The 57,173-nt window shown below is 65.9% G+C and carries 47 protein-coding genes and 2 pseudogenes (2 of these 49 cut by a window edge); 26 read left to right on the top strand and 23 right to left on the bottom strand.

Annotation, left to right across the window (positions count from 1 at the left end; all coding sequences use genetic code 11):
* Nucleotides 1-240, top strand: partial view of a hypothetical protein gene (locus ACVIHF_RS26355; protein ID WP_057019241.1) — the 3' portion only. It extends 111 nt beyond the left edge of the window; 240 of the gene's 351 nt are visible here — the last part of the coding sequence; its start codon lies off the left edge, out of view; the stop codon is at nt 238-240.
* Nucleotides 241-379: 139 nt separating this feature from the next.
* On the opposite strand, the gene ACVIHF_RS26350 is transcribed toward ACVIHF_RS26355, so the two are convergent.
* From ACVIHF_RS26350 to ACVIHF_RS26335, 4 genes are all read right to left on the bottom strand, one after another.
* Nucleotides 380-592 carry a hypothetical protein gene (locus ACVIHF_RS26350; protein ID WP_168855778.1) on the bottom strand — a complete coding sequence of 71 codons (213 nt, stop codon included), beginning with the start codon at nt 590-592 and terminating at the stop codon, nt 380-382.
* 397 nt (nt 593-989) lie between these two features.
* Nucleotides 990-1,361, bottom strand: coding sequence for a response regulator transcription factor (locus ACVIHF_RS26345; RefSeq protein WP_057019243.1), 372 nt, complete (start codon nt 1,359-1,361; stop codon nt 990-992).
* Nucleotides 1,358-2,224, bottom strand: coding sequence for a S1C family serine protease (locus ACVIHF_RS26340; RefSeq protein ID WP_310880206.1), 867 nt, complete (start codon nt 2,222-2,224; stop codon nt 1,358-1,360). Before ACVIHF_RS26340 ends, ACVIHF_RS26345 begins: the two co-directional genes overlap by 4 nt.
* Before the next feature lie 97 nt (nt 2,225-2,321).
* Complete coding sequence (locus tag ACVIHF_RS26335; RefSeq protein WP_310880205.1) at nt 2,322-3,350, bottom strand: AraC family transcriptional regulator; 1,029 nt, start codon at nt 3,348-3,350, stop codon at nt 2,322-2,324.
* 263 nt (nt 3,351-3,613) lie between these two features.
* On the opposite strand from ACVIHF_RS26335, the gene ACVIHF_RS26330 reads away from it, so the two are divergent.
* Nucleotides 3,614-4,063, top strand: coding sequence for a cupin domain-containing protein (locus ACVIHF_RS26330; protein WP_050386854.1), 450 nt, complete (start codon nt 3,614-3,616; stop codon nt 4,061-4,063).
* Between the two features lie 121 nt (nt 4,064-4,184).
* Nucleotides 4,185-5,678 (top strand): flavin-containing monooxygenase, encoded by a 1,494-nt coding sequence (locus ACVIHF_RS26325; RefSeq protein WP_310880204.1) that lies wholly within the window; start codon nt 4,185-4,187, stop codon nt 5,676-5,678.
* A gap of 198 nt (nt 5,679-5,876) precedes the next feature.
* Here ACVIHF_RS26325 and ACVIHF_RS26320 read toward each other — a convergent pair whose 3' ends face one another.
* On the bottom strand, nt 5,877-6,602 hold the full coding sequence (locus ACVIHF_RS26320) for an alpha/beta hydrolase (protein ID WP_253607248.1): 726 nt from the start codon (nt 6,600-6,602) through the stop codon (nt 5,877-5,879).
* A 141-nt stretch (nt 6,603-6,743) separates the two neighbouring features.
* Here ACVIHF_RS26320 and ACVIHF_RS26315 point away from each other — a divergent pair, with 141 nt between their 5' ends.
* Entirely contained in the window at nt 6,744-7,724 is a 981-nt protein-coding gene (locus ACVIHF_RS26315) for a helix-turn-helix domain-containing protein (RefSeq protein ID WP_253607249.1), read from the top strand.
* Between the two features lie 20 nt (nt 7,725-7,744).
* Nucleotides 7,745-8,812, top strand: a complete 1,068-nt coding sequence (locus ACVIHF_RS26310; RefSeq protein ID WP_253607250.1) for a maleylacetate reductase — start codon at nt 7,745-7,747, stop codon at nt 8,810-8,812.
* 1 nt (nt 8,813) lies between these two features.
* Here ACVIHF_RS26310 and ACVIHF_RS26305 read toward each other — a convergent pair whose 3' ends face one another.
* The gene (locus tag ACVIHF_RS26305) at nt 8,814-10,268 is read right to left on the bottom strand and encodes a GH1 family beta-glucosidase (RefSeq protein WP_253607251.1); all 1,455 of its coding nucleotides are present in this window, start codon (nt 10,266-10,268) and stop codon (nt 8,814-8,816) included.
* Between the two features lie 249 nt (nt 10,269-10,517).
* Here ACVIHF_RS26305 and ACVIHF_RS26300 point away from each other — a divergent pair, with 249 nt between their 5' ends.
* From ACVIHF_RS26300 to ACVIHF_RS26270, 7 genes and pseudogenes are all read left to right on the top strand, one after another.
* The gene (locus ACVIHF_RS26300) at nt 10,518-13,184 is read left to right on the top strand and encodes a M1 family metallopeptidase (RefSeq protein WP_253607252.1); all 2,667 of its coding nucleotides are present in this window, start codon (nt 10,518-10,520) and stop codon (nt 13,182-13,184) included.
* Nucleotides 13,185-13,262: 78 nt separating this feature from the next.
* On the top strand, nt 13,263-14,915 hold the full coding sequence (locus ACVIHF_RS26295) for an acetolactate synthase large subunit (RefSeq protein WP_253607253.1): 1,653 nt from the start codon (nt 13,263-13,265) through the stop codon (nt 14,913-14,915).
* 231 nt (nt 14,916-15,146) lie between these two features.
* Entirely contained in the window at nt 15,147-16,787 is a 1,641-nt protein-coding gene (gene pgm / locus ACVIHF_RS26290; RefSeq protein ID WP_253607254.1) for a phosphoglucomutase (alpha-D-glucose-1,6-bisphosphate-dependent), read from the top strand.
* A gap of 23 nt (nt 16,788-16,810) precedes the next feature.
* Nucleotides 16,811-17,767 (top strand): NAD-dependent epimerase/dehydratase family protein, encoded by a 957-nt coding sequence (locus tag ACVIHF_RS26285; RefSeq protein WP_253607255.1) that lies wholly within the window; start codon nt 16,811-16,813, stop codon nt 17,765-17,767.
* Nucleotides 17,760-18,636: pseudogene (locus tag ACVIHF_RS26280) on the top strand (dihydrodipicolinate synthase family protein). Before ACVIHF_RS26285 ends, ACVIHF_RS26280 begins: the two are co-directional and overlap by 8 nt.
* A gap of 98 nt (nt 18,637-18,734) precedes the next feature.
* Nucleotides 18,735-19,823 (top strand): S1C family serine protease, encoded by a 1,089-nt coding sequence (locus ACVIHF_RS26275; RefSeq protein ID WP_456792777.1) that lies wholly within the window; start codon nt 18,735-18,737, stop codon nt 19,821-19,823.
* 159 nt (nt 19,824-19,982) lie between these two features.
* A pseudogene (locus ACVIHF_RS26270) lies at nt 19,983-22,310 on the top strand (xanthine dehydrogenase family protein molybdopterin-binding subunit).
* A gap of 140 nt (nt 22,311-22,450) precedes the next feature.
* Here the strand turns inward: ACVIHF_RS26270 and ACVIHF_RS26265 are convergent.
* The 3 genes from ACVIHF_RS26265 to ACVIHF_RS26255 are packed head-to-tail and all read right to left on the bottom strand — an operon-like array spanning nt 22,451 to nt 25,669.
* Nucleotides 22,451-23,647, bottom strand: a complete 1,197-nt coding sequence (locus tag ACVIHF_RS26265) for an acyl-CoA dehydrogenase family protein (protein WP_456792776.1) — start codon at nt 23,645-23,647, stop codon at nt 22,451-22,453.
* A 13-nt stretch (nt 23,648-23,660) separates the two neighbouring features.
* Nucleotides 23,661-24,806, bottom strand: coding sequence for an acyl-CoA dehydrogenase family protein (locus ACVIHF_RS26260; protein WP_456792775.1), 1,146 nt, complete (start codon nt 24,804-24,806; stop codon nt 23,661-23,663).
* Nucleotides 24,807-24,814: 8 nt separating this feature from the next.
* Entirely contained in the window at nt 24,815-25,669 is an 855-nt protein-coding gene (locus ACVIHF_RS26255; RefSeq protein WP_038386235.1) for an enoyl-CoA hydratase, read from the bottom strand.
* A 161-nt stretch (nt 25,670-25,830) separates the two neighbouring features.
* Between ACVIHF_RS26255 and ACVIHF_RS26250 the strand changes: the two genes are divergently transcribed.
* From ACVIHF_RS26250 to ACVIHF_RS26240, 3 genes are read left to right on the top strand one after another with little or no spacing between them, the layout of a single operon-like run.
* Entirely contained in the window at nt 25,831-26,448 is a 618-nt protein-coding gene (locus ACVIHF_RS26250) for a LemA family protein (RefSeq protein ID WP_028334935.1), read from the top strand.
* Nucleotides 26,449-26,468: 20 nt separating this feature from the next.
* Nucleotides 26,469-27,353, top strand: coding sequence for a TPM domain-containing protein (locus tag ACVIHF_RS26245; RefSeq protein WP_456792774.1), 885 nt, complete (start codon nt 26,469-26,471; stop codon nt 27,351-27,353).
* Nucleotides 27,354-27,355: 2 nt separating this feature from the next.
* Nucleotides 27,356-27,850 (top strand): TPM domain-containing protein, encoded by a 495-nt coding sequence (locus tag ACVIHF_RS26240; protein ID WP_456792773.1) that lies wholly within the window; start codon nt 27,356-27,358, stop codon nt 27,848-27,850.
* A 132-nt stretch (nt 27,851-27,982) separates the two neighbouring features.
* Here ACVIHF_RS26240 and ACVIHF_RS26235 read toward each other — a convergent pair whose 3' ends face one another.
* The 3 genes from ACVIHF_RS26235 to ACVIHF_RS26225 form a co-directional block, all read right to left on the bottom strand.
* The gene (locus ACVIHF_RS26235) at nt 27,983-28,597 is read right to left on the bottom strand and encodes a glutathione S-transferase family protein (protein ID WP_253607263.1); all 615 of its coding nucleotides are present in this window, start codon (nt 28,595-28,597) and stop codon (nt 27,983-27,985) included.
* A gap of 139 nt (nt 28,598-28,736) precedes the next feature.
* Nucleotides 28,737-29,546, bottom strand: coding sequence for an MBL fold metallo-hydrolase (locus tag ACVIHF_RS26230; protein WP_028334939.1), 810 nt, complete (start codon nt 29,544-29,546; stop codon nt 28,737-28,739).
* Nucleotides 29,543-29,917: a Crp/Fnr family transcriptional regulator gene (locus ACVIHF_RS26225; RefSeq protein WP_018273297.1), complete on the bottom strand. Its 375-nt coding sequence runs from the start codon at nt 29,915-29,917 to the stop codon at nt 29,543-29,545. The genes ACVIHF_RS26230 and ACVIHF_RS26225 overlap by 4 nt, the downstream gene beginning before the upstream one ends.
* Before the next feature lie 204 nt (nt 29,918-30,121).
* Here ACVIHF_RS26225 and ACVIHF_RS26220 point away from each other — a divergent pair, with 204 nt between their 5' ends.
* The 4 genes from ACVIHF_RS26220 (at nt 30,122) to ACVIHF_RS26205 (ending at nt 34,400) form a co-directional block, all read left to right on the top strand.
* Nucleotides 30,122-31,195 carry a hypothetical protein gene (locus tag ACVIHF_RS26220; RefSeq protein ID WP_456792772.1) on the top strand — a complete coding sequence of 358 codons (1,074 nt, stop codon included), beginning with the start codon at nt 30,122-30,124 and terminating at the stop codon, nt 31,193-31,195.
* Nucleotides 31,196-31,272: 77 nt separating this feature from the next.
* The gene (locus ACVIHF_RS26215) at nt 31,273-32,355 is read left to right on the top strand and encodes an IS630 family transposase (protein WP_253604297.1); all 1,083 of its coding nucleotides are present in this window, start codon (nt 31,273-31,275) and stop codon (nt 32,353-32,355) included.
* 225 nt (nt 32,356-32,580) lie between these two features.
* The gene (locus tag ACVIHF_RS26210; RefSeq protein WP_456792771.1) at nt 32,581-34,128 is read left to right on the top strand and encodes a hypothetical protein; all 1,548 of its coding nucleotides are present in this window, start codon (nt 32,581-32,583) and stop codon (nt 34,126-34,128) included.
* Nucleotides 34,129-34,226: 98 nt separating this feature from the next.
* Complete coding sequence (locus ACVIHF_RS26205; RefSeq protein ID WP_456792770.1) at nt 34,227-34,400, top strand: hypothetical protein; 174 nt, start codon at nt 34,227-34,229, stop codon at nt 34,398-34,400.
* A gap of 145 nt (nt 34,401-34,545) precedes the next feature.
* On the opposite strand, the gene ACVIHF_RS26200 is transcribed toward ACVIHF_RS26205, so the two are convergent.
* Both ACVIHF_RS26200 and putA read right to left on the bottom strand, forming a co-directional pair.
* Nucleotides 34,546-35,751, bottom strand: coding sequence for a CaiB/BaiF CoA transferase family protein (locus ACVIHF_RS26200; RefSeq protein WP_225646481.1), 1,206 nt, complete (start codon nt 35,749-35,751; stop codon nt 34,546-34,548).
* A 171-nt stretch (nt 35,752-35,922) separates the two neighbouring features.
* Entirely contained in the window at nt 35,923-38,931 is a 3,009-nt protein-coding gene (gene putA / locus ACVIHF_RS26195; RefSeq protein ID WP_456792769.1) for a bifunctional proline dehydrogenase/L-glutamate gamma-semialdehyde dehydrogenase PutA, read from the bottom strand.
* Nucleotides 38,932-39,045: 114 nt separating this feature from the next.
* On the opposite strand from putA, the gene ACVIHF_RS26190 reads away from it, so the two are divergent.
* The 3 genes from ACVIHF_RS26190 (at nt 39,046) to ACVIHF_RS26180 (ending at nt 42,538) form a co-directional block, all read left to right on the top strand.
* Nucleotides 39,046-39,510, top strand: a complete 465-nt coding sequence (locus ACVIHF_RS26190) for an Lrp/AsnC ligand binding domain-containing protein (protein ID WP_018273295.1) — start codon at nt 39,046-39,048, stop codon at nt 39,508-39,510.
* Between the two features lie 119 nt (nt 39,511-39,629).
* Nucleotides 39,630-40,253, top strand: a complete 624-nt coding sequence (locus ACVIHF_RS26185) for a hypothetical protein (protein ID WP_456794124.1) — start codon at nt 39,630-39,632, stop codon at nt 40,251-40,253.
* Between the two features lie 209 nt (nt 40,254-40,462).
* Nucleotides 40,463-42,538, top strand: a complete 2,076-nt coding sequence (locus tag ACVIHF_RS26180) for a tetratricopeptide repeat protein (RefSeq protein WP_456792768.1) — start codon at nt 40,463-40,465, stop codon at nt 42,536-42,538.
* Nucleotides 42,539-42,751: 213 nt separating this feature from the next.
* Here ACVIHF_RS26180 and ACVIHF_RS26175 read toward each other — a convergent pair whose 3' ends face one another.
* The 5 genes from ACVIHF_RS26175 to ACVIHF_RS26155 all read right to left on the bottom strand — a co-directional run bounded on the left by ACVIHF_RS26175 (nt 42,752) and on the right by ACVIHF_RS26155 (nt 47,103).
* Nucleotides 42,752-42,952, bottom strand: a complete 201-nt coding sequence (locus ACVIHF_RS26175) for a cold-shock protein (RefSeq protein WP_057019268.1) — start codon at nt 42,950-42,952, stop codon at nt 42,752-42,754.
* A 283-nt stretch (nt 42,953-43,235) separates the two neighbouring features.
* Entirely contained in the window at nt 43,236-43,547 is a 312-nt protein-coding gene (gene sorB / locus ACVIHF_RS26170; protein ID WP_050386875.1) for a SorB family sulfite dehydrogenase c-type cytochrome subunit, read from the bottom strand.
* 11 nt (nt 43,548-43,558) lie between these two features.
* The gene (gene sorA / locus ACVIHF_RS26165; protein WP_456792767.1) at nt 43,559-44,758 is read right to left on the bottom strand and encodes a SorA family sulfite dehydrogenase catalytic subunit; all 1,200 of its coding nucleotides are present in this window, start codon (nt 44,756-44,758) and stop codon (nt 43,559-43,561) included.
* 208 nt (nt 44,759-44,966) lie between these two features.
* Nucleotides 44,967-45,194, bottom strand: a complete 228-nt coding sequence (locus ACVIHF_RS26160) for a hypothetical protein (RefSeq protein ID WP_229192994.1) — start codon at nt 45,192-45,194, stop codon at nt 44,967-44,969.
* Between the two features lie 163 nt (nt 45,195-45,357).
* On the bottom strand, nt 45,358-47,103 hold the full coding sequence (locus ACVIHF_RS26155; RefSeq protein WP_375166685.1) for an adenylate/guanylate cyclase domain-containing protein: 1,746 nt from the start codon (nt 47,101-47,103) through the stop codon (nt 45,358-45,360).
* Between the two features lie 220 nt (nt 47,104-47,323).
* Between ACVIHF_RS26155 and ACVIHF_RS26150 the strand changes: the two genes are divergently transcribed.
* Nucleotides 47,324-48,865 (top strand): glycosyltransferase family 39 protein, encoded by a 1,542-nt coding sequence (locus ACVIHF_RS26150; protein ID WP_310880309.1) that lies wholly within the window; start codon nt 47,324-47,326, stop codon nt 48,863-48,865.
* 115 nt (nt 48,866-48,980) lie between these two features.
* Here ACVIHF_RS26150 and ACVIHF_RS26145 read toward each other — a convergent pair whose 3' ends face one another.
* Complete coding sequence (locus ACVIHF_RS26145; protein WP_456792766.1) at nt 48,981-50,012, bottom strand: YcjF family protein; 1,032 nt, start codon at nt 50,010-50,012, stop codon at nt 48,981-48,983.
* Nucleotides 50,009-51,472 carry a YcjX family protein gene (locus tag ACVIHF_RS26140; protein ID WP_456792765.1) on the bottom strand — a complete coding sequence of 488 codons (1,464 nt, stop codon included), beginning with the start codon at nt 51,470-51,472 and terminating at the stop codon, nt 50,009-50,011. Before ACVIHF_RS26140 ends, ACVIHF_RS26145 begins: the two co-directional genes overlap by 4 nt.
* Nucleotides 51,473-51,666: 194 nt before the next feature.
* On the opposite strand from ACVIHF_RS26140, the gene trhA reads away from it, so the two are divergent.
* On the top strand, nt 51,667-52,362 hold the full coding sequence (gene trhA / locus ACVIHF_RS26135) for a PAQR family membrane homeostasis protein TrhA (protein WP_028334953.1): 696 nt from the start codon (nt 51,667-51,669) through the stop codon (nt 52,360-52,362).
* Nucleotides 52,363-52,581: 219 nt separating this feature from the next.
* The gene (locus tag ACVIHF_RS26130; protein ID WP_456792764.1) at nt 52,582-53,376 is read left to right on the top strand and encodes an SDR family oxidoreductase; all 795 of its coding nucleotides are present in this window, start codon (nt 52,582-52,584) and stop codon (nt 53,374-53,376) included.
* 114 nt (nt 53,377-53,490) lie between these two features.
* Here the strand turns inward: ACVIHF_RS26130 and ACVIHF_RS26125 are convergent, their stop codons facing one another.
* Entirely contained in the window at nt 53,491-54,105 is a 615-nt protein-coding gene (locus ACVIHF_RS26125) for a TetR/AcrR family transcriptional regulator (protein WP_229190944.1), read from the bottom strand.
* A 91-nt stretch (nt 54,106-54,196) separates the two neighbouring features.
* Between ACVIHF_RS26125 and ACVIHF_RS26120 the strand changes: the two genes are divergently transcribed.
* Entirely contained in the window at nt 54,197-55,741 is a 1,545-nt protein-coding gene (locus ACVIHF_RS26120; RefSeq protein WP_456792763.1) for a 4-hydroxyphenylacetate 3-hydroxylase family protein, read from the top strand.
* A gap of 124 nt (nt 55,742-55,865) precedes the next feature.
* Here ACVIHF_RS26120 and mdlC read toward each other — a convergent pair whose 3' ends face one another.
* On the bottom strand, nt 55,866-57,173 hold the 3' portion of the coding sequence (mdlC, locus tag ACVIHF_RS26115; protein WP_456792762.1) for a benzoylformate decarboxylase. Its footprint extends 321 nt past the window's final position; the window shows 1,308 of its 1,629 coding nt (coding positions 322-1,629); its start codon lies beyond the right edge, outside the window; it ends in the stop codon at nt 55,866-55,868.

Genomic DNA, 57,173 nt, shown 5'->3' with positions numbered 1-57,173 from the left:
TCCACTGTCATCCGGAGCATACAGGTCGTCGACATCAAGGACCTCAAGCCCGAAATGCGATCGAAGATCGAGGATGCGATGGCAAAGACCAAGGAGGACGACATCCAGTCGCTTCGGAAGTCGATTGACGCGACACCGCAGGCGGTCTCCGCGCTCAAGGCCAAGGGCCTGACTTCGTCGCAGGTCGTCGCTATCAACATTGCCGATGGCGTGCTGACGATGTTCGCCAAAACAGCCTGACCAGGGTCAGCGAATGTCGGTATCGGTGGTTGGACCTCCCCGCGGCCACCGATGCCAACAACTCCCGCAGCCGGCGCTGCGGGAGTTTTCATTTCTGATAGGCGCGGCCCGTCCAATGGACCCTCACCGGGGAGAGCGATCAGTCAGGCTCGTTGGGCCTGGTACGTTCCGCGCGTTTCAATTCGCGATCGATCAGCGTGCAGACGCGCCGCCGCGCCAGCAGGTCGAGCCGCGCGCGCGTGGTGCCTTGCTTGGTCTTGCCGTTGATGTCGAACGACCAGGCCCAGAGGTCGGGTTCGATGTTGGTGAGTGTGTATTGAATGTCCCGATGACGACCGATCAGCTTCTTCATGCCGTTTCTTCTTGTTGGCTGAAGATTGCATAGCCAGATCGTGAAGGCGTCTGTATCCGGTCGAATACTGAGTCGGGTGTCCGCAGGGCGGAATTTTCCAAATCACTGATTTGGGGTCGCTGTGCAGTGGCTGCGTGCAACTGACGAGTGCGCACGAAGATTCGCAGTCGTCCTGGCGAAGGCCAGGACCCATTACCCCAAGTGCGCAATGTTGCGCGACGCTAGGGCCACGATCTCGTTCACTGTCAAATGCGGTAGTTGTGGTCCTGGCTTTCGCCAGGACGACAATGACGAGTCCTGCCTGCAACATCCGCCGCAGCGTACGGGTCCCTGCTTTCGCAGGAACGACGGGTGGAGAAATCTCAGCTCAGCGTCACTACAACAGTCATCCCACCCCTCACAAATTTATCACCCCGCGCCGCGCGGCATGGGCGACGGCGTCGGTGCGGCCGGTGGCGTCGAGCTTGTCGAGCAGCGAGCCGACATGAAACTTGGCGGTGTGGACGGAAATCCCGAGCCGCTGTGCGATCATCTTGTTGGACGCGCCTTCCGCCAGCAGCGCCAGCACGTCGAGCTCGCGCGGCGTCAGCTCGAAGTCGCCGCCCGCGGCCTCGCGGTTGCGTGCGACGACCGCAGCCGTGGCCTGTTCGCCCGGCGCGGCGAGCCGCAGGCCGGCGACGCTGCCGAGCAGGGTCGCCAGCCGGTCGGCGAGGACGGCGTCGTCGACCTCGAGCGCGATGACGATGTCGTTGGCCGGCTCACCGCTCACGTCTCGGGCCTCTCGCCGACTGTCACCTTGAAGTTCAGCGGCTCGCCGCCGCGATGCACGGTGAGCTCGACCACCGTGCCGACGCTCTGCGGTCCGAGGCCGCGCGACAGCGCGCGCACGCCGGACAGCTTCTCGCCATTCACGGCAATGATCACGTCGCCTTGCCGGATGCCGGCGGCGGCCGAGGGGCCGGCCTTGTCGACGTTCATCACCATCGCGCCGAGGCCGTCGTCGAGACGGACCGGCTGCAATCCGACGCCAAGATATCCGCGCGCGATGCGGCCGCTCTTCTCGAGCTGGCCTGCGACCCGCTCGATGGTCGTAGCCGGGATCGTCAGCACGCGGCGCGGGCCGAGCACGGCCATGCCGAACGGCTCGCCCGCGGCGTTCAGCGCCAGGCCGCCCTGCTGGCTGTGCCGCAGCCGGACGTCGAGCTCGATCCGTGCATCGATTTCGCCGCCGCGCAGGCTGCGCCAGGCCGGGCCGGACAGTGCGACGATGCCGAGCCGCGCGGTCGGCGCGCCGCGGTCGGCGGCGACGATCACCGCGAGCGATCCCAGCGCGGGGTTCTCGGTCGAGAGCTTGACGGGGGCGACATCGCCTTCGACGTGCAGCAGCGCGACGTCGGTGGTGTGGTCGCGTCCGACGACGGTCGCTGGCCTGCGGCTGCCGTCGGCGAACTGGATTTCGATCTCGCCCTCGTCAGCCAGCGCTTCGTCGGCGGTGACGATCAAGCCCGCCTTCCAGACAAAGCCGGAGGCGCGCGCGCGATGCGAATGCACGGAGACGATGGCGGGCCCAGCGCGCGCAATGGTCTCCGCGAGGGCTGATGACAGCGATGACAGGATATTCGGTTCGGTCATGGGAAACTCCGTTGGCTTCCCTCAATCTGGGATGTCGCGGCTGACGGCGATACTGGCCGGATGGGCAGGGCGTGGCCGGGCCGCCCGGAACTGCCGCTCAGCTCAGCCGCTGCAGGGTCGCCTTCGGGCTCTCGCCGAACTTGGCGCGGTAGGCGCTCGCCATCCGGCTCAGATGGGTAAAGCCGAGGTCGAATGCAATATCGACGATGCGCTCGCCCGGCCGCGCCGTCTTGAGGCGGGCGTTCAGATGGGCGAGGCGGATGTCGAGCAGCATCTCGGACACGGTGGTGCCGAAGTGACGGCGGAAGCCGAGTTGCAGCGCGCGGATGCCGGTGCCCGCGATCTCCGCGAGCTCGGCGAGGTCCAGCGGCTCGGTTGCCCGGCTCTCGAGATAGGCGCGCACGCGTTTCAAGGCGGCCGGCTGGGCCTCGGTGCGGCCGTTGAAGACATCGATCGCCGAACTCAGGCTGTGCCGCTGCCCGTTGAGCAGGACATTGAGAAACGATTCGCGCCAATCGGCCGCCGCGACCGCCGACAAAGTCTTGCGCGGCCCGAGCTGCTCGGCGGCCGTGACAAGCTGCTCGATCCTGGCCGAGAGCGTCTGCCCGAGTGGCCCGCTCAGCGCGACGGCCGGATCGAACTCGACCGGCCTCACCGCCACGCCGCCAAGCGCCGCGGCGCGATGCTCGACCAGCTTGCGGTCGAGCAGCAAGATCAGCTGGGCGCAGTCGCCGCGCCAGGTCATCTCGGTCGGAATGGTCGGCGACAGCAGCGAGGCCGTGTGCTGTGGTCCGGTGGTCAGTTCGCGCGCGGCGGTGCGGATCGCGGCCGAGCCGGACAGCGGCATCTGCAACAGGAAGAAGCGGTCGAGGCAGCCGGGATTGATCGCGACCGACCCGCCATAAGCGACGTAGTTGACGGAGAAGCCGTCGAAGTCGGCACAATTGTGATGCGCGGAGAAATCGCTCGCGGAATGATCGACCGGCGTCAGATCGTGCGGACAGAAGATGCGGCCGATCGCTTCCGCCGCGTCATCGACGCGCGCCGTCGCGACGCGTGCGAAATCCTTGAGCCTTGCGCTTGCCGGATTTGCGCTTGCCGAAACCTCGTTGCCAACAGCAGTCACGACGGCCGTCCGGAGTTGTTTGAGGTCTAAAACATCAGGCAGCCTAGAGCATCCCGCGGTAAAGGGGAACGCCGTTTCGTCGTGCAATCTGCCCGATCGGCGGTCAGGACGATGCGACGGCATTGGGCAGCAGCCGGCCGGCGCAACGCTCCCGCATTGCAGCATGAACGTGCCGGGTGCGGATTCGTTTATCGGCTAGACAGCCTCACCGGCCGGCGACAGGCTCCGTGCCGGCACTGCGCATCAAAACTGGAGAGGCTGACATGGGCACGCTCGAAAAAGGAATTACCCGAACCGGCACCGGCTACGGCGGCAAGACCTGGAATATCCTGGGCCAGGTCTACTATCCGAAGGCGGTCACCGACTCGACCTTCGCGTTCGAAACCAACAGCGATCCCGGCCAGTTCGTGCCGGTGCACATCCACCCGACCCAGGACGAGTTCATCCTGGTGCAGGAAGGCGTGCTCGACCTCAAGCTCGACGGCGTCTGGGTGCAGGCCAAGGCCGGCGACCTCGTGCGCATGCCGCGCGGCATCCCGCACGGCTATTTCAACAAGTCGGACAAGCCGGCGCGGGCGCTGTTCTGGGTGTCGCCGATGCAGAAGCTCGAGGCGCTGTTCGAGAAGCTGCACAATCTGCAGGACCCCGCCGAGGTGGTGCGTATCTCCGCCGAGCACGAGGTGGACTTCCTGCCGCCGGAAGCCAACGACTAGCCCGGCGGTCAAACAGACAATACGCACACGAGGCGGCAATCGCCGGAGCTGGACTCCGGCGATGACGGGGACGCGTGCGCTTAACGAAATTGGACCTGTTCATTCAATTCGGAGCGGTTTCATGGTCAAGCAGAAGCATGTGTGCGTCATCGGCGCCGGCATTTCCGGCCTTGCTGCCGGCAAGGCCTTTGCCGGTCGCGGCCACAAGGTGACCATCATCGAGCGCAGCGGCGATCTCGGCGGCGTTTGGGAGCCGGCGCGCTCCTATCCCGACGTGCAGACCCAGAGCCCGAAGGAGCTCTATCGCTACACCGACAAGGCAATGCCGGAGTCCTATCCGGAATGGCCGAAGGGTCCGCAGGTCCATGCCTACTTGCGCGACTATGCCCGCAGCCACGGGCTCGACGGCGCGATGCGGTTCGACACCAAGGTCGAAGGCATGACGCGCCGCACTGACGGCAGGCCGGGCTGGACGCTGGCGCTGCGCTCGACCGACGGCGCCACCGGCCACGAGGATTTCGACTTCGTCGCGGTCTGCACCGGGCAATTCAACGAGCCGCAGGCCTTGCCGCTGGCGGGCGAGGACGGCTTCAAGGCGCAGGGCGGGCAGATTCTGCATTCATCGCAATACGGCGATCCAACGCTTGCCAAGGGCCGCAAGGTGGTGGTGCTCGGCGGCTCCAAATCGGCGACCGACATCGCGGTGAATGCGGTCAATTCCGGCGCCAGCGAAGTCACCATCGTGTTTCGCGAGCCGGTCTGGCGGATTCCCTATTTCGTCGGCGGCCTCGTCAACTTCAAGCGCATCCTCTACATCCGCGCGCAGGAGCAGATGTTTGCGAGCTGGGGCATCGGGCCGATGGCACGCCTCGCGCATGTGGTGGCAAAGCCGTTCGTGTGGGCGAACTGGCGCGGGCTCGAGAGCATGCTGAAGATGCAGCTCAAGCTGAAGCAATGCGGCATGGTGCCGAAGGAGCGGATCGAGGACGGCGTCAACTGCTCGGTGCCGATCGCAACCCCCGGCTTCTATCCGATGGTGGCCGACGGCCGGATCAAGGCGGTGCGCGGCACCTTTGACCATTACGACGGCAAGACCATCGTGATGAGCGGCGGCCAGCGCGTCGCGGCCGACCTCGCGGTGCTCGCGATCGGCTACAAGCTCGGCGTGCCGTTCCTGCCCGAGGAGTATCAGAACAAGCTGGTCGAGCCCGACGGGCAGTACCGGCTGTACCGGCTGATCGCCAATCCCGATCTGCCCGACATGGGCTTTGTCGGCTTCAATTCGAGCTTCTGCACCGTGCTGTGCGCCGATCTCGCCGCGAACTGGCTGGTGCGCTACGCCGACGGCCAGCTGGCGCGGCAGCCGAGCGCGGCCGAGATGCACGACAACATCGCGATGATGCTGAACTTCAAGCGCGTCGAGCGTCCGGCAGCGGGCGTCTATGGCGGGCTGTGCGTCGCGCCGTACCACTTCAAGCATTTCGACGAACTGTTGGCGGACATCGGCACCAAGGCGTCGCGCCGCAACCCGCTCGTCGAAAAGTTCACGCCGCCGGACGCCGACGCCTATGCCCGCTTCCTCGCGACTGCGCCAGCATACAGAGCGGTGGCGTAGAGCATCACGGGATTGGGGCGAGCAGCAAGGGCGCTGCGCTCCCTCTCCCCGTTCTTACGGGGAGAGGGTTGGGGTGAGGGGCCGTCCCCGCATCTGCGGTGATAGCTGCGTTTGTGGAGACTCCCCCTCACCCGGAACGCATCTAATGATGCGTTCCGACCTCTCCCCCGCACGCGGGGCGAGGTGAAACGGAGGCCGCTAATCGCGGCCGGCGTCGAGGAAGGCCTGCGCCAGCCGCTCGGGATTGGAGAAGCAGAGCTCGTGGCTGCCCGGCACCTGGACCAGGCGGAACAGTCCGAGCTTCTCCGACAACCGTGGATGCCAGGGCAGGCTGTGCGGCATCGCGGTGTCCTCCGTGCAGTTCACGTAGGACTTTGCGATCGGCATCTCGGCCGGATTGGTGCGCAGCGCGATCTTGTCCTGGAAGGTCTTCAGCGGGTGCGGGTTGAGCTTGTCATAGGCGCGCTGCGCCGTCTCGAGATCGGCGTCGTTGATGAAGGCCTCGCGCCAGATCGGGAACGGCAGCACCACCGAGCCGTCGCCCCGCTCGGCATGAATGGCGTCGAACAGGCCGCGATAGTGCGGCGGCACCATGTCGTTGAGGCATTCGCCATTGTTCGGGACAAAGGCGTTCCAGTAGACGAGGCGGCGGATGCGGTTCGCGGCGGCGTCGGCGACGCCGGTGATGACCATGCCGCCATAGCTGTGGCCGACCAGGACGATGTCCTTGAGGTCATGCTCGGCGAGATAATCCACGATCGACTGGATCGCCTCGGCGAGGCCGGAGTCCTTCCGGTCGCCGGGGCGGTTACCCCTGATGGTCGGGGTGTGGACGACATGGCCGGCCTTGCGGATGGCGGCCGCAACCGGCTCAAACTCGGCGCCGGTATGCCAGGCGCCATGGACGAGAACATAGGTCGACATGTTGTACCTCCCTGTCTGGATTGCCGCGTCCGGACGACCCCGGGATACGCGCAGGTTTCATCCGCTTCCTGATGGATATTGACCTGGACCCGCGGAACGCGCTTGGCTGTGAGCGAACCGGACTGGGCTCGGAGTGAACTGATGCAGCAAATCGCCGCCGCGGATCGCTCGCGCAGGCTGAGCTGGAATACCGCGGACACCAGGCCCGGCGAGCAGTTCGCGTATTACCGCGAGGCGATCTGCCAGGCCTTCATGAACCTGACGCCGGAGCCGCCGGCGACGCCGGGCTTCCTCGCCCGCGTCGAGACCGTTGGGCTCGGTTATGGCGCGGTCAACCGGGTCAGCTTCCCGGAGCATGTCGTGCGGCGCTCCGCTGCCGACATCGCCGCGTCCAGCCGGCGCTGCTACTACCTCAATCTGAAGCTTGCCGGCCGCTGCCGCATCCAGCAGGCGGGACGCGAGATCAGCCTGTCGCCGGGGCAGGTCGGAATCTTCGACAGCGGCCAGCGCTTCGCGCTGCTGCACGACCGCGGCCCGGCGCTGCAGGTCGCCTCGTTCTGGGTGCCGGCCGAGGCGCTGGATGAACGGCTGCCGACGGCGCCCGAGGTCGCGCCGGCGCGGGTCTCGGATGATCCCTTCGTCGGCCATCTCATCACCGAGACGGCGCAGGTTCTGAACACATCCGCCCTCTGTGCTTCGGATGCGGACAACGCGCGGCTGTTCGGCGTGCTGCTCGATCTGGTCGCGCTCAGCCTGTCGCGCAGCGGCCGCGCCGGCGTCGCCGAGAGTGCCGGCCTTGCCGATGCGACGTGGCTTGCGCTGCGCCGCGCCGTGGACGGCAGGCTGCGCGAGCCCGGGCTCGGCGTTGCCGCCATTGCGGCTGCGATCGGCATCAGCGAGCGCTATGTCCACAAACTGTTCGAGCGCGCCGGCACGACATTCGCCAGCCATGTGATGGACCGCCGCCTCGACGGCGCCGCGCGCGATCTGAGAGACCCCGCGATCGCCGGGCGCGCGATCGGCGACATCGCGTTCGACTGGGGCTTCTCCGACCTGTCGCATTTCACGCGGCGCTTCAGGCACCGCTTCGGCTGCACGCCGCGCGACTGGCGCCGCGGCTGACCAACGCTTCGGAAATCGCCATGGCGCAGCCGTTCACCTACCAGGTCAGCCCGATGCGGGTCGTGTTCGGGGTCGGCACGGTCGCACAGCTGGCGGCCGAGCTCGACCGGCTCGGCATCAATCGCGCGCTGGTGCTGGTGAGCCGGCGGCAGCAGGCCGAACTCGGCGATCTCGCCGACCTGACCGGCGGCCGTGTGGCCGGATCGTTCGACGGTGCAGTGGTGCATACGCCGGTCGCGGTGACAGAACGTGCGATGGAGATCGTCCGCGAGCTCAAGCCCGACGGCGTGGTTGCGATCGGCGCCGGCGCCGCGACCGGCCTCAGTAAGGCGATTGCGCTGCGCACCGACCTGCCGCAACTGATCGTGCCGACCAGCTATGCCGGCTCCGAGATGACGCCGGTACTCGGCGAGACCGTCGACGGCGTCAAGACCACGCAATCATCGCCGAAGATCCTGCCCGAGGCCGTGATCTACGACGTCAACCTGACCGTCTCGATGCCGGCCAAATTCTCGGCGATCTCCGGCCTCAACGCGATCGCGCATGCGGCCGAGGCGCTGTACGCGCGGGACGGCAACCCGATCACCTCGCTGATGGCGGAAGAGGCGATTGCGAAGCTTGCCTCGTCTCTGCCGGATGTGATTGCGCAGCCGCGCGATCTCGAGGCGCGCGCGGACGCGCTCTATGGTGCGTGGCTGTGCGCGGTCTGTCTCGGCACCGTGGGCATGGCGCTGCATCACAAGCTCTGCCACACCGTCGGTGCGTTGTTCGACCTGCCGCATGCCGAGACCCATGCGGTGCTGCTGCCGCATACCATCGCTTACAACACGCCCGCCGCGCGCGATCCAGTCAGCCGCGCGGCGAGGGCGCTTGGGGCGGCCAGCGCCGCCGATGGCCTGTTCGATCTGTCGGCAAGGCTCGGCGCGCCGCGCTCGCTCGCCGAGATCGGCATGCCCGAGGACGGCATCGCAAGGGCAGCCGCGCTCGCCACCAAGAACCCTTACTGGAATCCGAGGCCGATCGAGGAGAGCGGCATCCGCGACCTGCTGAAGCGAGCGTGGTCCGGGTCGCGGCCGCAAGCCGGATAGATCACACCCCGATCGCGTTGCGCGCGATCACGTCGCGGTAGAACGCCGCGCTCAATTTCGGCACCCGGGCCTGGGTCTCGAAATCCACCCGGTAGAGGCCGAAGCGCTTCTCATAGCCGAAGATCCATTCGAAATTGTCCATCAGGCTCCACAGGAAATAGCCGTGGACCGGGACCCCGTCGGCGGTCGCGCGCTGCAATTGGGCGAGATAGTTGCGCAGGAACATGATGCGGTCGAGATCGTAGATCTGCCCGTCCGGATGCACCTTGTCCTCACCGGACGTGCCGTTCTCGCTGATATAGATGCTCTTGATGTTCCACAGCTTGGCGGCGATCCGCGGCGCCCAATAGATCGTCTCCGGCGCGATCCGCAGCCATTCCGAGCTCATGTGCGGGAAGGAAGCCGGCATCGGCAGCGGCTTCCAGCCGGGGGCATGGTCGGTGGCAAGGATGTAGCATTGCGGCGCGTAGATGTTCAGCCCGACGAAATCATTGGGCTGCGAGATGATCTTCAGCTCATCCGCGGTGAATTTGGGCGCGTCCGCGCCGGCATATTGCAGGAAGCCTTCGGTGTACCTGCCTTCGAGGACGACTCCGAGAAAACCTGCGTTGAGCTCGCGGGTCGCGGTTTCGGTGGCGCGGATGTTCTCCGGCGTGTTGAAGGCGGGCACGCAGGCGGTGATGTTCTCGGCCGGCCCGACTCGCGTGCCGGCACGGCCTTTGGCGCGAATCGCCTGCACCGCAAGGCCATGCGCCAGCGCCACATGATGGCGCGCCTGGTTCACCTCGCCCGCCGGCAGCTTCAGCCCCGGGGCGTCGACGCCGAGCGCATAACCGAAGGGGAGGAAACGTCCGACCTCGTTGAGGGTGAAGACGTTCTTCACGCGGTCGGTCAGTCGCTGCGCCACATAGCCGGCATAGTCGCCGAACGCCTTCGAGGTGTCGCGCGAGCGCCAGCCGCCGACGCGGTCCTGCAACGCCTGCGGCAGGTCCCAGTGATAGAGCGTGGCGTAGGGCTCGATGCCGTTCGCAAGCAGCTCGTCGACCAGACGGTTGTAGAAGTCGAGGCCCTTCGGGTTCGGCGTGCCGGTGCCGTCGGGAAATACCCGAGGCCAGGCGATCGAAAACCGATACGCCTTGGCGCCGAGATCCTTGATGAGGCGAACGTCCTCCTTGTAGCGGTGATAGTGGTCGTTGGCGCGGTCGCCGGTCGAGCCGTCCTCGATCTTGCCCGATGTGTGGGTGAAAGTGTCCCAGATCGATGGGCCGCGGCCGTCCTCATTGACCGCGCCCTCGACCTGGTAGGACGAGGTTGCGGTGCCCCAGACGAAGCCCGTGGGAAAGTTCGTGCCGTCCGGCCGCGACGCACGGCTTGCAGCCTCGGCAGGGCCGGTCAAACCGAGCGCCGAGAGGCCTGCAAGGCCGGCAAACTGCCGGCGCGAGAACTTTCCGAACATTGTTGTCTCCCGTCGCGGACGTTGCCGCTGGAATGCGGGCCGTAGGTTAACCTTCCATCCCGCCGTTGAGCAACAAGGGTCGGCGGGCCCAAGCGCCGTGGCGAGCGGCGCACCAATCAGTGCGAACCATTGTGATGTCAATGTCGCGGAGTTGTCAGTTTTGTGGCGACATTTTCTCTACTAGATTGCCTGCTACGTCCTTCCGCAATGACATCCGAATATCCCCGAGATTCCCGTGAGCTTCGCGCGATGAACAAGCCTGCAACCCATGTCCGAAGGGCGCTGCTGCGTCGTCTTGCCACTGCGATCGGCTTGGCTTTGGCGATGGCCGCAAGCGCGCAGGCCGAGCAAACATTTTCGTTCGACCGCACGCCCGGAAAGCTACCGAAGACGGTCGTCCCGTTGCATTACGCGATCGAGCTGACACCTGATATCACGGGCCTCGCTCTGCCAGGCGTCGAAACCGTCGACATCGAGGTGCGCGAGGCGACCGCGCAGCTGACGCTGAACGCGGTCAACACGACATTCGCAGAGGTTACGATCGATGACGGCGCCCAGCGCGCGGAGGTCGCGACCGACGCCACCGCGCAGACCGCAACGCTGACCTTCGCCAGGCCGCTTGCGGCCGGCCGCCACAAGCTGCGCATCGCCTTCACGGCGCAGATCAACAAATTCGGCACCGGCCTGTTCTCGGTCGACTACCCGACCAGGACCGGGGTCAAGCGGATGATCTCCAGCAAGCTGGAGCCGGCCGATGCAAGGCGGATCTTCCCGTGCTGGGACGAGCCGTCGTTCAAGGCGAGCTTCGCGCTGACCGTCGTCATTCCGCGCAATCTGCTCGCGGTCGGCAACATGCCCGTGGCCGGCGAAGAGCCGGTCGCCGGCGATCTCAAGAAGGTTGCGTTCGCGCCGACGCCGAAGATGTCGAGCTATCTGTTCGTGCTCACGGTCGGCGAGCTCGAGCACGTCACAGCGGATGCCGGCGGCGTCACGGTCGGCGTGGTGACGACGGAGGGCAAGGGCGGCCAGGGCCGGTTCGCGCTCGACAGCGCGGTGAAGCTGCTCGCCTATTACAACGACTATTTCGGCGTCAAATATCCGTTGCCGAAGCTCGACCTGATCGCCGTTCCCGGCGGGTTCGGCGGCGCGATGGAGAATTGGGGCGGCATCACCTTCTTCGAGAGCCGGCTGCTGTTCGATCCCGCGACGTCCGCCGAGACCGCGCGGCGTGGCATCTTCGCCATCATCGCGCACGAGATGGCGCATATGTGGTTCGGCGATCTCGTCACCATGGCGTGGTGGGACAATCTCTGGCTCAACGAGGGCTTTGCCAGCTGGATGGCAACCAAGGCCTCGGAGCAGTTCTATCCGCAATGGCAGGGCTGGCTGAACGGCTACGGCGCGAAGCAGTTCGCCATGGCGCTCGATGCGCGGCGCACCTCGCATCCCGTGCAGCAGCCGATTGCCGATCACAGCGAAGCGGTCACGGCATTCGACGCCATCACCTACAACAAGGGGCAGGCGCTGATCCGCATGCTCGAGACCTATCTCGGCGAACCGGCGTTCCGCGACGGCATCCGCAAATACATGGCCGCGCATGCCTACAGCAACGCGACGACCGCTGATCTCTGGCAGGCGCTCGAGAGTAGCGCCGGCAAGACCATCACCGGTATCGCCGCCTCCTTCTCCGAGCAGGACGGCGTGCCGCTGGTCGTCGCCGAGGCGGCCTGCGACGGCATGGCGCAACGTCTGACCTTGCGGCAGGATCGCTTCGTGATCGCGCCGGCCAACAATCCGCCGCTGCCGGCCCGCAACTGGCAGATCCCCGTTGCGGTCGGACCGGCGCATGGCAAGCCGTTCGACGAGATATTGTTGAAGGGGAGCACCGATATCCCGGCCGGCGCCTGCGGCGATGCGATCAAGGTCAACCTCGGCGACGTCGGTTACTACAGGGTCGAGTATGGCCCGAAGAACCGTGCGGCGTTGCTGAACGCATTCCCGCAAATGCAGGTCGCCGACCGTCTCAATGTCGTTACCGACAGCTGGGCGCTGGTGCAGGCGGGCCGCGCGGAGGCGCCGTTCTATCTCGCGCTGCTTGATGCGCTCGATGCCGGTGACCATCGCGCGGTGTGGGACCAGGTGATCTCGACATTTGCCGCGCTGAACCGCCTGTCGCGCGACCGCACCGAGCGGCCGGTGATCCAGGCCTATGCCCGCGCCAAGCTGCGCCCGGTGTTCGATCGGATCGGATGGGACGGCGCCGGTTCAGGCGACGATGACACTGCATTGCTGCGTGCAAGCCTGATCTCGACGCTTGGCGACCTCGGGGATGCGGCTATTGTGGCGGAAGCGAAGCGGCGCTTTGCGGCATTCGTCGATGATCCCAATTCGCTTCCGACCGCATTGCGCGATGCCGTCACGCATGTTGTCGGTGTGACCGCCGATCGGGCGACCTACGAACAGCTGCTGGCGCTGGCGCGCAACAGCACGGCGACCAATGAACGGCTGCGCTATTATCTCGCGGCGGCAAGCGCCCGCGATGCCGAATTGGCGCGGGCGACGCTGGCGTTGACGCTGACCGACGAATTGCCCGACACGATCGTGACGGGGATGATCAACGCGGTTGCGTCCTCAGGCGAGCAGCCGCAGCTCGCCTGGGACTTCGTCCGGACCAATTTCGATACGTTGCTGGCAAGGCAGGGGCCGAACTTCCGCGACCAGTTCGTGCCGAACTTCATGGCCAATTTTACCGATGAGGCGCACGCGGCGGAACTGGCCGCGTTTGCTCCGTCGCAATCAACCACCGGCGGACGGGTGATGGTGGCGCGATCGGTGCAGGCGATCGCAATCTCGGCCGATCTTGCCGCGCGCGTGTTGCCCGCCGCCGACGCCTGGATCAGGGCGCACAAGCCGTGAGCTCGCGAAGCAGTTTCCGGCGGCGCGCGATGCGGCTATGCTTCGGGCGCGGCATGCAATCAACGATGCGAGGCTGAGATGGTCAAAGGTTCCGATTTGCTGGTCGCTGCCCTCGAGAATGAGGGCGTGGAGCGGGTGTTCGGCGTCCCCGGCGAGGAGAATCTCGACGTCGTCGAGAGCCTGCGCAAATCCTCGATCAAGCTGATCGTCACGCGCCACGAGCAGGCGGCGGCGTTCATGGCGGCGACCTATGGCCGGCTGACCGGAAGGCCCGGCGTCTGCATGACGACGCTTGGCCCCGGCGCGCTCAACCTCACCACGGGTGCGGCCTACGCGCTGCTCGGCGCGATGCCGATGGTGATGCTGACCGGCCAGAAGGGCATTTTGAGCAGCCGGCAGGCCAAGTTCCAGATCGTCGACATCGTCAACACGTTCCGTCCGCTGACCAAGCTGTCGCTGCAGATCGTCAGCGGCGCGACCATTCCGACCCTGGTCCGCGACGCCTTCCGAATTGCGACGCAGGAACGGCCGGGGCCGGTGCTGCTCGAACTGCCGGAGGATATCGCAGGCGAGGAGATTGCGCCGGTCGAAATGATACCGCCGCATCCGATCGAAATTCCGATCGCGCACGCGGCTGCGCTCGACCGCGCCGCCGACATGATCCTGAAGGCGCAGCGCCCGCTGATCATGCTTGGTGCTGCGGCATCGCGTCCGCGTTCGACTGCCGGGATCGGTGACTTCGTGCGGCGCACGAAAATCCCGTTCATTACCACGCAGATGGGCAAGGGCACGGTATCGGGCGGCACCAATCAGTATATGGGGACCGCCGCGCTGAGCGAGCGCGACTATGTGCACGAGGCGATCGACCGCGCCGACCTCATCATCGCGATCGGTCACGACACGGTCGAGAAGCCGCCTTTCATCATGGGCCCGAAGGGGCCGCAGGTGATCCATGTCAGCTACATGCCGGCAACGGTCGAGCAGGTCTATTTCCCGCAATGCGAGGTGATCGGCGATGTCGGGCCGAGCCTCGAATTGCTGGCCGATCGGGTCGAGGGGAAGCTGCCGCATGCCAGCGCGCTGCTCAGCCTGCGCCAGAGCATTCTGGCCAAGATCACCGATCGCGCCACCGAGGGCCGCTGGCCGCCGACACCGCAGCGCATCGTGCACGATGTGCGGCAGGTCATTCCGGAGGACGGCATCGTCGCGCTCGACAACGGCATGTACAAGATCTGGTTCGCACGCAATTACCGCACGCTGCTCGCGAACTCGCTGCTGCTCGACAACGCGCTCGCGACCATGGGCGCCGGCCTGCCGTCGGCGATGATGGCGGCGATGCTGTATCCGAACAACCGCGTGCTCGCGGTCTGTGGCGATGGCGGCTTCATGATGAACTCGCAGGAGCTCGAGACCGCGGTCCGCCTCAAGCTCAATCTGGTGATCCTGATCCTGGAGGATTCCGCCTACGGCATGATCCGCTGGAAGCAGGCGGTCGACAATTTCCCGGATTTCGGCCTGACCTTCGGCAATCCGGATTTCGTCAAATACGCCGAAAGCTACGGCGCCAAGGGTTCGCGGATCGCGAGCACGGATGCGATCGTTCCGACCCTGGAACGGGCGTTTTCCGGCGGAGGCGTGCATCTTGTCGTGGTGCCGATCGACTATACCGAGAACAAGCGGGTGCTGGTCGACGAATTGCGCGAGAAGGTGCAGCAGATCGATGTGTCGTAGAGCATGATCCGGACCCGAAGGGCCGCGTTAGCGCAAAGTGCGAAGCGGTTTTCCCTCGCGACAAACGCAAAGCGTTTGCGCGGAGATCATGCTCAAACAAGAAGCTGAAGCATTGCTGCGGTGGCCAAGGAACGAAAAGCCCTCGGCTTGATTGAACGTAAGCCGCCATGGTAGCACGCCACTGCATCACCATTGCGCAGATGGTCGGCGATACCAGATCTGAGAGGTCACGTGACTGCACCAAATCCTGCCGCCGGCAAACCCATCGATCCCGCCCAGCTCGCCAATGTGCCGCGGCTGGTCACGGCCTATTTTGCCGGCAAGCCCGACGCTGGCGATCCCGCTCAGCGGGTTGCGTTCGGCACCTCGGGCCATCGCGGCTCGTCGCTGAAGAATTCCTTCAACGAGGACCATATCCTCGCCACCACGCAGGCGATCTGCGATTACCGGCGCGAGAAGGGTCTCACCGGGCCGCTGTTCATCGGCATCGACACCCATGCGCTGGCTGAGCCGGCGCTGGCCAGCGCGGTCGAGGTGTTCGCGGCGAACGGCGTCGAGATCATGATCGACGCGCAGGGCGGCTACACCCCGACGCCGGTGATCTCGCATGCGATTCTGAGCTACAACAAGGGCCGCAGCACGGGCCTCGCCGACGGCGTCGTCATCACGCCGTCACACAACCCGCCGGAGGACGGCGGCTACAAATACAATCCACCGCATGGTGGTCCGGCCGACACCGACGTCACCGCCGTAGTCGAGAAGAACGCCAACCGTTATATCGAGGCCGGCCTCAAGGGCGTCGCGCGGCTGTCCTATGATCGCGCGCGCAAGGCCGCGACCACGCATCTGCACGACTACATCACGCCCTATGTCGCCGATCTCGGCAACACCGTCGATCTCGCGCTGATCAAGTCTGCCGGCGTCAAGATCGGCATCGACCCGCTCGGCGGCGCGGCGGTGCACTACTGGCAGCCGATCATCGCGCGCTACGGCATCAACGCGTCAGTCGTCAACGAGGCGGTCGATCCGACCTTCCGCTTCATGACCGCGGACTGGGACGGCAAGATCCGGATGGACTGCTCGTCGCCTTATGCGATGGCGAGCCTGATCGGGATGCGCGACCGTTTCGACGTCGCCTTCGCCAACGACACCGACGCCGACCGCCACGGCATCGTGACCCGCTCGAACGGGCTGATGAACCCGAACCACTTCCTTGCCACCGCGATCGCCTATCTGTTCGCGCACCGGCCGCAATGGAGCAAGGACGCCGCGATCGGCAAGACCATCGTGTCGAGCTCGATCATCGATCGCGTCGCGAAGAAGCTGGGCCGCAAGCTGGTCGAGACGCCGGTCGGCTTCAAATGGTTCGTCGACGGGCTGGGCAGCGGCGGCTTCGGCTTTGCCGGCGAGGAGAGCGCGGGCGCATCGTTCCTGAAGCGCGACGGCTCGGTGTGGACCACCGACAAGGACGGCATCATCCTCGGCCTCCTGGCGGCCGAGATCATCGCCAAGACCGGCCGCGATCCGAGCGAATTGTTCGGCGAACTGACCGCCGAACTCGGCGTTCCCTATTACGAGCGCATCGATGTGGCGGCGACGCCGAAGCAGAAGAACGCGCTGAAGGCGCTCGGGCCCGATCAGCTCAACATGACGCAGCTCGCCGGCGATGCCGTGCGCGCGGTCAGGACCAAGGCGCCGGGCAACGACCAGCCGTTTGGCGGCATCAAGGTCGAGAGCGAGGCGGGCTGGTTCGCCGCGCGTCCCTCCGGCACCGAGGATGTCTACAAGATCTACGCCGAAAGCTTCCGCGGGCCGGATCATCTGAAGCAGATCCAGGGCGACGCGCAGGCCGCGATCGCCAAGGTGTTCTGAAAGGCGCGGGCCGGGCGGACCTCATGCGAATATTGTTGACCGGCTCCTCCGGCTGGCTCGGCCGTTTCCTCGCGCCGCGGCTTCGACAGGCCGGCCATGATGTGGTCGGCCTCGACGTCGTCCCGGGCGAGGCGACCGATGTCACAGGCTCGGTAGCCGAGCGATCGGTGGTCGAGCGCGTGTTCGCGGATTACGGCATCGAGGCCGTGATCCATGGCGGCGCGTTGCACAAGCCCGATATCGAGCGGTTCGCGCCGCAGGCCTTTGTCGACGTCAATGTGTCAGGCACGCTCAATTTGCTGCAGGCAGCCGTGGCTGCCGGCCACGCCCGTTTCGTCTTCACCTCGACGACGTCGCTGATGATCTCGCAGGCGATCCGCGACGAGGAGGGCCATGCTGCGGTGTGGCTCGACGAGACGACAGGGCCGCTCGAGCCGCGCAACATTTACGGAGTGACAAAACTCGCCGCTGAAGGGCTGTGCCGTCTGTACAGCCGCGAGCACGGGCTGAACTGTGCGGTGCTGCGCACTAGCCGCTTCTTCCCCGAGGATGACGATACCATCCGCGACATCCATGGCGAGAACCTGAAGGCGACCGAGCTGCTGTACCGCCGCCTCACCGTCGAGGACGCCGCCGATGCCCATGTCGTGGCGCTCGAGAAGATCCGCGGCTTCGAGGTCTTCGTGATCAGCGCGCCGACGCCGTTTGCGCGCAGCGATGTCGCCGACCTGAAGACCGACGCGGCCGGGGTGATCGCGCGCACGTTCCCCGATGCGCCGGCGCTGTTCGCGCGGCGTGGCTGGCGCCTGCCGAAATCGATCGGCCGGATCTACGACGCGAGCAAGGCCGAACGGCTGCTCGGTTTCCGCGCCGGCACGGATTTCGCAGCGGTGCTCGGCGCCATGCGCAGCGGCGCGCCGCTTCCCTTTGCGCACGATCCCGATTATGTCTCGCCGTCAACGAGGCTCGCAAATGGCTGATTTCCACGGCGTCTTTCCGTACCTGGTGTCCCCGGTCGACCCTGCCGGCCATGTCCGCACCGAGGTGCTGGGCCCGGCTCTGCGACGATCTGGTCAAGGCCGGCGTCCACGGCCTGACGCCGCTCGGTTCGACCGGCGAGTTCGCCTATCTCAACAATGCGCAGCGCATGCAGGTGGTGGCGACCACGATCGAGGCCGCGCAGGGCCGCGTGCAGGTGGTCGCCGGCGTCGCCTCGACCTCGACGGCGGATGCGGTGGCGCAGGCCAAGGCCTACCAGAAGCGCGGCGCGACCGGCATTCTCGCGATCATGGAGGCGTATTTTCCGGTCGGCGACGCGCAGGTGGAAGCCTATTTCCGTGCCATCGCCGATGCCGTCGACATTCCGGTCGTGATCTACACCAATCCGAATTTCCAGCGCTCCGACCTCACGCTCGACGTCATCGCGCGGCTCGCCGGGCATCCGCGCATCGGCTACATCAAGGACGCCTCGACCAACACCGGGCGGCTGCTGTCGATCATGAACCGTTGCGGCGACAGCCTGAAAGTGTTCTCGGCCTCCGCCCATATTCCGGCCGCGGTGATGCTGATCGGCGGCCACGGCTGGATGGCGGGCCCGGCCTGCATCATCCCGCGGCAGAGTGTCGAGCTCTACAATCTGTGCCGCCGCACCCGCTGGGATGAGGCGATGGCCCTGCAGCGCAAGCTGTGGCGCATCAACGAGGCGTTTGCCCGCTTCAACCTCGCCGCCTGCATCAAGGCCGGGCTCGCGAGCCAGGGCTACGACGTCGGCGATCCCGTGCCGCCGCAGGCGCCGCTCACGGCCGAGCAGCGCAAGGTGGTCGAGGCGGCGTTGCGCGATCTGGGCTGAGGCCGTCGGGGGGCTGCGCGGCAAAATGCCGGGCAATCCGCCTTGGCCATGCCGGAAACCTCCGCTTGGTCAGCGCGTTTGTTGCGTGGAGCACACCAATGAATCGGCGTACCGTCCTTGTCCTGGCCGTGATCGCGGCCATTCTGCTGATCTTCGCGGCCGGCAGCATCCGTCAGGCGCCGTGGAGCGGCCCGGCTGCCCGCGCGGTCACCGAGCGCGGCGCGCTGTCGGATGCCGAAAAGGCCAATGTCGAGATCTTCGAGAAGGTCTCGCCGTCGGTCGTGCAGGTGGTGACGCAAACCGCCGCCAATCCGCTGAGCGAGGATCAGGAAAGCGGCGCGGCGTCGGGCACCGGCATTGTCTGGGACAATGACGGCCACGTCGTTACCAACAACCACGTGGTGCAGAACGCAAGCCAGGTCGCCATCCGCTTTGCCTCCGGCGAAGCGGTACGCGCCGAAATCGTCGGCACGGCGCCGAACTACGATCTGGCCGTGCTGCGCATCCGCAGCGCGCGCAAGCTGCCGCCGTCACTGGCGCTCGGCAGCTCGGCCGATCTCAAGGTCGGCCAGTTCGCCTACGCGATCGGCAATCCGTTCGGGCTCGATCAATCGATGTCCAGCGGCATCATCAGCGCGCTCAAGCGCCGGCTGCCGACCTCGAGCGGCCGCGAGATCTCCAACGTGATCCAGACCGACACCGCGATCAATCCGGGCAATTCGGGCGGCCCGTTGCTCGATTCTGCCGGCCGGCTGATCGGCGTGACCACGGCGATCCTGTCGCCGTCGGGCTCGAATGCCGGCATCGGCTTCGCGATCCCGGTCGACATCGTCAATCGCGTGGTGCCCGAGCTGATCCGCAACGGCCGCGTGCCGACGCCGGGGATCGGCATCGTGACCGCGAATGAGGCGGTCGCCACGCGTATCGGTGCCGAAGGATTGATCGTGGTGCGCACGACACCGGGATCGCCGGCCGAGCGCGCCGGGATACGCGGGGTCGACATGTCGACCGGTGAACTCGGCGACGTGATCACCGCGGTCGACGGCAAGCCGGTCCACCGGCTCTCCGATCTGGCCGACCAGCTCGAGCAGATCGGGGTCGGCAAGAAGGTGCGGCTCAGCGTGAACCGCGACGGCTCGGCGCGCGATGTCGAGGTCGCCATCGTCGATATCGGCCGGGCGCAATAATGTCGTCACTGGCCTGACGCGTGCCACCGGATTGTGCTTCCGCGCGCCGCGCGACGAGACGCCTGTCCTCCGGCCGGCGCGTGGTTGTCAGGCCGCCAAAATCCGCTAAAACCCCCGCCAAATTCTCTGGAAATTCTTGGAAGCTCGAAGGACCCTCTGATGAACATTCTTCCCGGCAATATGCGTTTTGGTGCGGGCCAGCCAGTCAAGCGTCTGGAAGACCAGCGGCTGGTCACCGGGAAGGGGCATTTCATCGACGACAAGCCGCAGGACGGTGCGCTCTGGCTGCACGTGCTGCGCTCGCCGCACGCCCACGCCAACATTAAGTCGATCGACGCCAGGGCGGCGCTGGAGATGCCGGGCGTCAAGGCCGTCTATACCGGCGCCGACCTCGTCAAGGACGATATCGGCACGCTGCCGACGCTTGCGATCTTCAAGCGGCCCGACGGCTCGCCGATGACCGTGCCGCCACGGCGCCTGCTGGCGCATGATGTGGTGCGTTACGCGGGCGAGGGCGTCGCGGCCGTGGTCGCGACCTCGCGGGTGCTGGCGTAGACCGCGGCCGAGGCGATCGAGATCGATTACGAGGTGCTGCCCTCGGTGGTCGATCCGGTCGAGGCGATCAAGCCCGGTGCGCCGGCGGTCTGGCCGGAGGCGCCCGACAACATCGTGGCCGCGATGAGCTATGGCGACGCCGCCAAGGTGGAGGAAGCCTTCGCCAATGCCGCGCACAAGGTGTCGCTCGACCTGGTCAGCCAGCGCCTGGTGCCGTCGGCGATGGAGCCGCGCTCGACCATTGCCGAGATCGAGAAGAAGACCGGCCGGCTGATTCTGCACGTGCAGTCGCAGACTCCGGGTTCGACCCGCGACCTCTTGGCGGAATCGATCCTGAAGCGGCCGAAGGACAGCGTGCGCGTGCTGGTCGGCGACATCGGCGGCGGCTTCGGCCAGAAGACCAGCCTGTATCCGGAAGACGGCATCGTCGCCTATGCCGCGACCAAGCTGAACGAGAAGATCCGCTGGCGCGGCGACCGCACCGACGAGTTCGTCGGCGGCACCCATGGCCGCGACCTGACCTCGACCGGCGAGTTCGCGCTCGACGCCAAGGGCCGCGTGCTGGCCTACCGGGTGCGCTCGATCGGCGGCACCGGGGCCTATTCGTCGGGCACCGCCAACATCATTCCGCTGGTGCTCGGCCCGTTCGTGCAGACCGGCGTCTACGACCTGCCGCTGGTGCATTTCGAGGTGAAGTCGGTGATGACCCACACCGCGCCGGTCGGCGCCTATCGCGGCGCCGGCAGGCCCGAGGCGGTGTTCATCGTCGAGCGGCTGTTCGACGCCGCCGCGCGCCAGATCGGCATGGACCCGCGCACCATCCGCAAGGTCAACTACATCAAGCCGGTGCAGCTGCCCTACACCAATGCGGTCGGGCAGGTGTACGACTCCGGCGCCTTCGCGCACATGCTGGAGCGCGCGTCCGATTTGGCCGACTGGAACGGCTTTGCCGCGCGCAAGAAGGCGGCGAAGAAGAAGGGCCTGCTCTACGGCCGCGGTCTCACCAGCTACATCGAGTGGACCGGCGGCCGCGCCCACACCGAGAACGTCTCGCTGCACGCGACCGCCGAGGGCCGCGTCATCCTGCATTCCGGCACGATGGCGATGGGGCAGGGCCTCGCCACCACCTACACCCAGATGATCGCTGATACGCTCGGCATCGCCATGGACAAGATCGATGTGATTCAGGGCGACACGGATCTCGCCACCGGCTTCGGCAGCGTCGGCTCGCGTTCGCTGTTCGTCGGCGGCACCGCGGTTGCGGTCTCCAGCAACGACATGATCAACAAGGCGCGCGACAAGGCCTCCAATTTGCTGGAAGCCTCCGTCGAGGACATCGAGTATCGCGACGGCTTCCTCACCGTGGTCGGCACCGACAGGCGCATCAGCCTGTTCGAGATCGCGGCCAAGGAGAACGGCGCAAAGCTCTCGGTCGAGAGCGAAGGCAATGTCGACGGGCCGAGCTGGCCGAACGGCACCCATATCTGCGAGGTCGAGATCGATCCGGAGACCGGCGTCACACGGGTGGTGCGCTACACCACGGTCGACGACGTCGGCGTCGCGGTCAATCCGATGCTGGTGACGGGGCAGGTGCACGGCGGCGTTGTCCAGGGCATCGGCCAGGCGCTGTATGAAGGCGTGGCCTATAGCGAGGAAGGCCAGCTGCTGACCGCGAGCTATCAGGACTATTGCATCCCGCGCGCGGACGACATTCCGCCGATCACGGTGACGCTCGATGGCTCCGCGCCGTGCAAGACCAATCCGCTGGGTGCCAAGGGCTGCGGCGAGTCCGGCGCGATCGGCGGGCCGCCCTGCATCACCAACGGCGTGATGGATGCGCTGAGCGAGGTCGGGATCACCCAGCTGAACACGCCGCTGACGCCGTCGAAGATCTGGCAGGCGATCCGCGACGCCAAGGTGGGGGCGGCATAGGCCGCGCTTTCTCCTCCACCGTCATTCCGGGGCGCGCGTTAGCGCGAACCCGGAATCTCGCGCCACAACATCGAGGTTCCCCGGTGCGCAATTGCGCACCTGAGGTTCATCGCTTTGCGATGCCCCGGAACGACGGTGCCCTACAGTCCCAGCACCATCTTCGCGATGATGTCGCGCTGGATCTCGGACGATCCGCCGAAGATCGTATAGGCGCGGCCGTTGAGATATTCCGGCACCACCGGCAGCAGTTCTTCGGGGATCGCCGGCTCGTGGTTGAGCCGGTAGAACGGCCGCGCCGGCTCGACGGCAAGCCCGTCCTGGCCGATCACGTCGACGCCGAGCCGCGTCACTGCCTGGCGGATCTCGCTGACGCGGAGCTTGATCAGCGACGACACCGCGCCGGGATTCTGCCCGGTCTGCAGCGCCGACAGCACCCTGAGCTCGGTCATCTCGAGCGCATCGATATCGACCTCGACCTCCGACATCCGGACCGCGATATCGGGATCCTCGATGGCGCGGCCGGTAACCTCGGAGCCAGCGAGATCGGTGATCGTCTTCAGCGCCTCGCGCAGCTTGGCCGACGCGATGCCGGAGCCGCGCTCGAATTCGAGCAGATATTTGCCGTAGGTCCAGCCCTTGCCTTCCTCGCCGACGCGATTGGCGACGGGAACGCGGACGTCGTCGAAGAACACCTGGTTGACCTCGTGGTCGCCGCCGATGGTCAGGATCGGGCGCGTGGTGATACCCGGCGTCTTCATGTCGATCAGGATGAAGCTGATGCCGTCCTGCTGCCGCTCGCCGTCGCTGGTGCGCACCAGCGCGAACATGCGGTTGGCGTGGTGGGCGTGCGTGGTCCAGATCTTGGTGCCGTTGATGATGTAGTCGTCGCCGTCGCGCACCGCGCGCGTTTTCAGCGAGGCGAGGTCAGAGCCCGAGCCCGGCTCGGAATAGCCCTGGCACCAGTAATCCTCGCCGGAGAGAATCCGCGGGAGGTAAAAGTTCTGCTGCTCGGGCGAGCCGAAGCCGATGATGACGGGGCCGACCATCTTCACGCCCATCACGTTGACATTGGGCACGCCGGCGCGTGCGCACTCGGCCTCGAAGATCCAGCGCTGTGCCGGCGTCCAGTCCGGTCCGCCATGGTCCACCGGCCAGCCCGGCGCACCCCAGCCCTTCTTGTGCAGCGCGCGCTGCCACGCCATGCCGATGTCGGGGTCCGAGAACACCGACGGCGTCAGCGCGGTGGCGCGCTTCATCTCCGGCGTCAGGCTCCCGGCAATGAAATCGCGGACTTCCTGCTCGAACGCGCGTTCCTCGGCGCTGAAGGTGAGATCCATGGTGCGCTCTCCGTTAGGCGTGGGCGCGGCCGCTGAGCGCGGCGTGGCGGCGATAATGATGGGCGCTGTTGCCGAACAGCGTGTCGAAGGCGAGCAGCCGCTTGAAATAGGCGCCGATGTCGAGCTCCTCGGTGACACCCATCGCGCCGTGCAGCTGCACCGCCTGTTCGGCGACGAAGCGCGCGCATTTGCCGATCTTCGCCTTGGCGCCGGACGCCGCACGGCTGCGGGCCACAGGCTCGGCATTGGCCATCAGCGCGGCGCGCAACGCCATCGAGCGCGCCTCGTCGACCTGCATCGCTACGTCGGCGAGGCGATGGCGGATCACCTGGTTGGCCGATAGCGGCCGGCCGAACTGCTTGCGGATCTTTGTATATTCGAGCGTGGTGTCGAGCAGCGTCTGCATGATGCCGACCGCCTCGGCGCCGAGCGCGGCCATCGCACGGTCGACCACGATTTCGATCGCCGGCAGCGCGTCACTGCCGTCGCCGAGCAGCGCATCGGCGGGCAACTGCACGTCCTTCAGATCAAGATTACAGCCGCGCCCGCCGCCGACCCGCGCGTAGTCGCGCAGCGTGAGACCAGGCGTTCCCGCCGACAGCAAAAACAAGGCAAGCTTGCCGGATGCACCATTGGCGTTGGCGATACGGGCCGAGACGATGACCTGGTCGGCTGCCGCGCCATCGAGCACGGCGATCTTGCTGCCGTTCAGGCGCCAACCGTCGGCCGTCTTGCCGGCCGTCGTGTCGACATGAGCGAGATCGAAGCGCGCGGCGCGCTCGGAATGCGCGAAAGCGAGCGTGAGCGCGCCCTCGCCGATTTTGGGCAGGATCGCCTGCTTCTGCGCCTCGGTGCCGCACTCGGCGACCAGCGCGGCGCCGATCACGACCGTGGAGAGGAACGGCTCGGACACCAGTCCGCGGCCGAACGCTTCCATCAGCAGTCCGATCTCGATCGCGCCGCCGCCGAGCCCGCCATGGGCTTCACTGATCGGCAGCGCCAGCCAGCCGAGCTCGGCGAACTGTTTCCAGATCGCGGGCGAATAGCCCAGCGGATCGTTCGCCGCTTTCCTGCGATGCTCGGGGCTAAAGGTTTCCGCCACGAAGCGGTCGGCACTTTCGCGCAGCAGGCGCTGCTCGTCGCTGAGGGTGAGGTCCATCTGGCTGACTACACGTTGGCGGTTTTCTTGACGGAGGGATGCAGACCCGCGGGGTCCACCACCATGCCGAATTCCTGAAGGTTGTGGGCGTGGCAGAGCTGATGCAGCGCGAAGGCCTGATCGATCGCGGCTGGCTGTCCCATGATGTCGATGGAGCGGTTCACCGCCTCCTTGGAAAGCTTCAGCGCAAAGGCGGGCTTTGCGGCGATCCGCCGCGCCAGCGCCAGCGTGAAGGACGAGAGATCGCCGCGCGGCACCACGTGATTGACCATGCCGAGGCGATGCGCCTCGTCGGCACTCCAGACATCGGCGGTGAACAGCATCTCCTTGGCCTTGCGCGCGCCGAGCTCCCAGGGATGCACGAACCACTCGACGCCGCATACGCCCATCGTCACCACGGGGTCGCAGAACTCGGCATCGTTGCTGGCAACAATCAGGTCGCAGGCCCAGGCCAGCATCAGTCCGCCGGCAATGCACTTGCCGTGTACCTCGGCGATGGTCGGCTTTGCCAGATTGCGCCAGCGCCTTGTGATTTGCAGGTAGATCTCCTGCTCGCGCGCGAAGCGGCCATGGGCGTTGGGCTCGGCGAAGCCGCCCCAATTTCCGACTGGCGGGAAATCGACACCGGCCTGGTTCTTGGCCCCTGGCCTGAGATCGTGACCGGCCGAGAAATGCGGGCCGTTGCCGGCGAGGATGATGACCTTGACCGCGTCGTCCTGCACCGCCCGGTCGAAGGCAGCGTTGAGGTCGTAGGTCATCTGCAGGTTCTGGGCGTTGCGGGCCTCGGGGCGGTTCATCACGATCCGCGCGATCGCGGGCTCGGGCCGTTCGACAACAATCGTCTCGAATTGTTCAGACGCCAATGGATCCCTCCCGCGATCGATTTTTTCGCCATGATGAACGGCGCGGGCAGGGATAGGCAAGCGTCATCATCCGCAAAAGAGGCCGCGAAATCCGCCGCACGGGATTATCCGGCGAAAATCTGTTACGCTGACGCAGAATCCACCCGGGGAGGACCATCTTCATGCGCAAGCTTTGGACCGTGCTCGCAGCGCTGGCGACATTGAGCCTGACCAACTGCGGCTACAACGCGATCCAGACCAGTGACGAGCAGGTGAAGTCGAGCTGGTCGGAGGTGGTGAACCAGTACCAGCGGCGCGCCGATCTCGTGCCCAACCTGGTCAACTCCGTGAAGGGCTTTGCGCAGCAGGAGAAGGACGTGCTGCTCGGCGTCACCAACGCGCGCGCCAAGGTCGGCAGCATCCAGGCAACGCCGGAGGTGCTCAACGACCCGGCCGCATTCCAGAAGTTCACGCAGGCCCAGGGTGAACTGACCAGCGCGCTGTCGCGGCTGCTGGTCGTCACTGAAAATTATCCGCAGCTGAAATCGGACGCGCTGTTCCGCGACCTGATGGCGCAGCTCGAGGGCACCGAGAACCGCATCACCGTGGCGCGCAATCGCTACATCAAGGCGGTACAGGACTACAACGTCGGCATCCGCACCTTCCCGAACAATCTGACCGCGATGGCGTTCGGCTACAAGGAGAAGCCCAACTTCACGGTCGACAATGAAAAGGAAATATCGACCGCGCCGAAGGTCGATTTCAATAATCCGTCACCGGCCCCCGCGCCGTCGAAATAGCGCCGGGTGCGCGCATCGCGATGACCGCCGCACGCGTCATCCTGCTCGCCTTCCTGCTGGGCTTCGTGTGCCCGGCATGGGCCGAGGTCGCGGTGCCTCCGCTCACCGGCCGCGTCGTCGACCAGACCGGGACGCTGTCGGCGAGCGCTGTCGCCTCGCTCACCGACCGGCTGAAGGATCTGGAAGCCCGCAAGGGCAGCCAGATCGCGGTCTTGATCGTGCCGACCACGGGCGAGGAAACCATCGAGCAGTTCTCGATCCGCGTGGCCGAGGCCTGGAAGATCGGGCGCAAGAAGGTCGACGACGGTGCGCTCCTAGTCGTCGCCAAGAACGACCGGCACTTGCGCATCGAGGTCGGCTATGGCCTCGAAGGCGTGCTGAGCGATGCCGTCACCCATCGCATCATCGACGAAGACATCACGCCGAAATTTAAGGCCGGCGATTTCGCCGGCGGCATCTCGGCCGGCGTCGACCGGATGATCCGCCTGATCAATGGCGAGCAATTGCCGGCGCCGGAGCCCGAGCATTGGCAAGGGCCGAACCTGGTCGACTTCGCCAATCCGGTGACAATCTTTATCGTCATCATCGTGGCCGGCGTGTTGCGCGGGATACTGGGGCGGTTGTTGGGCTCGGTCGCGACCGGCGGTGTCGTCGGCGTCTTCACCTGGATGGTAGCCGGCTCGCTCGCCACGGCGCTGGTGGTCGGTCTGTTCGCCGCCGTCGCGGCGCTGATCTTCGGCGGATTGAACTTCGGCGGTCCGACGGCAGGCTCGGGACCGTACCGGCGCGGCGGCGGCTGGTCCGGCGGCGGGGGCTGGAGCAGCGGCTCGAGCTCGAGCGATAGCGGCGGCTTCAGTGGCGGAGGCGGCAGCTTCGGCGGCGGCGGCGCCTCGGGGAGCTGGTAGGCATGGGCATCAAGCGCATCGGCAAGCATCTGCTCGAGCACCGCTGGCGGGTGCGGCGTGATTTTCCGCCGCACGTGCTCGACGCCATCGAGCGAGCGATCAAGGCCGGCGAGGCCACTCATTCCGGCCAGATCCGTTTCGTCGTCGAGGGCGCGCTCGACGGTGTGCCGCTGTTCCGCAATCAGCCGGCGCGGGAGCGCGCGCTCGACGTGTTCTCGCATTTGCGGATCTGGGACACCGATCACAACAATGGCGTCCTGATCTATCTGTTGCTCGCCGACCGCGACGTCGAGATCGTCGCCGACCGCGGCATCGACGCGAAGGTCGGCCATGCCGGCTGGGAGGCGATCTGCCGCACGATGGAAACGGACTTTCGGGCAGGCCAGTTCGAGCAGGGCGTGATCAAGGGGATCGAGGCGGTGTCGTGCGAGCTGGCAAAGCATTTCCCGGCTCCCGCCGGCCCGAATGAGCTGCCGGACAAGCCGGTGGTGATTTGAGTTCGTCATTCCGGGGCGATGCGAGAGCATCGACCCTCAGATGCGCAATCGCGCATCGGGGAATCCAGAGGTAATGGCTTGAGATTCCGGGTTCGCGCTACGCGCGCCCCGGAATGACGGTAGAGAGAGCGTCTACGCCTTCACCGATGGCCGCGCGCCGACGCGGTTGAACCAGGCGACGATGTTGGCGTTCGACTGGTCCAGCGGCTGGCCGACCTGGTTGCCGAAATCGAGCCAGCAATAGAGCAGCATGTCGGCGAGCGTGAAGCGCTTGCCGCAGATGTAGTCGCGGCCGTCGGCCATCTGGTCGTCAAGCCATTTGATGCGGTTGGCGGCGATCATCTTCAGGCCGGGCGAGGCTTCGGGCGCAACGGGAATGCGCTTTTCGAAGAATTTCAGCGCTTCGCCGAAGCGGTAACCGTTGGCGAGCGGCTCGGCGATGTTGAGATCGACGCGGCGTGTCCACATCCGGCATTCCGCGCGCTCTTCCGGCGTGGTGCCGATCATCGCCGGCGAGGGGTGCTTCTCCTCGAGATATTCGCAGATCGCCGTGATCTCGGAGAGGTAGTTGCCACAGTCGAGCTCGAGTGCCGGCATCTGGCCGTGCGGATTGCGCTTCAGGTGTTCCGTCTCGCGGTTCTCGCCCTTGCGCAGGTCGACGGTCTGTTTGGGTATCTCGATGCCCTTCTCCACCATGAACATGCGCACGATGCGCGGATTGGGTCCGATCGAGTCGTAAAGCTTCATGATCCTCGCTCCCTGTTTCTTCAACGTTGTTGTTGCCGCTGTTGAACAGGCCGGGCGCGGATTTGTCAAATGTGAAGGCGCTCGGTCGCCCGAACGTCATTGCGACCCGTTGGCTCGCAACGACGGGGAGGAACTGAGCTCAATCGTCGAGCTTGTTGAGGTCGCGCACCGACTGCATGATCGGCTCGAAATTCGAGCGCGCATCGAGTGCATCGAACAGTTGCGCGGTGTCCTCGAGCAGGCCGTGCGAGCGCTGCAGCGCGATCCGGACATCGTCCTGCGGCGTGTCGGACAGCCGGCCATGTCCTGACAGCAGGATCTTCGAGTTGAGGCCCTTCAGCCGCTCCAGCGACTGGATATAGTCGGCGATCGAGCCGGAGCCGAACACGCCGCCCATCACGCCGCCGGGCATCAGCGTGTCGGCGGCGAACAGCAGGCCCTTGTCTTGGTCGAACAGCGTGATGCAGGCCGAGGTGTGGCCGGGCGTGTACATCACGTTGAGGCGGAAATTGCCGAGGTCGATCAGGTTGCCTTCCTCGAGCCAGATGTCGATATCGATCGGCACGTTCGGCTCGTTGAACATCTTGCGCAGCATCGAGAAATCGTCGCGCAGCATGATCTTGTTGGCGGCGAGCCGGTGCGCGGCGATGTAGGCGCTGCCGTGGAAATGGTACGCCGCGCCGATGTGGTCGAGATGCTCATGGCTCAGCACCACCATGTCGATCATCTCGGGCGTCACCCCGAGATGGTTGAGACAGGCGACGAGCGACGGATAATTGCTCGACAGTCCGACGTCGATCATGATGGTCCGCTTGCTGCCGCGCACCAGATAGGCGTTCGCCGCACGGTTCTTGAAGCGGATCTGATAGACGTCGTCGGCGGCCTGGATCAGCGTTGCGACCTCGGCGTCGAACAGCGTCTTGAACGGGCTTGGCTTGCGGTCGCTCATGGGGTTGCCGCCGTCCGGTAAGTGACCGCGTTGGATGCGCGCAGGCGCTTCGAGAGCGCATCCATCACCATCAGCGCGAACGCCGGCTGCTGGCTGACCAGATAGACGAAGCGGGCGTGGTTGATCCGCATCACCCGCGTTGCGGGCGCGGAGGCGATGGCGGTCGCCGAGCGCGCCGAGCCGTCGATCACGGCCATCTCGCCGAAGAACTCGCCCTTGCCGAGGCTGACGATAACAGTCTTGTTTCCGCGATCGATCTTGGCGATGTCGACCTTGCCGTCGAGCACGACAAACAGCTCGCGGCCGGTCGAGCCTTCCTCAAAGATGACGTCATCGACACCAAATTCCTTGATGCATTTCTCGATCGTCATGGTGCTCTCCTGCCTTCTGGCTGGAAGATGACGGTATGTTAATCGGGAAAGCGCCGCGCGCAAACGGAAGCGGCGCAGATTGCCGCAGGGCAGCATCGCCCAAATCCGGCCCGGAAAACTCCCTAAAATTTAGGTAATGGCGGAGCGGGGTAACCATTTCGCAAGCAATAAAAGTTACCGAATTGTCAACCTAGTCTGGAGACTTTGAACGTGAGTGAGCAGCAGAGCGAGCCGGTCAGCGGTCAAACCGGCGCCGAAATGGCGGCGAAAAGCGAGCCCGTGATGGCCGCGACCGGTGTCGAAGCTCCCCGGCTTGCGCCCGAGCAGGAAGAGACGTCGCCAAAGGCGGACGCGCCCCGGATGGACGCTCCCAAGGTTGAACCCTCGAAGGTTGAACCGCCCAAGATCGAGCCCAAGATCGAGTCCATGATCGAGCCGAAGGTCGAGGCCAAGGTCGAGCCGACCAATATGGACGTGCCCAGGGTCGCGACCGGCAAGCGGGAAGAGCCGCATTTTCCGGGCAAGCTGATGATCATGGCGCCGGGTGACCGCACCTGGGACCATGAGGCGACGGCATCCAGGCCAGGCGCCGAACAGGCGGCCAAGGCGGCAGGCAAGCCGGCCGGCACGCGCCGGATCGGGGCGATGGCCGCGGTGATCGCTCTGGCGACCGTGGCCGGCGCCATCGGCGGTGCGCTCGCGACCGCGGGGCTCGGCCACCTTGCCGCCCCCGCCGCTGCTTCCGTCAGGGATGTGGCTGCCAAGGACGCCGCCGCCAACAAGGAAGCGGCCGATGCCGCGCTCGCCCGGATCGAATCCGAGGTCGCCGCGCTGAAGGCCAGCGTCGAGCAGACCGCCAAGGCCGGCCAGGCCCAGTTCAGTAAGGCCAGCGACCGGATCGAGAAGGTCGAGAAGGCCCAGGCCGAGCCGATGGCCAAGCTCAACAAGCTCAGCGAGGCGGTCGACAAGCTCCGCGCCGCGCCGCAGACCACCGTCGCCGCGGCGACGCCCGCCCGCGAGGTCACGGGCTCGATCACCCCGGCGACTGCCGCGGCGGCGCCGGCCGCCCCCAGGCCAGAGGTCGGCCGCCTGCCGGTGGTCGACGGCTGGTCGCTGCGCGACGTCGGCAATGGCGGCGCGCTGATCGAGGGCCGCGGCGGCATCTACGAGGTTTACGCCGGCGACCCCGTCCCGGGCCTCGGCCGTGTCGACGCCATCCGCAAGCAGGATGGCCGTTGGGTGGTCGTCACCAGCAAGGGCCTGATCGTTTCGCGCTAGTGTCCTGAATCAAAAGTTCGGCGGACTCCAAATCGACTCGATGATAGCGGACTCTCCTGATTTGGGGAGGATTGGCGATGGGTCGGCGCTTTGCTCCGCTGGAGCTTGATGAGGTGGAACGTGCTGAGTTGACATCGTTGGCGTCGCGTCGAAGCACTGCTCAGGCGTTGGCACTGCGGGCTCGGATCGTCCTGGCCTGTGCTGAGGGCGAGCAGAGCAAGGTCGTGGCGGCCCGTTTGGCTGTCGATCCCGACACGGTCGGCAAATGGCGGCGGCGGTTCTCCGAGCATCGGCTTGAAGGTCTTTGGGACGAGCCGCGATCGGGGACGCCACGCACGATTGAGGATGCCCGGATCGAGGCGGTGATCGTTCGCACCCTTGAGACCCAGCCTCCCGGGGCCACCCACTGGAGTTCGCGCAGCATGGCGCGGGCCAGCGGGCTGTCAGTCTCAACAGTACAGCGTATATGGCGCGCTTTCGGCTTGCAGCCGCATCGGTTGGAGACCTTCAAGCTCTCAACCGACCCCGACTTCGTCGCCAAGGTTCGCGACATCGTCGGCCTTTACGTAGCTCCGCCCGAGCGCGCCATCGTACTGTGTGTCGATGAGAAGTCGCAAATCCAGGCGCTGGATCGCAGCCAGCCCATGCTGCCCATGCGACCTGGCCAGCCGGCGCGCCGTAGTCACGACTACAAACGCCATGGCGTCACCTCGCTGTTTGCCGCCCTCGACGTCGCAACCGGCCGGGTCATTGGCAAATGCTATGGACGCCATCGTGCCAAAGAGTTCCGCAAGTTTCTCGATGAGATCGAAGCTGCGGTTCCAGACGATCTGGACGTCCACCTCGTCATGGACAATTACGCAACCCACAAGACGCCGTTGATCCGCAACTGGCTGGCAAAGAGGCCGCGCTGGCACGTCCACCTGACGCCAACCAGTTCATCCTGGCTCAATCAGGTCGAACGCTTCTTTGCACTCATCACCGAGCGTAAGATTAGGCGCGGCATCTATCGCAGTGTGGCGGCGCTACGGGCCGAGATTGCCTCCTTCATCGACCATCACAACGCTGACCCAATGCCGTTCCGATGGACCAAATCAGCTGACGACATTCTCGGCTCAATCGAACGCTTCTGCGCTTACAATCTGCCCGCCAAGGCATAAAATGCCATGAACTTTTGGTTCAGGACACTAGAGCATTTTCGGTTCTGACTGAATCAGAACCGAAGCTCCAGCTCGTCGTTTGGACGCGTTTTCTTCACGCGAACCGGGGTCCACTTCGCTCGAAAACGCTATGATCTCCGCAACACGACAACACCAAGGCGCTTCACCACGATGTGAAGCGCCTTTTTTCTTGAATAGGGTTTGCCGCGCGGTGTTAGTGGGGGCATGAGCCGCGCGCTGAAATGCCTTCTGGTGATGTCCGTTCTGCTCTGCGGCGCCGCGCCTGGACGTGCCGCCGAGGATCGCGCGCTCGAGCGCGGCGCGGCGGTTATCGATCCCGCCACCCTGCGCGAGCTCGACCACGGCCGCTTCAGCCTCGGCCGGATGCTCGCCCCAGAGCGTTCCGCCGACACGCCGCTGTCCAACCGCGGTCTGTTCGGGCTCGCCGCGATGGTTCCGGTGCGCGAGGCGCTGGATCGCGAGTTCGATCGCTACGTCGCAAAGCATAAGGCAAGCCTGCCGAATGAGAGCATTGGCGTCGGCGACGGCTTTGCGTTTCAGCTGTTCGATCGCGCGCTGCTTGAATCCCCCGACGTCCGCTTCGTGCTGTCAGGCATCGTCAACCGCATGGACCGCGCCTATGTGGCGCCGAAAGATTGCGGCGAGATCCGGCTGATCTACCGGCTGACCCGTACCGATGTGCCGCCGATCGGCGAGAACGCGGTGTCGCAACGGCTGCCGATGACGCTGAACCTCGTGCTGAAGGCGAAGGGCGACGGCAACGACGCATCGCTCGGCTGCCGCGAAATCGCGCGGCGCTGGCTCGCGACCGGCAGCGCGCCGCCGGCGATAGAGAAGTTGCTCGGCAAGGATGGTCCGCTCGCCCTGATCGATGCGCGCAATATCGATCGTATCGAGACCAATCTGCAGATCGCGCACGCGCCGAAATCCGCGGTGCGCGATTTCCGCACTGACTATCTGCTCAAAGTGTTCGATTATGACGGCGCGGCAAAGCGCTTTGCCGAAGCGCCGCTGGAGAACCAGATCGATCGCGACCGCATTTTGGCGGACGGGGCACTGAGGCGCGACTTCAAGGCGTGGCTGCTTGACCCCAAGCATTTTGCCGAGCTCGATCGCGGCACCTTGCTGATCCCCGATCGCTTCCTCGCGACCGTAGCGGTCGCGCCGACGCCGACCGGTTTCGATGTCAGCGAGCTGGAGCCCGAATTCGGCATGGTGCAGGGCGAGGGCACGGCCGGCAATGCGGTGTTCTCGGATGATGACGTCGTCGGCGCCCTGCAGAAGGCTGCGGCCGACGGAACGAAGCTGCAGAACATCCAGTCGCTGGCCGGCTTCGAGCGGCGCCTCAACGATGTCACCTGCGCGGGCTGCCACCAGACCCGCGGCATCGGCGGCTTCCATTTCCCCGGCGTCGACTGGATGGCGGCAAAGCCGTCGAACTCCACCGTGGTGCCGGCCTCGCCGCATTTCTTCGGCGACCAGCCTCGCCGCCGCGATATCCTCGCAAGCTTCCGCGACGGCAAGGCGCCGGACTTTTCGCGCGGCTTCTCCAACCGGCCGCAGCAGCGCGGCAGCGCGGAACTTGCCGGCACCGAATATAGCGACGGCTGGGGCGCGCATTGCTATCTGCCGGGCGCGAGGCCCGCCGAGACCGACCGCAGCTTCCGCGGCTGGACCTGCGCCGACGGCCTTGCCTGCCAGGTGGCCGGGAAGGCCTCGCGCATCGGCATGTGCTTCGTGAAGGGCCGGTGATTTCCGCCGGAACCGGAGCGGCTGCGCGTCATTATTCGATGCTACATTCCACGTCGCGACCATGCCCCGAACAGCCAGCCTTGAGCGGAGACCGGCCGATGAGTGCTCCCGAGGACGACAAGCAGCGCGACCGCGAGATTGCGGCCAACGAGGCCGAGCGTCAGGCGGTCAGCGCCGTCCGCGTCAGCAGCTGGGCGATCGGGCTCGCGGTCATCCTCGGCATCATCGTTGTGGTCCTGGTCTGGGCCTGGATGAAAAAGATAGCTTCCTAGGCGTTGGATGCCTGCGATGGAATGCTCGCTGACCTCGTAGCCCGGATGGAGCGAAGCGAAATCCGGGATTGCGTGATCCGATTGCGAGACTTGTCCCGGATTTCGCTTCGCTCCATCCGGGCCACTCACGAAGGTGGTTAGTTCGCTACGCCACCGCGCCCGACGCGCGCAGCTTCTGGATCGTGGCCTCGTCGTAGCCGGCCTGGCGCAGGATCTCGTCGGAATGCTCGCCGACCTCGGGCGGTTTGCGCGGCTGCACCTTCCTCGCGCCGTCGATGAAGATCGGGCTGTTGACGGTCAGCATGGTGTCGTTCTCGAAGCGCACCAGCACCTCGTTCTCGATCATCTGCTTGTCGTTCGGGATGTCGTCGAGGATGCCGACGACGCCGAACACGAGACCGTTGCCGTCGAGGATCTTGCGCCATTCGGCGAGGTCCTTGCCGGCGAACACCTCGTCGAAGATCTTGATCAACTCGACCGAGCGCGCGTGGCGGTCCGCCTTGGTGGCGAAGCGGGCATCGGCGACGAGGTCCTCGCGGCCCATGCAGCGCGCCAGCGTCGGCCATTGCCGGTCTTCGTTGAGCAGCGACAGGATCAGCCAGCGGCCGTCCTTGCACTTATAGTGGTTGGTGACCGCGTTCAGCGCCTCTTCGCGCGGCTTGCGCTTCTTGAACTTGGCGCCGGCGAGCTTGGCCTGCGCCAGCACGCCATTGGCCCAGACGCCGTTGGCCATCAGATTGGTCGAGACGTGCGAGCCCTTGCCGGTCTTCTCGCGCTGGAACAGCGCGGTGACGATCGCGCCGTAGAACGCCATCGCGCAGGGGTGATCGCCCATGCCGGCGACGGAACGGGCCGGCGTGGTCTCCTCGTCGGCGCGCACCAGATCCATCAGGCCGGAGCGGGCCCAATAGGCGTTGGAGTCGAAGCCGGGCTTGTTGGCCTCTTCGCCCTTCTCGCCATAGCCGGTGAAGGACGCGTAGATCAGCCGGTCGTTGAGATGGGCAAGATGGTCGTAGGTGATGCCGAGCTTTGCGCGCACCTGCGGCGGCATGTTGGTGATGAACACGTCGGCCTCGGCGACGAGCTTGTACAGCACCTGCTGCGCGTCAGGCTTGGTGAGGTCGAGCGCGAGGCTCTTCTTGTTGCGGGCCTCCAGCATCCACGCGAAATTGTGCTCGCTCGATGGATAGCCGGGCAGATTGGGCAGATTGCGATAGGGATCGCCGGCGCCGGGCGGCTCGATCTTGATGACGTCGGCGCCGAAGTCGGACAGCACGGTGGCGGCCGCGGGTGCCGCGATGAAGCTCGCGCAGTCCAGGACCTTGAGCCCGTCAAAAATGCCTTTTTCCATCGTGCCGTCGCTCCCGTGGCGCTTGTTGGTGTTTTTCCGGTAGCTGGAATTATCGCAAGCAATGATCCCGATCGGACCGCCATTTGACCCATCTGGGGGGCACGATGCAACCAAGTCATTCCGGACCTGGCGCCCATGCACCATGCCGGAATGACATGTCGGTGATGAGTATTACTCCACCCCCGCCATCAGCGCCGCATTGCCGCCCGCGGCGGCGGTGTTGATGGTGATCGTCTGCTCGGTGGCGAAGCGCGCGAGGTAATGCGGGCCGCCGGCCTTGGGGCCGGTGCCGGACAGGCCGCTGCCGCCGAACGGCTGCACGCCGACCACCGCGCCGATCATGTTGCGGTTGACATAGATATTGCCGACCTGGAGGCGGTCGATCACGTGCTCGATCGTGTCGTCGATGCGGGAATGGATGCCGAGCGTCAGCCCGAACCCGGTCGCCTCGATCGCACTCAGCACCTCGCCGAGCTTGTCGGCGCGGTAGCGCACCACATGCAGGATCGGGCCGAACACCTCTTCCTTCAATTGCCCGGCCGCCGACAGTTCGAAGATGTGCGGCGCGACGAAATTGCCTGATGGCGCCTCGCCGGCGAGATGCACGCGCGCCTCCTGCTTCATTTGCGCGATATGCGCATCGAGCCGCTGCTTGGCGTCGGCATCGATCACCGGTCCGATATGCGTCGACGGTTCGGAGGGATCGCCGATCTTCAATTCGCGCGCGGCGCCCGCGATCATCTCGATCATGCGGTCGGCGACGTCGTCCTGCACGAACAACAGCCGCAGCGCCGAGCAGCGCTGGCCGGCGGAGCGGAACGCCGAGGTCACGACGTCATCGGCGACCTGCTCCGGGAGCGCGGTGGCGTCGACGATCATGGCATTGATGCCGCCGGTTTCCGCGATCAGCGGCACGATCGGGCCGTCCTTGGCGGCGAGCGTGCGGTTGATCGACCGCGCGACCTCCGTCGAGCCGGTGAAGACGACCCCGGCGATGGTGGGATGCGCCACCAGCGCGGCGCCGACCGCGCCGTCGCCCTGGATCAGATGCAGCGCCGATGGCGGCACGCCGGCCTGATGCAGCATGGCAACGGCTTCGGCTGCGATGCGCGGCGTCTGCTCGGCCGGCTTTGCGATCACCGCATTGCCCGCCATCAATGCCGCCGTCACCTGGCCGAGGAAGATCGCGAGCGGGAAATTCCACGGCGAGATCGCGACGAACGCGCCGCGGCCGTGCAGCTCCAGCACATTGCTTTCGCCGGTCGGGCCCGGCATCGTCTCGCCTTCGCCGAACAGCTTTTGCCCCAGCGCGGCATAGTAGCGGCAGAAGTCGATCGCCTCGCGCACTTCCGATAGCGCGTCGTCGAGCGTCTTGCCGCCCTCGCTTTGCAGCAGAGCGAGGAAATGGGCGCGGCGCTGCTCGAGCAGCTCCGCGGCCTTGTCCAGGATCGCCGCACGTTTTGTGGCCGGCGTAGCGTTCCAGGCCTTGAAGCCGCGGCGCGCCGCGGCAACGGCGGCATTCGCCTGCTCGGTGGTTGATGGCGTGACGGAAGGCGAAGCCTTCCGTTCGGCCGCGATCGCTGACGTCAGCGCGCCGAGCGCCTTGCGTTCGCCGAATTCGATGCCGTGCGAGTTCTCGCGCTGCGGCCAATAAAGCTCGGCCGGCAACAGAATCGCGGAGTGCGACGCCTTGTCGTCGGTGCCGACGATCTCGGCCGGGCGGCGCAGCAGGTCCACGATGGACACGCGATTGTCGGCGGCCAGCGCCACGAAGGACGAGTTGGCGCCGTTCTCGAGCAGCCGCCGCACCAGATAGGCGAGCAGGTCGCGGTGGCTGCCGACCGGCGCATAGGTGCGGTGGGCGATCTCGGGCCTGTCCTCGCCGAGCTGGGCGTAGAGCGCTTCGCCCATGCCGTGCAGCCGCTGGAATTCGAAGCTTGAGGGATCGTCGGCGAGTTCGAGGATGGTCGCGACCGTCAGCGCGTTGTGGGTGGCGAATTGCGGAAACAACCGCGGCCGCAGCGCTAGCAGCTTTCGCGCGCAGGCGACGTAGTTCAGGTCGGTCATCGCCTTGCGGGAGAACACCGGATAGCCGTCGAGCCCGCGCTCCTGCGCGCGCTTGATCTCGGTGTCCCAATAGGCGCCCTTGACCAGGCGCACCATCATCCTGCGATCCAGCGCACGCGTCAGCGCATCGACATAGTCGATGACGTCGGCGGCGCGCTTCTGATAGGCCTGGATTGCGAGGCCAAAGCCGCTCCAGCCGGCGAGCAAGGGGTCGGCGAATGCGGCGGCGATGACGTCGAGCGACAGCTCCAGCCGGTCGGCCTCCTCGGCATCGACGGTGAAGTTGAGGTCGAATGCCTTGGCGCGGCGCGCGAGATCGATCAGCTGCGGCACCAGCTCGGTCATCACCCGCGCGTGGCTCACGGCCTCGAAGCGCGGATGCAGCGCGGAGAGTTTCACCGAGATGCCGGGCCGGTCGGGCAGGGGCTGGTCGCCGGCCGCCTTGCCGATCGCCTCGATCGCGCGGGCGTAGGATTCGAAATAGCGATGGGCATCGTCGGCGGTGCGCGCACCCTCGCCGAGCATGTCGAACGAATAGCGCGAGCCGCGCGCCGTGTGCGATTGCGCGCGCGACAGCGCCGCCTCGATGGTCTCGCCGAGCACGAAATGGCTACCCATCAGCCGCATCGCCTGCCGTGTCGCGGCGCGCACCGCCGGCGCACCGAGTCGCTTCGTCAGCCGCCCGATCGTGCCCTGCGGCGTCTCGCCGGGCTGGATCACGCGGGCCGACATGCCGAGCGCCCAGGCCGAGGCGTTGACCAGGAACGCGCTCGATCTGGTCTCGTGGTTGACGAAGTCACCTTGGCCGAGCTTGTCCTCGATGAACTGGTCGGCGGTGCGCGCGTCCGGTACCCGCAGCAGCGCCTCCGCCAGCACCATCAGCGCCAGCCCTTCCTTGGTCGACAGCGCGAACTCCCGCAGCATGTCCTCGACCCCGCCGAGCGGATCGTCATTGGCCCGAATTGCCTCGATCAGGCGGGTTGCCGCGCGGTCGATCCGTGTCTCCGCCTCAGCGCCAATCCTCGCGTCCTGGCGCAGGCGGGCGGCGATGGCGGCGTCGTCGGGCGCGTAGGGCGCACTGAACGGGGGCGGGAGCGGCGACGGGTCTGGCATGGCGGTTCCTTGAGATTGTGTGGGAACACGTACGCGCTAGTGAACCGTAGTTCGATAGACAAGTTAGCAGATTTGCCTTAGAAAATCAGGATCAGTTCGAGAATTACCGTAGATATGACAGAAATCGACAAGACTGACCGCAAAATCCTCTCGATCCTGCAAGGGGATGGCCGGATTGCCAATGTGGAGTTGGCGGAAAGGATCGGCCTGTCGCCGACCTCGGTCGGCGAACGGCTGAAGCGGCTGCAGCGCGACGGCTTCGTCGAGGGCTATGGCGCGCGGCTCAATCCGCACCGGCTCGGGCTTGGCCTGCTGGTATTTGTCGAAGTGCTGCTCGACAAGACCACGCCCGATGTATTCGAGAAGTTCGCCAGGGCGGTCCAGACCGCGCCGGAAGTGCTCGAGTGTCACATGGTGGCCGGCGGCTTCGACTATCTGGTCAAGGCGCGGGTCGCCAACATGACCGCTTATCGCAGGTTTCTCGGCGAGACCCTGCTGGCGCTGCCGGGCGTGCGCGAGACGCGAACCTACGCGGTGATGGAGGAAGTCAAGCGCGACGCGCCGCTGCCGGTCGGCTGACATGCACGGGCCTGATCCACAGCCATGCTCCGGATGTCTTGGCATTGCGATACACCCGCGATAATCCTTTGGTCGAGTTGGGGCGGTGGTTCATGAAAGACGCTGATCAGCCGATACGAATGAAGCGGGCCGAATTTGCCGGCGCGCTTGCTGTGCTCATGCTGTCGTTGCCGTCGGCCATGCCGGCCCGCGCGGCCGAGCTCAGCTCCGGCATCATGCAGCTCTACACCTCGGTCTCGATCTATCCGCCGTCGGCGACGGGGATGACCGTCTGTTACGGCTTCGTCTGCCGGCGTCGCGAGATGCTCGACTTCAGCGCAGCCGACCGGGCGGCCCTGGCCAAGATCATGGCCACGGGCCGCGCCAATGCCGCCGCCGAACGCGCGGCCGTGCAAAAGGCCGTGATCTGGTTCGACCGGCGCATGGGGCCGATCCTCGGCACCGACAAGCGCGTGGCGAAAGCGGATTTCCGCGCCAACGACGACAAACACAATTATGATTGCTGGGACACGACGCGGAACACGACCAGCCTGATGCTGGTGATGCAGGCGTGGAACCTGTTCAGGTTTCATGACGTTGGGGATCCCCACTACCGCGGATTTTCGTTGGTGCAAACGCCGCACAACACCGCCGTTCTCGTCGAGCGCGCGACCAAGGTGGAATGGGCGGTCGATCTCTGGCCCCGCGGCTATCTGCAACCGCCTGATGTCATGACCGTCGCCAAATGGGTGACGGAAGATTGAACGGCTGAGCGTCGCAGCTGCGCGTTCCGCGCTGTTCCATCCTCATTGATCGCAGGGATAGCGTTCCGCGTGACGCTGGGAACCGAATGCCAGGATTCGAACAATAGCTTCGCACGATATGGTTCCAAGAAATACGTTCAGTGCCGATCACCATAAGAACCAAGTGACGCGTTAACACCGGCAGCATTCGGTCAACCCGAGGCTACCATATGCGTTCACGTTCGATCTGCATTGATGCCGCCTCCCGCGGCGTTCGTTTCCCACAGCTGCTGGCGCTTGCGCTGCTACTTTGGCCCGTGCTCGCCGGTCCGGCCCGCGCGGGCGATGTCGAGGATTGCAGCGGGCCGCCGACGGACAAGGCCGAGGCGGCGTGCTCGGGCATCATCAACGATACCGCACGCTCCACGGAGGACCGCACCAAGGCCTTCACCGGCCACTCGCGATTTGGCATCGCGCGCGGCAAGATCGATCAGGCCCTCAGCGATGCCGATGCAGCGGTGCAGCTGAATGGACAATTCGTGCCGGCGCTGATCGCGCGCGGCTATGTCCAGCAACGCAAGGGCAGCTTGGATCAGGCCCGCGCCGATTTCGATCGCGCGATCGAGCTCGAGCCGAAGAACCCGTTCGGCTTCCTGGCGCGCGGCAATCTGCGCGCCGACCAGCACGCCTGGAGCGATGCGATCTCGGATTACGACCAGGCGATCACGTTGCGGCAGGATCTTCCCGCTGCCCGTGTCGGGCGCGCGCGGGCCTATGTCGAAACCGGACAGCCCGATGCGGCGGTGGCCGACGCCAACACCGCGATTGCCGTCAACGCCGGCACGCCGAATGCATTCTACTGGCGGGGTCAGGCCCATCGCCGCAAGGGCGACATGGATAAAGCGATCGAGGATTTCTCGCGTGCGATCGCGCAGGCGCCGCAGGCCGAGCGCAACGCCTATTTCGCCCGTGCCCAGCTCTACAGCGCCAAGGGTGACTATGCCCGCGCGATTGTCGACTTCGACCGACTGTTGACGGTTCTTCCCGACAACAAGGAGATCCAGCAGCAGCGCCAGCAGGCGGCCACGATGCAGGCCGAACTCGCCAAGGCAGCAGGCGGCACCGCGCCGCCGCAGCTGGCCGCACCGGCTCCAGGCGCGTCGCCGGCGCGGCCAGCCGCGCCGGCGGCGGGTAACCAGCAGGTCGAGCAGGCCAAGCAGCTCGTCGCACAGGGCAACTACGCAGGCGCCGTTGCCAATCTCACCCAGGTGCTGGGCGGCGATCCCCGCAACGAGGCTGCGCTGCGCCTGCGTGCACTGGCCTATTCAAAGCTCGGCCGGTCGGCGGACGCGCGCAACGATCTCAATGCCCTGCTCAAGGTCAAGCCGGACGATCCGCAGCTGCTGGCGGCCCGCGCGCTCAATGCCGCCGGGACGCGGCAGTTCGATCAAGCGATGGCCGACGCCGGCCGTGCCATCACGCTCGATCAGAACAATTCGTTGGCCTATCTGGCGCGTGGCCTCGTCAAGGCCGGCACCGGCAAGGTGCAGGACGCGCTCGCCGACTACGATCATTCGATCTCGCTCAATCCCAAGGAGACGCTCGCTTTCACCGAGCGTGGGCTCGCCCATATCGGCCTCAATCAGCTCGACAAGGCGCTGCTGGATTTCGATCAGGCCCTGGCGCTGGTGCCGACCAATCTGATCGCCAAATCGTGGCGCGGCCTCGCGTTGATGCTCAAGGGCCGCGCAGATGAGGGACTGGTCGATATCGACGCTGTGCTGGAGCGAAGCCCGAACAATCCGACGGCACAGCTCGGCCGCGGGCTCGCGATGCTGACTTCCTCCCAGTACGACCGCGCCATCGCCGCCTTCGACCAGATCATCACGCGGGCGCCCAACGATGCTTTCCCGCATGTGCTGCGTGCCCGGGCCTATCTCGGGCTGAAGAAGCCGGATAACTCGATGAAGGATCTCAACTTCATCCTCTCTGCGCGGCCCGATTATCAGCCGGCGCTGACATTGCGCGGCATCACTTGGTCAGCGTTGCGCAACTACGACAAGGCGGTCGAGGATCTCGACCGGGCGATTGCGCAGAAGGAGACGGTTGAGGGCCTGTTCGCCCGCGCCAAGGCGCATGAGGCGCTCAACCATGTCGACAAGGCGACCGAGGACTTCCGCAAGGCCACGCAGCTCACCCCGTCAAGCGTGTTCGACGTGCTGGCGCAGGCCGAGTCGAAGCGCAAGGTTCAGCAGCTGTCGAAGCGGGTGCCGTGTGGCAACGGCCAGAGCGGCACGTGCCTGTGATGCTGCAATGCGCAGCCGCGCGCTTCCCGGCGCAAAAGGCAATCGTCGGCGCGCGAGCGGTGGCCGCCGAAATAGTTCAACGCCATATAGTTCAACGCCATGGCGCGCGGGCGTCGTGCCCGCCCCGCCGAACGTCACGTTGTCTGGTGTGTGGATCGGCCCCCACTCCCGGATGGCGTCCGAGAGTGCGCCGCCGGATCTGGCGCTGTGACGCTAGACCTTGAGGTTTTCGGCTGACGTCTTGCCGCGATTTGCAATCTCTTCGTATTCAACCGACTGACCTTCGTTGAGGGTCTGAAGGCCAGCCTTCTGAACTGCTGAAATATGAACGAAAATGTCCTTGCCGCCCGATGCGGGCTGGATGAATCCATAACCCTTGGTCGGGTTGAACCACTTCACTGTACCTTTGGGCATTCCAGTCGTCTCCGCGGAATCAATCGAAAACAGACCAGTCGGTCCCCGCAAAAACCGGCTTGTCCGCAACGACAGGATAGCAGTTTGAAAAAAGCTGGGTAGATCAAACGACGGTGTGTTTTTGACCGGAAACAACCCGCTTTGCAGGGGTTTTACGCCGGATTGCCCGTTTCGTGGTCAATTGATGCGCTGCAAAAACGGATCGGTTCCGGTGTACCGAACTGGATCGATCGTCCCGCGCGCTGCCTTTTCGGCCGGCGCGCGGGGATCGACCGGCGGCGTCTCAATAGGTCGCGGAGAGGTATTCGACGATCTTGCCGACGTCGGCTTCGTCGATCGGCGCACCGTAGACCTTGATCATCTTGGTCACCTCGGCCTGCCAAAAATCCTTCTTGAACTTCTCGCCCTGCGGCTGGGTCTTGATGTAGTCGGCCGAGTGGCAGGCGGTGCAGTTGTTTTGCACGACCTCGAGGTTGGGACCCGGCTTGAAGGCCGCGGTCTCCTCGGGGACCGTGTAGTTCACGGGCGCGGCGATGGCGGCGCCGATCGACAGCGCAGCGATCGCGGCGAGGGATGGAAGCAGCTTGCTGGTCATGATGCTTCTCCTCACGCTGCGGTGACGCGCACGGTTTCGACGACGTTGCGCAGATAGCCGGCCGGATTCCACAACGGATCCATCGGCTGGGTGTCGCCGGCATTGTTGGTGGCGCGCACCTTCAGCTCTGCGGGACCGGCCGCGAGCTTCACCGGCAACTTCCATTCGCGGAAGGCGTATTTGCCGAGGTCCTTGCCGAGCTTGGCCGGTGTCCAGCTGTTGCCGCCGTCGGTCGAGACCATCACCTCCTTGATGCCTTTACCGCCGTCGAAGGCGATGCCGCGCAACATGGTGCGGCCGGCCTTCAGCTTGGCGCCGTCGGCAACGCTGGTGATGAACGAGCGCACCGTGAAGCGATTGATCGGGATCGTCGCCTTCGGTGCGGTGCCGGGCTCGACCGCATTGTTCGGCGTATCCGGTATCCGGTAGGCGGACTTCATCCAGAAGCCCTCGAACACGTTGTCGATCACGGTGATCTCGTTGAGGTGCTTCACCCAATAGGTGCCGTAATAGCCGGGCACCACGAGGCGGAGCGGGAAGCCGTTGAGGAACGGCAGGTCCTCGCCGTTCATGCCCCAGGCCAGCATCACCTCGCCGTCGCGTGCGTGGTCGATGTCGAGCGCCTTGACGAAATCCGGCGTCTTGTCGCTGACCGGACCGTCCATGCCATTGAAGGTGACCTGCTTGGCTCCGGCCTGCACGCCGGCCATGTCGAGCACGGTCTTCAGCGGCACGCCGTGCCAGCGCGCGCAGCCCATCGCGCCGTTGCCGAGCTGGCCGCCGGCGACGCGCGGACTGAAGAAGCCGCGGCTGTTGCCGGAGCACTGGTTGACGGCAACGATATCGGTCGCCTTCAGCTTCCTGATGTCCTTCAGCGACAGCTTCAGCGGCTTGTCGACCTTGCCCTTGATCTCCAGCGTGAACTTGTCCGGATCGAGATTGTAGGGGAGGTCGGCGAGGTGATAGCGGACAAAGAACGCATTGTTCGGCGTGATCGGGCCGTCGTTGAAGATCGCAAACGGCGTTTCCAGCTGCGGCGGGCGGGCGGTCAGGCCGATCATCGTGCGCTTTTGCGGGTAGCGCACCAGCGGGCGCTCGCCATTGCCAAAGGGCAGCGTCACGGTGTCGAGGGCGAATGCACCCCTTGATCCCAGCCCCGTCACCAAAGCGGCCAATCCGGCGCGCTTCATCAAGTCTCGTCGATCGAGCATTCCGCTTCCTCCGAAGCTGTTCTGTCGTGAGCCGGTCATCACCAGGCCCAGATTGCCTTGCGCGCCTTCGCATCATGGAATGCGCGCGGTCCAAATGTGGCACCTGACAACCGCGAGTCAATTGAGCTTTCGCAGCGTTGCGTCGCAACAACGAAAAGCCCCGGTCGCGTGGACGACCGGGGCGTTTCCATCCAAGTAGAAGGTTCGATCAGTAGCAGACGTTCACGGTGCGATAGCGATAGCCGTAGGGCGTCAGCACCAGGCGGGTGGCGTAGCAGCCGGAGTCGACGAAGCCGACGGCAATGCCCGGGCCACCCCAGAAGTGATGGTGATGCGGATGCCAGAAGAACGGCTTGGCGGAAGCTGCGGTCGGCGCCAGCGCGGCGACACCGAGGGTTGCGGCAGTGGCGAGAGCGAGCGTGACTTTGCGAAACATGGTCTTCTCCTTCGGGTGCGCGTTGAGCTCTGTCGCGGCGCGGTTGCAGTGTTACCCATCGCCAGTCAGTCGCATCCGGCACCGGGCACGTTCGAGCATCTCTGCTGAACGCACCGTCGGATGTGCGGCAGGTCACATTGGGTTGGAGCGGAGATGAACCAGGTCAGGCCGCGACGGCACGCCGGTCGTCGACCAGCGTCGATAAGAGCTGCGTCTTTTCGACCGTGCGCACGGTCATCGGCTCGTTGCGGCCGCGGATCGCGACCTCCTGCGCCGGCAGGGCATCGTCGGCCAGCCCGGCGGTGACGCGCACCTCGTCCGAGATGATCGCCTCGCAGGCCAGCGCCTTGGTCATGTCCTGCAGCCGTGCCGCGACGTTGACGGCATCGCCGAGCGCCGTGAACACCATGTGGTCGCGATAGCCGATATCGCCGACGATCACCTCGCCGCCATGGATGCCGATGCCGAAGCGGATCGGCTCGCGCAGATCGTGGCTCAGGAACTGGTTCAGCTCGTCGATATGGGTTGCGATCAGCGCCGCCGCGCGCAACGCCTGGCGGCAGGCCACCTGCCGGTCGGTGGCAAGCCCGAACAGCGCCAGCATGCCGTCGCCGATGAACTGGTTGGGCCGCCCGCCGGCTTCCAGCACCGCCTGCGACACCGCGCCGAGGAAGCGGTTGACGATGAACACGGTGTCGAACGGCAGCCGCTTCTCGGCAAGCTGCGTCGAGCCGCGCATGTCGACGAACATGCTGACCAGATAGCGCTCCTGGCCGACCCGTGCCGGATTGGCGGCGTGCGCGTTGGCCGATGTCGTGCTCGGCAGGAACAGCTGGAAGAAATTCAGGTCGGCGGTCGGCCGCAACTGGCAGGCCAGCCGGATCGACGGATCGTCATTGCCGACCCGGTGCAGCACGAAGGCTTCGCGCGGCGAGGGCTCGGGCAATCCGGCGTGGTCGCCGATGATACGGATGCGGCAGGTCGAGCAGCGTGCGCGGCCGCCGCAGACGCTCGCATGCGGCACGTTGTAGCGCAGGCTTGCTTCCAGCACGCTCAATCCCTTCGGTACCCGCAGCGTGCGGCCGTTGCCGTAGGACAGCGCGATCATGCCGCCGCGGCGCTCCAGCAGGGCCCGCGCGCCGCGCGCCAGCAGCACGAGGCCGAGCAGGCCGAGATAGCCGATGGTCAGGCCGTCGGTGATCTTCTCGAGCGTGGTCCCCTGCGCCGCTGTGCCGAGCTTCTGCACCGACAGCTCCTCGCGCCGCCAGTCGGGATCTTGATAATCCGCGACCGTGGCGCGGCCGCCCTGGTAGACGCCGAGCATCGCCAGGGTCGGGATCAGCACGGCTCCGGCGAGCAGGAACGGCGCGGCGCGCTTGAAGAACGGACGCAGCCGCAGCCAGAAATACAGGCCGATGCAGCCATGCACCCAGGCGATCACCAGCACCGCCAGCATCTGCCACAGCCGGTTCGGCGAGGCGATGAAGAAGGTGTACAGCTCCTGGGGGTAGAGCTTCTCGTGCCCGTACAGGGTCTGGCCGAGCCGTACGCCGACGACGTGGGCGACGATCAGCATCGGGATGCTGAGGCCGAGCGTGAGTTGCAGCGGCTCGATCGCCTTCCAGTGGAACTCGCGGCGCTGATAGAGTGCCCAGATGCCGAGCCCGGTATGCACCAGGCAGGCGCTGTAGAACACGATCGCGACCGGCAGGAACTGCCAGAACTCGGTGTGGTAGTAGACCCCGATCGCCAGCGCCTGCGTCGAGATATTGCCGAGCGCGTGGTTGAGGAAATGGCTGGTCAGGTAGGCGAACATGATCGCCCCCGTGACGATGCGGACCTGCCGCAGGCCGATACCGCGGGCCATGTCCTGCAAGTGCTCGCGCGAGGGGGAGGCCATGTGATTCATGATCGGCAAGTCTAGTGGTTAATTCCCGCGCTGAACACCACCGCGGGTCCGGACCAGCCGTGAGAGCGGGCCGCGCGGCACGTTGACACTCCGTTAAGAGTCGAACAAAAAGCGCGCCGTGACGATAGCCCAAGCCGAACCTGGAGCCGATAACAACAGCGTTAAGCCGGCCCGTTCGCGCGCGCCGGACTGGCGGGGCGTCATCGCCGTGATCGTTGCCATGACCGCGATGCGGTTGGTCTACGCCCATGCGCTCGATCTGCGCACCGACGAGGCCTATTACTGGACCTGGTCGAAGGAAAACGTGCTGTCGTTCCTCGACCATCCCCCGATGGTCGCCTGGTTCATCCGCTTCGGCACCGCGATCCTCGGCGACACCAATCTCGGCGTCCGCCTCGGCGGCATCGTCGCGATGCTGGCCACCCAGCTCCTGCTCGCCGACATCGTCCGCCGCGTGACGGCCAACAACGTCCGCGCCGTGATGCTGGCGTTGCTGCTGCCGGAGGCGGCGCTGTATTACGGCCTCTTGATGGCAAAGGTCGCGCCGGATACGGCGCTGATCCCGTTTTCGGTGGCGATGCTGTGGTCGCTGGTGCGGCTTGCGCAAAGCGGTGACGGGCGCTGGTGGCTCGCCGCGGGGTTGTTTGCCGGGCTGGCGCTGCTGTCGAAATTCACCGCGATCATGTTCGCGCCGGCGGTGCTCGCCTTTGCGCTGGTGCCGGATTGGCGCTGGCGCTGGCTGCGCAGCCCGTATCCGTATCTTGCCGCGCTGATCGCGATCGTTGTGTTCTCGCCGGTGCTGATCTGGAATGCCGAGCACGACTGGGCCTCGTTCCGCTTCCAGGCGGTGCGCGCCACCGCCGAGCGCGCCTTCACGCTGCGCACCGTCGGCGAATTCGTCGGCATGCAGTTCGGCCTGGTCGGCTTCGTGCTGCTGCCGGTGACGCTGTTCGGCACCGCGCTGACGGCATGGCGCGGCTATCGCAAGCGCGAGCCGGTTGCGATCCTGCTGGCGACCGCGGTCTTGGTGCCGTTCATCTACTTCCTCTGGAAGTCCTTGACGCTGCGGGTCGGCGACACCTGGCCGATGTTTTTGTGGCCAGCCGGATTTGCGGCGGTCGCGATCAACGTCACGCGGATGCCGTTCGAGGGCTGGTCGGTCGGGCTCGTCAAATCGACGGTGTATTGGGCGCGGACCGCGATCACATCAGGCATCGTGTTCGTCGTCTGCGTCTTCCTCTACTACATGTTCGCGCCGTGGAATCTGATCGGCCGCACCGATCCGATCGGCACCGAGGCGGGCTACGATGTGGTGGCTGCGCGCACGCTGGCGCAGGTTGAGGCGACCGGCGCGACCTGGGTCGCGACAACGGATTATCGCACCTATGCGATGCTGCGCTGGTTGCTGCGCGGGAAGGTGACGGTCATCGAAATCAACGAGCGCGGCCGCTTCCAGGGCTTTGCCGATCCCGGCATGAGCAAGATCCGCGATCACGCCGGCATTTATGTCGGGCGCGAGCCCGAGAACAATCTGCCGCTGTGGAGCGAGACATCAGCGGTGCGCCAGCCGCTGGAGCGCGTGACGCGCAGCTGGCGCGGCATGGTGATGGACACCTATGCGCTGGAGAAGATCAGCGGCTGGACCCCCGATCTGTCGCCGCCGCCGGACACCACCTTCTTCCGCTGGCGCGTGCTGGCCTCCTCCTTCTCCCCGCTTGCGGGGACGAGACGATCAGAGCTCGCTCTGCGAAGGTCGGGATGAGGGGGAGTCTCCACGGGGACGGCGAGAATTGGTCTCGCGGAGACTCCCCCTCACCCGGAATTTGCGCTTCGCGAAAATTCCGGCCTCTCCCCGCAAGCGGGGCGAGGCAAGCACCTCATTCCTCTTCCTCGCGCTTGCGGATCAGGTCTTTCGCGAGATCCGTCAGCGCCGGGCGCGGCAGGGCGTTGAAGGGAAGCGGGCGGGTGACGTCGATCGCGGCGAGGCCGAGCCGGGCGGTCAACAGGCCGTTGAGCATGCCTTCGCCGAGGCGTTGTGACAGTTTTGCCGCGATGCCGTGACCGAGCATCTGCTGGATCAGGCTGTCGCTGGCCGCCATGCCGCCGGTGATCGCGAGATGCGCGATGACGTGGCGCAGCAGGCGGATCATGCCGAGCGCGCCGGGCCGGCCGCCATAGAGCCGCGCCAGCTGCCGGATCATCCGCAAGCTCGCCACGAACACGAACAGCACGTCGAACAGCGCGCGCGGGCTGACCGCGGTGACGACCGAGACGCGCTGCGCGGCTGAAGACACCAGCCGCCGCGCTTCCTCGTCGAGCGGCGTCATCAATTCGCGCTCGGCGAGGCGGATCATGTCGGCGCCATCGATGATGTCGTCGGTGTGGCTCTGCAGCGCGCTGCGGGCGCGGGCGAGCTGCGGGGTCTGGTGCGCGAGCTTGAGCAGGTCGGCAACGATCGCGCGGCTCGCGGCCCGGTCGTCGCTGATCAGTACCTTGGCGGCGCGCAGATGCAGCTTCTCGATCGTCGCAAGCCGCGCCAGACCGACCAGCTCGCGCGTGGTCACGACGGCGAGCGCAACCGCGGCGATGACGGCGAGTCCCAGCCCGAGGACGCCGAGGCTTTCATTGCGTGCGAACAGGTCCTCGACGAGGTTGAGGACGCCAAGCCCGGTGCCGAGCACCACGAGGCCCGCGACCGCGCTCCAGAACAGCGTGCCCCAGCGGAAACCGCGGCGCGCCGGCACCAGCGGCGTATCGACCGGGACCGGGAGCTGCGCGGGCTCGGCCTCGGGTACGATCTGGATCGTGCCGCGGGCGAGGCGGCCGCCGTCGTCCGGATCCATCACGACCACGCCGGGATCGTCGAGCTTGAACGTCGCCGGCCGCCGCGGGGGCGTCTTCTCGTTCATTGCAGTTTGTCTCCGATCAGGAACTGGAGAGCGCGGTCAAGGCGGATGTGAGGCAGCGCCGGCTCTGCATCGCCGTTTCGTTCCAGCTTTGGCGGACGGAAGCGCAGGAAGCGGTAGTCCGCGGCCTCCGTGTCCGAGCTTGAGAGACCGCGGAAACCGCCGTTGAACAGGTCCTCCGGATTGTCGGGCAGGTCGCCGGGAAAGGTCGCAACCTCGGTCTCGCCGTCGAGCCGCTCGCCATTGGCGACCTCGCCCGGCGCCGGCATGCCGAGGATCGACGGCAGCCGGTCGCGCCCGCGCTGGACCTGCGCCTCGCGCGTGGCGCGCACCGCGGCGAGCGCGACGACGTCGATATCGGCGCCGGCATATTCGGCGCGCTCGGCGGCCTTGGCCACGATCCGCCGCAGCACGGCCTCCAGCCGGTCGTGGCTCTGGTGGTGCAGATGGTCAGCCTTGGTTGCCGCGAACAGGATGCGGTCGATGCGCGGCCGGAACAGCGCGCTCAGGATGGTGCTGCGGCCGATCCGGAAGCAGTCGAGAATGCCGGCGAGTGCGGCCTCGAGATCGTGCAGCGCCTCGGGGCCGGCATTGAATGCGGCGAGCGCATCGGCCAGCACGATCTGGCGGTCGAGCCGCGCGAAATGGTCGCGGAAGAACGGCCGCACCACGACGTCCTTGTAGGCCTCGAAGCGCCGCCGCATCATCGCCCACTGCGAGCCGTCGGGCGCGCTGCCGCCTGCGGGCACGTCGAGCGGTGCAAAGGTCAGTGCCGGCGTGTCGGCGAGATTGCCGGGCATCAGGAAGCGGCCGGGCGGCAACAGGCTCATCGCGAAGCGCTCGTCGCGGCAGGCGCGCAGATAGTCGGTGAACAGGCGTGCTTCGGTGAGCGCGGCCTGCTCGTCCTCTCTGGCCTCGGGCTTCAGCGTCGCGAGATGGGCGTGCCAGGGCGCCGCGAGTTTTGCGCGCAGCGGCTCGCGCGACAGCGCAAGGCTTTCCGCCGACCATTGCTCGTAGCTCTTGTTGAGCAGCGGCAGGTCGAGCAGCCACTCGCCGGGATAGTCGACGATATCGAGGGTCAGCGTGCGGTCCGCGCCATTTTGCCGCTGATACTCGATCACGAGACGGAGCTCGGAGATGTCGGTGGTCGAGTTCGGCCAGCGCCGCTCCTCGACCAATGTCCGGACATGGTTCTCATAGGCGAAGCGCGGCACCGCATCGTCGGGCTGCGGGGCGAGATAGGCGCGCGCGATCCGCCCCGAGGCATAGGCCTCGAACACCGGGAAGCGGCCGCCGCGGGTCAGGCCGTGCACCAGCGCGGTGATGAACACGGTCTTGCCGGCGCGCGACAGGCCGGTGACGCCGAGCCGCACCGTCGGGTTGAAGAACCCCTCGCCGTAGTCGAGCAGCGCCCGCGCCGAGAGACGGGCTTCCTCGACGATATCAGTGAAGCTGGGGGGCATGGAGGGTTAACGAAAACCCGGCAGGAGGGACCAAAAGGGGCGGGCGATCACCCGCAAGGTGGCGATTATCGGGCCAAAATCAAGCTTCACATTTCCGGCGCCTTTGCAGGCGAGGGGTTGTCGGGGGGCAGGGGAATTGAACGCGTCAGACCACCCGCGCTCCCCATCGTCCATCGGCCCACGGGAAAGCCTGCATGACGGTCTTCCGCCTGAAGCAACTTGCCTCGACCTCGATCCACGCGGCCGGCGCCGCGCTGTGGAACTACGACCGTGCCGAGCTGATCGCCGACGGCGTCGTCCATCTCGTCGGCGTCGCTTTCGGGCTGGTTGCCGCCACCGCGCTGATCGTGCTGACCGCAGTCTATGCCGGCCCGTTCGACATCGCCGTGGTGTCGGTCTATGTCGCCGGCCTGCTTGCAATGCTGGTGCTGTCGGCGACCTATAATCTCTGGCCGGTGTCGCGCGCCAAATGGGTGCTGCGGCGCTTCGACCATTCCGCGATCTATCTGCTGATCGCCGCGACTTACACGCCGTTCATCGTGGAACTGAAGGACAGCACCTTCGCGATCGCGCTGCTGGTCGGGGTCTGGTGCGTGGCGATCGTCGGGATCTGGCTCAAGCTGCGCTATCCCGGCCGCTTCGACCGGCTCTCGGTCGGACTCTACCTTGCGATGGGCTGGAGCGGCATCATGCTCTACGACCGCGTCGTGAAGGCGCTGCCGGCGATGGCGCTCGGCTTCGTGCTGGCCGGCGGTATTCTCTACAGCCTGGGCGTGATCTTCCACTCCTGGCGGCGGCTACGCTTCCAGAACGCGATCTGGCACTGCTTCGTGCTGCTCGGGGCTGCCTGCCACTACACGGCGGTGTTTGACGTCGTGCTGGCGAGCTGAAGTTCTCGCCATCTGCGGCGAATGGGCTATCATGTTTCGTGATAGGCGCATTCAGCCCTCACACCGTCACCCTGAGGAGCCGCGCAGCGGCGTCTCGAAGGGTCGACGGCCACCAGCCGGGCCGTTCATCCTTCGAGACGCGCTCCTCAGGATGACGGAAGGCGCAGGGCAGCATGGGCAAGGCAACAACGTACGAGCAAAGATATCGGGAGGATGGCCATGCAGGTGGCAGGTAAGGTTGTGGTGGTCACCGGCGGTGGCAATGGCATCGGCCAGGCGCTGTGCGAGGCGTTCCATGCCGCAGGCGCGTCGAAGGTCGTGGTCGTCGACCTCGATCATGGCGCGGCCGAGAAGGTCGCGGCCACGGTCGGTGGTGCCGCCTTCAAATGCGACGTCGGGCAGGAGAAGAACATCCTGCATGTGATCGACGAGACCGAGCGTATGTTCGGCCCGATCGCGCTGTTCTGCTCCAATGCCGGCATCGGCGGCGGCTTCGATCCGCTGTCGGTGAACGCCGGCGGCACCTCGGACGAGCCGTGGTCGCGGAGCTGGGCGATCCATGTGATGGCGCATGTCTATGCCGCGCGGCATCTGGTGCCGCGCATGAAGACGCGCGGCGGCGGCTATTTCCTCAACACGATCTCGGCCGCGGGCCTCTTGTCGCAGGTCGGCAGTCCGGCCTACTCGACCACCAAGCACGCCGCGGTCGGCTTTGCGGAAAACCTCGCGATCTCGCACCGCGCCGACAACATCAAGGTCTCGATCCTCTGTCCGCAGGGCGTCGACACCAGCATGCTGCGCTCGATTCCGAAGGGCCCGCAATCCGGCGACGGCGATCTTTCCGCCGAGCAGGTCGCGCAGGATGCACTCAAGGGCATCGAGCAGGAGACCTTCCTGATCCTGCCGCACCCGCAGGTGCTCGGCTACATGCGCAAGAAGACCGAGAATTACGATCGCTGGATCGGCGGCATGGCCAAGATCCAGGCCAAGATGCGGGAAGCGCACGGTAAGTGAGGCCTGTAGCCCGGATGGAGCGAAACGTAATCCGGGTCGAACGTGCTCGCGTGAATCCCGGATTTCGCTGCGCTTCATCCGGGCTACGATATCGGCCGCGCAACTGAGGCGGCCTCACTCCTTTGCTATCTGCGCGATCCTGTCGCGCAGATAGGCATCCATCAAATCGGGCGCCGAGGCGCCGAACATCCTGATGCGGCCGGTGTGCAATAGCAGCAGGAGGCCGGTCGCATGCGCGAAGCAGTCCACCATCACCGTGTTCGCCTTCGACCTGGAGGCGCCGAGCGCCTCTGCGGCTTCGGCGATCGGATGCAGCGCCGCCTCCAGCGCGGCGTTCAGCGCGTGATCGCGGTCATGGCCGAGCCCGGCCGGCTTCATGCCGCCGCGGAACAAGTAGAAGCCGAGATCGAGGTCGCGCGGGTTCTCCGCGTAATAGCGGAAGAAGCCCATGCCTGCGGCGTGCAGCTTCTGCTTGGCGCCGCGCGTTGTCGCGACCGCCGCACTGACGGCTTCGCCGAGCGAGGCCAGCGATTGCCGCAGCACCTCGGCGTAGATCGCCTCCTTGGAATCGAAATGGAAATACAGCGCCGCCGGCGTGTAGCCGGCCCGCGTCGCGATCGCCCGCAGGCTCGCGCCCTCGAGGCCTTCCTCCGCGAATACGCTGCGCGCCGCGTCGAGGATCAGCTCCCGCTTGTGGCGGCTGACCGCTTCCTTCCTGCTCTCGCGCATCTGCATGGCCCGGCAAATCCGTTCTTGACTCAATTCTAACAGCGTTAGATAATTTAACAGTGTTATAATAAATGAGCAAGGGAGAAGCGTCATGCTGATGACGGCTGCGGACTACCGGGAATCCCTGCGCCGCTACAAGCCGCGTGTGTTCGTCAACGGCGCGGCCGTTGCGAGCGTGGCGGACGAGCCGTTGCTGGCGCCCGGCGTGGCAGGCGTCGGCGTGACCTATGATTTCGCGCTGCAGCCCGAGCATGTGCCGATCATGACGGCGCGGCAGGGTACCTCGGGCAAGACCGTCAACCGCATGCTCCACATCAATCGGAGCTCGCAGGACCTGCTCGACAAGCTCGAGGCGGTGCGGCTGGTGTGCAGGACGTCGGGCTGCGCGCAGCGCTACCTGACCCATGATGCGCTGAACGGTCTCTTTCAGGCGACCAGGCTGACCGACGATCGCCACGGCACCGATTACAGCCAGCGCTTCCTCAACTATCTGCACGAGGTGCAGGACCAGGATCTGACGCTCGGGATCGCCATGACCGATGCGAAGGGCGACCGCTCGAAGCGTCCCGGCCTGCAGGCCAATGCGGACGTCTACGTCCACATCAAGGAACGTCGGCCCGACGGCATCGTGATCCGCGGCACCAAGGCGATCGTGACCGGCGCGCCTTACATGCACGAATTCCTTGTCATGCCGTGCCGCACCCATGTGCCAGCCGACAAGGATTTTGCGGTCTGTTGCGCCGTGCCGGTCGATGCGCCCGGCGTCACGATCGTCGCGCGTCCGGCTGGCCGGCCCGGCGATGCCGCGGCGAAATTTTCCGCGAAATACGGCCAGTCGGTCGGCGTCGTGATGTTCGACGACGTGTTCGTGCCGCATGATCGGGTGTTCCTCGCCGGCGAGACCGAGGAGGGCGGCTTCCTGACGACGTCCTACGCCACGCATCACCGGCATTCCTGCATCGGCGCCCGTGCCGGCTTCGGCGATCTCTTGATCGGCGCCGGCGCGCTGATGATCGAGGCGAACGGGCTCGATGCCGAGAAGCATGCGCATATCCGCGAGGCGATGGTGGAGCTGATCACCATCACCGAAAGCTTCTACGCCTGCGGCGTCGCCTCCTCGGTCTACTGCACGAAGGATCCGGCGGGCTCGGTTATGCCGGATGCGGTGTTCTCCAACATCGGCAAGCTGCTGCTGGCGACCAAGATCTACGACATGCACCGCGTCGCGCATTACGTCTCCGGCGGGCTGATCGTCGCGCTGCCGGGGCCCGACGAGGATCACAATCCGGAAACGCGCGCCTCGCTTGCCGCTGTCATGAGTGGACGTCCCGATATCCCGGCCGATCAGCGTGCCGAGGTGGCGCGGCTGATCGAGGACCTCACCGTCTCGCACGAAGCCGGCTGGTATTCAGTGATCTCGTTGCACGGCGGCGGCTCGCCGGAGGCGATGAAGCGCGAGATCTGGCGCAACTATCCGGTGATGGAGAAGGCCGAGCTGGTCGAGAATCTGCTCGGCCGCGACCTCGTCGACCAGGGGCAACGGGTGTCGAAGCAGCCCGGACGCTGCTGCGCAACCGGCTGCGAGGCGCCGACGCCGTCAGCGGCGCCCATGCTCGGCGATCCAATGCCCTCGTAATAAGGTTGCGAATATATGTCCAGCCGTCATTGCGAGGAGCGGCAGCGACGAAGCAATCCATATCTCCACTTGCCGAAAGATGGATTGCTTCGCTTCGCTCGCAATGACGTGGCGAGATTGCCGCTCAGCTCTTCTGCGCGTAGAGCAGCGGCACCTGGGAATCGACCATCACCTCGATCAGGCTGGTGCCTTGGTGCGACAGGGCGCGCTGGTAGGCGCTCGGAAGCTCGGCTGATTTCGTCACCCGCACGGCGTCGCAGCCCAGGCCTTCGGCGAGCTTGACGAAATCGATGCCGGGCAGATCGAGGCCCGGCACGTTGCGCACCTGCATCACCTGGCTGAACGAGCGCATCGCGCCGTAGCCGGAATTGTTCAGCACCACGACCGTCAGCGGCAGCTTTCGCTGCGCTGATGTCCACAGCGCCTGGATCGAATACATCGCCGAGCCGTCGCCGATCAGGCAGACCGTGCGTCCCTGGCGTCGACCGAGCGCCATGCCGACCGCGGCCGGCAGGCTGTAGCCGAGGCCGCCGCTCGCCATGGTGTAGAAGCTGTCCTGGCCGTGCATCGGCATCGCCTTCTGCATCAGCGGGCGGTGCGACGGTATTTCCTCGACCAGCGCATCATGCGGCCCCATCGCGGCCGAGAGCGCGTGCAGCGCGTATCCGGCAGGGATCGGGTCGCCGGCGGCCGGAGCCGGCGGCAGGACACGGCCAGCCGGCGCGGTGCGTTTCGTCTCAAGCAGCATCTCGAGCAGCGCCGTCAGCGCGGGCTTCATGGTCGCGACGATGCTGTGGCCGGTCGGCGTCATCGCGGCGGCGTCCGGATCGTCGGTGATCTGGAAGATCGTGGTCGAACCGTCGAAGATCGCGGCATGGCCCTCGACATGGAAGGTGAAGACCGGCGCGCCGACCACGACGACGAGATCGTGATCGCGCAGCGCATCGGAGAGCTGGCCCGGCGCGGCATGCAGGAAGCCGGCAAACTGCGGATGCCGTTCGGGGAACGAGCAGCGCGCCGAGAACGGGCTGGCCCAGACCGCGGCCTTCGACTTCTCGGCGACGTCAACCATGAGATCGACCGCCTCGGCCCGATCGACGGCCGGGCCGACGACGAGGGCAGGGCGCTTGGCCTCGCCGAGCGCGGCCACCAGCGCCTGCATCGCGGATGGATCAGGACCGATTTCGCGACTGACCTGGCGCGCGTCGAGCGGCTGTGTCGCATGCGCCCAGTCGTCGATCGGCACCGAGACGAAAGTCGGCCCGCAGGGCGGCTGCATCGCGACATAATAGGCGCGCGCGATCGCGGCGGGCACGTCTTCGGCGCGCGCCGGCTCGACCGCGAATTTCACGTAAGGCCGCGGGAATTCGGAGGCCCGCTCGGCATAGAGGAAGGCCTGCAGCGGCATGATCGAGCGCGCCTGCTGGCCCGC

The organism is Bradyrhizobium sp. USDA 4506 (assembly GCF_054058795.1).
This window is presented reverse-complemented; position numbering and strand designations above follow the sequence as displayed.

What these genes read in the sequence shown, in the direction of transcription:
- ACVIHF_RS26350 (WP_168855778.1), bottom strand. Translation starts at nt 592, where the DNA reads ATGAAGAAGCTGATCGGTCGTCATCGGGACATTCAATACACACTCACC.
- ACVIHF_RS26340 (WP_310880206.1), bottom strand. Translation starts at nt 2,224, where the DNA reads ATGACCGAACCGAATATCCTGTCATCGCTGTCATCAGCCCTCGCGGAG.
- ACVIHF_RS26330 (WP_050386854.1), top strand. Translation starts at nt 3,614, where the DNA reads ATGGGCACGCTCGAAAAAGGAATTACCCGAACCGGCACCGGCTACGGC.
- ACVIHF_RS26325 (WP_310880204.1), top strand. Translation starts at nt 4,185, where the DNA reads ATGGTCAAGCAGAAGCATGTGTGCGTCATCGGCGCCGGCATTTCCGGC.
- ACVIHF_RS26320 (WP_253607248.1), bottom strand. Translation starts at nt 6,602, where the DNA reads ATGTCGACCTATGTTCTCGTCCATGGCGCCTGGCATACCGGCGCCGAG.
- ACVIHF_RS26315 (WP_253607249.1), top strand. Translation starts at nt 6,744, where the DNA reads ATGCAGCAAATCGCCGCCGCGGATCGCTCGCGCAGGCTGAGCTGGAAT.
- ACVIHF_RS26310 (WP_253607250.1), top strand. Translation starts at nt 7,745, where the DNA reads ATGGCGCAGCCGTTCACCTACCAGGTCAGCCCGATGCGGGTCGTGTTC.
- ACVIHF_RS26305 (WP_253607251.1), bottom strand. Translation starts at nt 10,268, where the DNA reads ATGTTCGGAAAGTTCTCGCGCCGGCAGTTTGCCGGCCTTGCAGGCCTC.
- ACVIHF_RS26300 (WP_253607252.1), top strand. Translation starts at nt 10,518, where the DNA reads ATGAACAAGCCTGCAACCCATGTCCGAAGGGCGCTGCTGCGTCGTCTT.
- ACVIHF_RS26295 (WP_253607253.1), top strand. Translation starts at nt 13,263, where the DNA reads ATGGTCAAAGGTTCCGATTTGCTGGTCGCTGCCCTCGAGAATGAGGGC.
- ACVIHF_RS26285 (WP_253607255.1), top strand. Translation starts at nt 16,811, where the DNA reads ATGCGAATATTGTTGACCGGCTCCTCCGGCTGGCTCGGCCGTTTCCTC.
- ACVIHF_RS26275 (WP_456792777.1), top strand. Translation starts at nt 18,735, where the DNA reads ATGAATCGGCGTACCGTCCTTGTCCTGGCCGTGATCGCGGCCATTCTG.
- ACVIHF_RS26265 (WP_456792776.1), bottom strand. Translation starts at nt 23,647, where the DNA reads ATGGATCTCACCTTCAGCGCCGAGGAACGCGCGTTCGAGCAGGAAGTC.
- ACVIHF_RS26260 (WP_456792775.1), bottom strand. Translation starts at nt 24,806, where the DNA reads ATGGACCTCACCCTCAGCGACGAGCAGCGCCTGCTGCGCGAAAGTGCC.
- ACVIHF_RS26250 (WP_028334935.1), top strand. Translation starts at nt 25,831, where the DNA reads ATGCGCAAGCTTTGGACCGTGCTCGCAGCGCTGGCGACATTGAGCCTG.
- ACVIHF_RS26245 (WP_456792774.1), top strand. Translation starts at nt 26,469, where the DNA reads ATGACCGCCGCACGCGTCATCCTGCTCGCCTTCCTGCTGGGCTTCGTG.
- ACVIHF_RS26240 (WP_456792773.1), top strand. Translation starts at nt 27,356, where the DNA reads ATGGGCATCAAGCGCATCGGCAAGCATCTGCTCGAGCACCGCTGGCGG.
- ACVIHF_RS26235 (WP_253607263.1), bottom strand. Translation starts at nt 28,597, where the DNA reads ATGAAGCTTTACGACTCGATCGGACCCAATCCGCGCATCGTGCGCATG.
- ACVIHF_RS26230 (WP_028334939.1), bottom strand. Translation starts at nt 29,546, where the DNA reads ATGAGCGACCGCAAGCCAAGCCCGTTCAAGACGCTGTTCGACGCCGAG.
- ACVIHF_RS26225 (WP_018273297.1), bottom strand. Translation starts at nt 29,917, where the DNA reads ATGACGATCGAGAAATGCATCAAGGAATTTGGTGTCGATGACGTCATC.
- ACVIHF_RS26215 (WP_253604297.1), top strand. Translation starts at nt 31,273, where the DNA reads ATGGGTCGGCGCTTTGCTCCGCTGGAGCTTGATGAGGTGGAACGTGCT.
- ACVIHF_RS26210 (WP_456792771.1), top strand. Translation starts at nt 32,581, where the DNA reads ATGAGCCGCGCGCTGAAATGCCTTCTGGTGATGTCCGTTCTGCTCTGC.
- ACVIHF_RS26205 (WP_456792770.1), top strand. Translation starts at nt 34,227, where the DNA reads ATGAGTGCTCCCGAGGACGACAAGCAGCGCGACCGCGAGATTGCGGCC.
- ACVIHF_RS26200 (WP_225646481.1), bottom strand. Translation starts at nt 35,751, where the DNA reads ATGGAAAAAGGCATTTTTGACGGGCTCAAGGTCCTGGACTGCGCGAGC.
- putA (WP_456792769.1), bottom strand. Translation starts at nt 38,931, where the DNA reads ATGCCAGACCCGTCGCCGCTCCCGCCCCCGTTCAGTGCGCCCTACGCG.
- ACVIHF_RS26190 (WP_018273295.1), top strand. Translation starts at nt 39,046, where the DNA reads ATGACAGAAATCGACAAGACTGACCGCAAAATCCTCTCGATCCTGCAA.
- ACVIHF_RS26185 (WP_456794124.1), top strand. Translation starts at nt 39,630, where the DNA reads ATGAAGCGGGCCGAATTTGCCGGCGCGCTTGCTGTGCTCATGCTGTCG.
- ACVIHF_RS26180 (WP_456792768.1), top strand. Translation starts at nt 40,463, where the DNA reads ATGCGTTCACGTTCGATCTGCATTGATGCCGCCTCCCGCGGCGTTCGT.
- ACVIHF_RS26175 (WP_057019268.1), bottom strand. Translation starts at nt 42,952, where the DNA reads ATGCCCAAAGGTACAGTGAAGTGGTTCAACCCGACCAAGGGTTATGGA.
- sorB (WP_050386875.1), bottom strand. Translation starts at nt 43,547, where the DNA reads ATGACCAGCAAGCTGCTTCCATCCCTCGCCGCGATCGCTGCGCTGTCG.
- sorA (WP_456792767.1), bottom strand. Translation starts at nt 44,758, where the DNA reads ATGCTCGATCGACGAGACTTGATGAAGCGCGCCGGATTGGCCGCTTTG.
- ACVIHF_RS26160 (WP_229192994.1), bottom strand. Translation starts at nt 45,194, where the DNA reads ATGTTTCGCAAAGTCACGCTCGCTCTCGCCACTGCCGCAACCCTCGGT.
- ACVIHF_RS26155 (WP_375166685.1), bottom strand. Translation starts at nt 47,103, where the DNA reads ATGAATCACATGGCCTCCCCCTCGCGCGAGCACTTGCAGGACATGGCC.
- ACVIHF_RS26150 (WP_310880309.1), top strand. Translation starts at nt 47,324, where the DNA reads ATGACCGCGATGCGGTTGGTCTACGCCCATGCGCTCGATCTGCGCACC.
- ACVIHF_RS26145 (WP_456792766.1), bottom strand. Translation starts at nt 50,012, where the DNA reads ATGAACGAGAAGACGCCCCCGCGGCGGCCGGCGACGTTCAAGCTCGAC.
- ACVIHF_RS26140 (WP_456792765.1), bottom strand. Translation starts at nt 51,472, where the DNA reads ATGCCCCCCAGCTTCACTGATATCGTCGAGGAAGCCCGTCTCTCGGCG.
- trhA (WP_028334953.1), top strand. Translation starts at nt 51,667, where the DNA reads ATGACGGTCTTCCGCCTGAAGCAACTTGCCTCGACCTCGATCCACGCG.
- ACVIHF_RS26130 (WP_456792764.1), top strand. Translation starts at nt 52,582, where the DNA reads ATGCAGGTGGCAGGTAAGGTTGTGGTGGTCACCGGCGGTGGCAATGGC.
- ACVIHF_RS26125 (WP_229190944.1), bottom strand. Translation starts at nt 54,105, where the DNA reads ATGCGCGAGAGCAGGAAGGAAGCGGTCAGCCGCCACAAGCGGGAGCTG.
- ACVIHF_RS26120 (WP_456792763.1), top strand. Translation starts at nt 54,197, where the DNA reads ATGCTGATGACGGCTGCGGACTACCGGGAATCCCTGCGCCGCTACAAG.